This window comes from Streptomyces sp. NPDC014733 (assembly GCF_043083385.1).
Lineage (GTDB): Bacteria > Actinomycetota > Actinomycetes > Streptomycetales > Streptomycetaceae > Streptomyces.
Genome location: NZ_JBIBYO010000017.1, coordinates 1 through 57,012, shown reverse-complemented (window position 1 = coordinate 57,012; position 57,012 = coordinate 1). Strand labels below are relative to the sequence as shown.

Here is a 57,012-nt window from a genome sequence, read left to right as displayed (position 1 = left end):
CCCTGCTGTCCTCGTGGAGACGGACGGAGACATCGGAGAGATCACGCGTATCGAGCCGAACTTCGGGAGCGCCCGGCGGCTCCGGTCCGCACGGGCACCGGGCCCGAGCCTTCGCGCGCTCCCCACCACTGTGGCACCGGCCACTGACATCGCAACGCCGGTGAGCCACTTGCCGCACGTCGCCGTGGTCGCCGTACCGGAGAGCAGCACGGCGCACACAGAACGCTTGCGCGGCACCCTAGTTGGGGGCCCGGCTCACGTCAGCAGCTCGCCGGATCGGTCACTCGATGGTATGGCTTTGGGCAGAGCCGGGAACTGTCTCCCGGACGGCCCCGGAGACCGGTGGCCGACGCGCACCCGGCCACGCCGCGGACCGCGCCCGACCCGCTCCCGGGCCCGCCCCGGCGCACGCCCGGCGCGCCCCGGACCCGCTCCCCCGCCGCCGTGCCCGCCCCCGTGCACCAGCGGCACCCGGCGGAGGGACGAGCCGAACGGACCGCACACCCCCGAACACACCGGCGGCCCCGGTGCCGCCGCCGTGCAGGCGGGGCCCCGGGGCCGTCCGGTGAGGCCGTACGGGAGCGGCGTTACGCCTGCGCCCCCGCGTTCGTCGCCCGGGCCGCGTCCGCCGCGGCCTTGCGGGCGATGTCCGTACGGTGCTGGGAGCCGTCCAGGGAGATCCGGCCCACGGCGCGGTAAGCGCGGTCGCGGGCGGCGGTGAGGTCGGCGCCGGTCGCGGTCACCGACAGGACCCGGCCGCCGGCGCTGAGGACCGCGCCGGACGCGTCCTGTGTGGTGCCGGCGTGCAGCACGTACGCCGTGGGGCCGTCCTGCTCGGCGACGGCGGCGAGGCCCTCGACGGGGTCACCCGTGCGCGGGGTGCCCGGGTAGTTGTGCGAGGCGATGACGACGGTGACCGCGGCGCCGTCGCTCCAGCGCAGCGGCGGGACGGCGGCGAGCGTGCCGGTCGCGGCGGCGTGCAGCAGCCCGGCCAGCGGCGTCTTCAGACGGGCCAGGACCACTTGGGTCTCCGGGTCGCCGAAGCGGGCGTTGAACTCGATGACCCGCACCCCGCGCGAGGTGATCGCCAGGCCCGCGTAGAGCAGGCCGGAGAAGGGGGTGCCGCGGCGGCGCAGTTCGTCGACGGTGGGCTGGAGGACGGTGGCCAGGACCTCGTCGACGAGCTGCGGGTCGGCCCAGGGCAGCGGGCTGTAGGCGCCCATGCCGCCGGTGTTGGGGCCGGCGTCGCCGTCGAGGGCGCGCTTGAAGTCCTGCGCGGGCTGGAGCGGGACGACCGTCTCGCCGTCGGTGACCGCGAAGAGCGACACCTCGGGGCCGTCGAGGAACTCCTCGATGACGGTCTGCCCGCCGCCCTCCACGCAGGCCAGCGCGTGCGCGCGGGCCGCGGCGGCGTCCTCGGTGACGACGACGCCCTTGCCCGCGGCCAGCCCGTCGTCCTTGACGACGTACGGGGCGCCGAAGGCGTCCAGCGCCGCGTCGATCTCCTCGGCGGTGGTGCAGACGTAGCTGCGGGCGGTCGGGACGCCGGCGGCGGCCATCACGTCCTTGGCGAACGCCTTGGAGCCCTCCAGCCGGGCGGCCTGCGCGGAGGGGCCGAAGACCGGGATGCCGCGCGCGCGGACCGCGTCGGCGACGCCCGCCACCAGTGGCGCCTCGGGGCCGACGACGACGAGCCCGGCCCCCAGGTCGGCGGCGAGCGCGGCGACGGCGGCGCCGTCCAGGGCGTCGACGGAGCGGAGTTCGGCCACCTCGGCGATACCGGCGTTGCCGGGGGCGCAGTACAGCGCGGTGACGTCGGGGTCGAGGGACAGGGAGCGGCACAGGGCGTGTTCGCGGGCGCCGCCGCCGATGACGAGGACCTTCACGGGTGGCAGCCTAGTCGCCCGGGGTTCCGGCCCGGTCCGGCGCCCCTGCCCGCACGGTCCCCGGCAACCCGGTGCCCAGGGGTGCGGCAACTCTTTCGGGTGAGACGCCCGGTTGGCCTATACCCGATGGCAGGGCACTTCCGGTCGGGAATCCCGTGATCTTGGGGGCAAGCCCCACCGTTCGGCGGTAGGAAGGGGTGTTCGCATCCGCTTTTCCTACGCACCGGGCGCACCGTACGTAGCCGCAACGAGGGAGTCCACGGTTGAGTCAGCCGGAGATGCAGCCGGAGGGGACGCCCGGGGACGGCGGGCGGGGCCGGGAGCCGCGCCGCGCCTGGGAGCGGGCCGCCGCCCTGCTCGGGGCCCGCTCCCCGGGGCGCGGGCCCGGTGACCTGACCGGCCGGGCCTTCCCGCACGGCGACTGGGGCGAGCCCGCCGACCGGCTGGACGCGCTCTACGCGTGGACGGAGGAGAGCGCGCTGCGCGCCGCCGACTGGTATCTGCGCGACCGGCGCGGCAAGCGGCGCGCGGCGCGGGCGCTGCGCGCCGGTACCGCCGCCGGGGTCTCGGTGGGCGCCGCGCTGCCGCTGATCGATCTGGCGGGCGCCTGGCACGGCGGGGCGCCCTGGGGGTACGTGGCGCTGCTGATAGCCGCCGTCTGCGGGGGCTGTGACCGGTACTTCGGGGCCACGGCGGGCTGGATGCGGGACGTCGCGACGGCGCAGGCGATCCAGCGGCGGCTGGAGGCGCTGCAGTTCGACTGGGCGTCGGAGAGCGTGCGCGAGGTGCTGGGCCCGGCGGAGGGCACGGCGAGCGAGGCGGCGGAGCGCTGTCTGGGGGTGCTGCGCCGCTTCCACGAGGACATCGGGGAGCTGGTGCGGTCCGAGACCGGTGACTGGATGACGCAGTTCCGGGCCGGGCCGGTGCCCCGGACGGACCGGTCGGCGCCGCCGTGGTCCGGGCCGCGGGCGGAGGGGCCGGGGCAGCCGGGCGGGGGGCGGTTCACGCTGCCGCCGGGCGCCCGGCCGAACATGCCGCGGCAGCGTCCGCCGGAGCCGCCGCGCTGACGGCCCCGGACGCGCGTCCCGTCCGCCGGGCGGGGTGCGCGTCCGGGGAGGCGTCAGCTGAAGACGATCATGGAGCCCTGGCCGAGGCTGCGGGTGGCGGCCGCGTGCAGGCCGAGCCAGACGTGGCGTTCGCGGGCGAACGGGCCGTCGTCGGCGGGCGGGCTCGCCGACGGCTCCTCCAGACCGGTGGGACCGGACGGCGGTGCGGGCGGGGCCGGCGGGTTGGCCGGGTCGATACCGAGGGCCGGGGCGACGAGTTCGAGGTCGCGCAGGAGTCCGTGCGAGGAGCCCAACGGGCCGCCGCCGTCGAGGAGTTCGTCGTTGGAAAGCGGGTGCGGGAAGTCGACCGGGACGTACGCCCCGGCGTGGTCGTAGTGCCAGACCAGGTGCGACTGCTGGGCCGTCTGCTCGAACATCTCCAGCAGCTGCTCGTAGTCGCCGCCCAGTTCGTCGACCGGGGTCACCTCCAGCCCGCACAGGCGCAGCAGGTAGGCGCGGCGCAGGAAGTGCAGCGCGTCGTAGTCGAAGCCGGCGACCGGCGCCACGTCGCCGGAGAGCCCCGGCATGTAGCTGAAGACGGGGACCGGTGGCAGCCCGGCGTCCGTCAGGGCCTTGTCATAGACGGCGATCTCTTCGGAGAAGGGGTTGTCGGGGCTGTGGCACAGCACATCGACGAGGGGTACCAGCCACAGGTCACATGCCACGAGTGAGTGCTCGCTTCCGGTCGGGGCCACTGGCACGGCGCGCGTGTTGCGGAGAGGACGGATGGAGAGAGGGGCTTACGGGGGACGGAAGGGGCGGGTGGGCGGTCCGCGGTGGCGGAGGCTTCGGCCGACGGTCGGGACAGCGTAGTGCTAGCCGGGCGTTCCCACGAGGGTGAGGGCGTGCACGTTGTACTCGGTGATCAGCCGTTGTGCCTCGGCCGGATCGTGCCGGGCGACGGCCTCGGCGAGGGCGCGGTGCCCCTGCCACAGGAGGCCGCGCAACTCGTCCCGCTCGCGCAGCAGCGGGACGGCGAACATCCAGGTCTGCACCCGGAGACGGTCCAGGAACTCCCGGATGTACGCATTGCCGACCAGACCGCCCAGCTCGCGCCAGAAGCGCAGGTCGTAGCCGATGAGGACGTCCAGGTCGCCGGCGCGGGCGGCGCGTTCGGCCTCCTCGGCGCGGCGGCGCAGGGAGAGGAGGTCCTCGTCGGGCGGGCGCGGGACGCCGGCGCCGGGGCCGCGGAAGATGCCCTCGACGACGAGGGTGCGGGCCTCGACCATGGCGCGGTAGTCGTCGGCGGTGAAGGCGCGCACCTTGAAGCCGCGGTGTTCCTCGATGTCGAGCAGCCCTTGGGCGCAGAGGTCGAGGAGCGCCTCCCGGACGGGGGTGGCGGAGACGCCGTACTGCTCGGCGATCTCCTTCACCGTGAAGCGGTGGCCGCACGGCAGCCGCCCGGCCAGCACCTCGTCGCGCAGCGCATCGGCGATCTGCCGGCGCAGGGTGTTGCGCCGTACGACCGAGCCGGGCCCATCAGCGGCCATGGTGTCCGTCCGTCCCCTTCGACGACCTGGTGCCGCACGGCGGGCGGGCGGCCCGTCCACGATAGGCGAGGCCCACCCTGACCTGCCCGGGGGCCGGTGCGGGGGCGGTTCGGGGGCCGGTCCGGGTGTGCCGCGCACGGGGCGCGTACGGTCCGGACGCGCGCCTCCCGGCGCAGGTGTGCGCCGGGAGGCGGCTGCCTGGAGGGGCCGACGTGCCGTCAGACCGTGTGGGCGTCCGCGGTCTCCAGGGCGGTGTCGAGGATCGCCAGGCCCTTCTCGGCCTCGGCGGCGGTGATGGTGCAGGCCGGAACGACGTGGGTGCGGTTCATGTTGACGAAGGGCCACAGACCGCCGCGCTTGCAGGCGGCGGCGAACTCCGCCATCGGGGCGTTGTCGGCGCCCGAGGCGTTGTAGGGCACCAGCGGCTCGCGGGTCTCCTTGTCACGGACCAGGTCGAGGGCCCAGAAGGCGCCCAGGCCGCGGACCTCGCCGACGGAGGGGTGGCGCTCGGCCATGGCGCGCAGCGCGGGGCCGATGACCGTCTCGCCGATCTCCGCGGCGTTCTCCACGATCCGCTCCTCGGCCATCGCGTTGATCGTGGCGACGGCGGAGGCGCAGGCCAGCGGGTGGCCGGAGTAGGTGAGGCCGCCCGGGTAGGGGCGGGTCTCGAAGGTCGCGGCGATCTCGGCGCTGATGGCGACGCCGCCGAGCGGGACGTAACCGGAGTTGACGCCCTTGGCGAAGGTCAGCAGGTCGGGGGTGACGCCGAAGTGGTCGGCGGCGAACCAGTGGCCGGTGCGGCCGAAGCCGGCCATGACCTCGTCGAGGACGAAGACGATGCCGTGGCGGTCGCAGATCTCGCGGACCCCGGCGAGGTAGCCGGGCGGCGGAACCATGATGCCCGCGGTGCCCGGGATGGTCTCCAGGACGATCGCGGCGATCGACTGCGGGCCCTCGAAGGCGATGGTCGCCTCCAGGTGGGCGAGGGCGCGCTCGCACTCCTGGGCCTCGTTCTCGGCGTGGAACGGCGAGCGGTAGAGGAACGGGCCCCAGAAGTGGACGACACCGGCGGACGCGGTGTCCGAGGGCCAGCGGCGCGGGTCGCCGGTGAGGTTGATCGCGGCGGCGGTGGCGCCGTGGTACGAGCGGTAGGCGGAGAGGACCTTGGCCCGGCCGGTGTGCAGCCGCGCCATGCGGACCGCGTTCTCCACGGCCTCGGCGCCGCCGTTGGTGAAGAAGATCTTGTCGAGGTCGCCGGGGGTGCGCTCGGCGATCAGCCGGGCGGCCTCGGAGCGGACGTCGACGGCGAAGCCCGGGGCGATCGTGCAGAGCTTCGCGGCCTGCTCCTGAACCGCCGCGACGACCTTCGGGTGCTGGTGGCCGATGTTGGTGTTGACCAGCTGCGAGGAGAAGTCGAGGTAGCGGTTGCCGTCGTAGTCCCAGAAGTACGAGCCTTCGGCGCCGGCGACGGGCAGCGGATCGATCAGGCCCTGTGCGGACCAGGAGTGGAAGACGTGCGCGCGGTCGGCGGCCTTCACGGCCGCGCCGGTGGCGGCGGAGGGGGCGGGGGGCGTCGTGGTCACGGTCAGTACCTCGGATCGGTCGCTCGGGTCCGCCGGGGACAGGCGCGGCGAACCTCTTCACCCTAGGGATCACGGGTCGCCCGCCGGTACCGACAGTCTGTACGGCAGCCGGGGCGGGCGCGGACAGTGTGTCGACGTGGGGGGCGGGGCGGGGAAGCCGGGGGCGCGCGGGGCCTGGCGCACGCCGGGGGAGGGCGCCCCGTGGTGGCGGGGCGGCGGTCCGCCGTTTCCGGGGCGCGCCAAGCGTGACACGGTACGTGCATGCCACATCTTCTTGTTGTCGAGGACGATCCCCAGCTGCGCGGCGCGCTGGTGCGGGCGCTGCGCGACCGGGGGCACGCCGTGGCCACCGCGGCGACCGGCATGTCCGGGCTGGACGCCGCCGTGACCGACCGCCCCGACCTCGTCGTCCTGGACCTCGGTCTGCCGGACGTCGACGGGACGCAGGTGCTGCGGATGCTCCGCGCCGTCAGTGACGTCCCGGTGATCGTGGCGACCGCCCGGGACGACGAGCCCGACATGGTCGCGGTGCTCGGGGACGGTGCCGACGACTACATCGTCAAGCCGTTCGGCGCGGCCCAGCTGGACGCCCGGATCAAGGCGGTGCTGCGCCGCCTGGGCACCGTCGAGCCGGAGCCCGCGGTACGGATCGGGGAGCTGGTCCTGGACACCGCGGCCCGCGAGGTGACGCTGGCCGGGGCGGCGCTGGACCTCACCCCGCGCGAGTTCGACCTGCTGGCGTACCTCGCGCGCCGCCCCGGCCAGGTGGTCTCCCGCCGCGAACTCCTCGCCGAGGTCTGGCAGCAGCCGCTGGGCGGCGCCGACAAGACCGTGGACGTCCATCTGTCCTGGCTGCGCCGGAAGTTGGGCGAGACGGCGCAACGGCCGCGCTATCTGCACACGGTCCGGACGGTGGGGGTGAAGCTGGCGGCGCCGGACGCGCCCGGGGAGACGGCGGGCCCGGGCTCCCCCGGTGCGGCCCCGGGCGCGCCGGACGACCCGGCGGGCCCCGGCCCGCGCCGCCCCTCCGCCGACCGGGCGTAGCCGTGCGCCGCTCCATCCTGCTGGTCACCGCGGCGACCACCGCGCTGATCCTCGCCGCGCTCCTCGTCCCGCTGTCGCTGCTGGCGCGCAGCCACGCCGCGGACCGGGCGACCGCCGACGCCACCTCGCGGGCGCACGCCCTCGCCGCCGGGCTCGGGAAGACGCTCGCCACGGGCTCCGGACCGGCCCCGTCCGACCGGTCCGCCGCGGAGGCGCTGGTCACCGCGGCCAACGGCCCGGGACTGCCCCGGACCTCGGTGATCCTCGGCAACGGGACCGTCCTGGGACCCCCGGCACCGGTCTCCGACGCGGTCCGGCTGGCGCGCTACGGGCGGGCGTTCACCTACGAACCGGCCGGCGGCGGCCGCACCGTGCTGCTGCCCGTCCAGGGTGTCGTCGGCGGCACCGCCGTCGTCCACATCGCGATCGGCGACGACCGGCTGTACGACGGGACGCTCGCCTCGTCGCTGGGGTTCGCCGGGCTCGGCGCCGGGCTGATGGTGCTGGGGCTGCTCTTCGCGGACCGGCTCGGGGCGCGGCTCGTCGGCGCCACCCGGCGGCTCGCCGCGGTCGCCGACCGGCTGGCGCGCGGCGATCTGACGGCCCGCGCCGAACCGTCCGGACCGCCCGAACTGCGGCTGGTGGCCGGTGAGCTGAACCACCTCGCCGAGCGCATCCAGACCTTCCTGACCGCCGAGCGGGAGAACGCCGCCGACCTCGCGCACCGGCTCCGTACGCCGGTCGCCGCGCTGCGGCTGGACGCCGAGGGGCTGCGGGACCCGGCGGAGGCGGAGCGGATCGGGGCGGGCGTGGCGGCGCTGGAGCGGAGCGTCGACGAGGTGATCCGCACCGCCCGCAAGCCGCTGCGGGAGGACCGTTCGGGTCCGCCGCGCGCCGATCTCGCCGCCGTGGTGCAGGGCCGCGCCGCCTTCTGGCTGCCGCTCGCCGAGGACCAGGGCCGCACCCTGGAGTGCACGCTCCCGGACGACGCGGCGGCCGGGGTGCCGGTCCGGGCCGAGGAGACGGAGTTGGCCGCCGCCGTCGACGCGTTGCTCGGCAACGTCTTCGACCACACCCCGGAGGGCACCGGCGTCCGGCTCGCGGTGGACCGCGCCCCGGACGGTGACGGCGGCCGGCTCACCGTCGAGGACGACGGCCCCGGCTTCCCCGAGGGCCATGTCCCCGAACGCGGCCGCAGCGGCGGCGGCTCCACCGGCCTCGGCCTGGACATCGTCCGCCGCGCCGCCCAGGAGGCGGGCGGCACGGTGGAGTTCACCCGAGGCCCCGGCGGCGGCGCCCGGGTGACCGCCGCGTTCGGCGGGGACGGGCCGCGTACGGGGCGGGGCACGCGGAGCCGGGCCGGTGCCCGTACGGGATCCCGTACGGGCACCGGCTCCGGCGGCGCCCCGGAGCGCGGGGCGCGCCGCCCGGGGCGGGGCGGCTGAAGCGGCGCGGCACCCGGCCCCGCGCCGCCCCGGTCAGCGGGCCGGGAACGGCGTCCGCGCCGTGCGCGGCCCGCGGTGGGCGGCCAGGTCCGGGCGGAGGGCGGCGAGTGCGCCGCAGTACTTCGTGTACGGGGCGGCGCGCAGGCCGTACCCGTGCAGCAGGCGGTCGGCCTCGGACAGCGGGGCGGTGGTCTTCGTCTCGACGAGGACCAGCCCGCCGTCGGCGCGGACGCTGCGGCCGGTCCGGGCGTCCTCGCCGACCAGCGCCACGTCGCAGGTGATGCGCTGACCGTCGGCGACAAAGGTGGCGCGCTGGTGGTCGGTGGTGAGCGAGGGGTCCAGATCGGCGGGGGCGTCGATGCCGTAGGCGCGGTCGAGGACGTCGGCGAGGAAGTCGCGCTGGCCGGTGCCGAGCGCAGCGTCGTCGGGCCGCAGCGGACGGCGGTGCTTGACGGTCCGGCCGCCGGCGCCGCTGAGCTTGACCTCGAACTGCCGCTCCCCGGTGTCCCGGTAGAGCCGCTCACGGATCTTGAAGCGGCCCCCGCGATCCTGCTGGTGGTCGTGGAAGGAGCGCAGGTCGGGGGTGTCGAAGTAGACGGAGCGGTAGCGGAACCAGCGGCGGCCGTTGATGCACAGCGCCGCGAACGGGCCGCCGGGGCGGCGCCGGTCGGTCAGTTCGGCGGCGAACTCGGCGAAGACGTCGACCGGCACCAGGTAGCGGCTGTCGTACCGGGTGAGGAGGGCGGCGCGCTCCTGGACGTCGGTGAGCGGGACGGGACGGGCGGACATGGCGGCGCGGGCGAGGGCGCGTACGGCGGGAATCACGCGGGTCTCCTTGGCGTGGGTGCGGCGGGGGCCTGCGGCGGGGCGGAACCGGGCGGCGGACGGCGGGGGTTCGGGGCGGACGGGGCGGGCGGCGCCGTTCCGGGGCGGGCGGTCACCGGGCGGGGCCTCCCGGCGGCTCGCCCGGACCGGCCCGCCCGGAGCGGGCGCCGGGTAGCAGGCCGCATACCCGCTTTCCGGCACCGGGCACCCGACCGACCGTCCGGATATCGGGACAGGAGGAGACGGCCTTGCCCGTAAGGGCCCGGACCGGGGCAGTTCCGGCCGGACCGTGGGCGGCGGCCGTGGCCGCACGGGCCGGTGCCGGTGCCGGTCGCACCGGCCGAGGTCCCCGGCGTTCTCATGCCGCCCCCTCCGTCCCTTCTCCCGCTGCCGTCCGTGCGGCGGCCCCGTTGACCGCGCTCCGATACGTCCGCACGCTAGGCAGCCGCGGGTTAAGCGCGCCCCCTTCCCGGGTTAAGCGCACCCCTCGCCCACGCGTCCTGAGCCGGAGGGGCGCGCTCCGTCGGGTGCGCGCCTCAGGCACGGCCGGACGGTCGATATCCTCGGGGCGGCTCCGGGGGTGGCTTCGGGGGAAAGGGCGGCGATCGTGGAACTGCACCCGGGACGCGCGGGACGGCCGGTACGCACCGGTGGGCCGGTGCCGCTCAGGGACCAGGACCCCCGCCGGATCGGCGACTACCGCCTGATCGGGCGCCTCGGGGAAGGCGGCATGGGCCATGTCTACCTGGCCCGCTCGGACCGCGGCCGCACGGTCGCGGTGAAGCTGGTCCGCGCCGAACTGGCCGGTCAGGAGGAGTTCCGGACCCGGTTCCGGCGCGAGGTACGGGCCGCACTGCGGGTCGGCGGCGAGTGGACCGCACCGGTCCTGGACGCCGACACCGAGGCCGAGACGCCGTGGGTGGCCACCGGGTACATCGCCGGGCCGTCCCTCCAGCAGACCGTCGGCGGCGGCAGCAAGCTGCCCGAGCGGACCGTCCGCATCCTGGCGGCGGGGCTGGCCCGCGCGCTGGAGTCCGTCCACGCCGCGGGCATCATCCACCGCGACCTCAAACCGTCCAACGTCCTGCTGACCCTCGACGGCCCCCGCGTCATCGACTTCGGCATCGCCCGGGCCCTGGAGGCGGTGACCGACCACGGCGTGACGCGCACCGGCGAGGCCGTCGGCTCACCCGGCTTCATGGCGCCCGAGCAGGTCCGCGGCGACGATCTCACCCCCGCCTGCGACGTGTTCTGCCTCGGCTCGGTACTGGCGTACGCGGCGACCGGGCGCTCCCCGTTCGGGACGCCGGAGAGCCAGGTGCACGCCGTGATGTACCGCATCGCGGAGGCGGAGCCGGATCTCGCCGCGGTGCCCGAGGGGCTGCGGCCGCTGATCTCCGCCTGTCTGGCGAAGGACCCGGCCGCGCGGCCCTCCCCGGCGCAGCTGGTCGCCTGGGCCGAGCGGGACACGGCGGCGCTCGCCGGTCCGGCGGCGGACGACGAACCGTGGCTGCCCGGCGCGCTGGTCGCGCGGCTGGGCCGCGGTGCCGTGGAGCTGCTGGAGGCCGAGCACCCCGAGGCCGGTGCCGGGCCGGCGGCGGAGGCGGGGCCCGCCCCGGCGCCGCGCCGCCGGCGCCGGGGCGCCGTCACCGCGCTGGTCCTCGCCTCCGCGCTGGCGCTGGCCGGGGCCGGGGCGGGCGGTGCGTACTTCCTGCTGCGCAGCGACCGTGCGGCGGCGGAGAACAACGACTCGGCGGGCGGCAGCAGTCCGACCGGGACGCAGACCGGCGGGATCCCGGCGGCGTTCCTCGGCACCTGGGAGGCGTCGCCCCCCGGCTCGGCGGACGTCCGCCGGTTCACCCTCACCCAGGGCGCGGCCGGGGACACCGTCATGACGATGACCGCGTCAGGCGCCGCCTACAGCTGCACCTTCTCCGCGGCGCTCCGGTCGGCGGGCCCGCCGGTGCGGCTGGGGCCCTCCCGGGTCGTCTCCGGCCCGGCCACCAGCTGCCGTCCCGGTGCGCCGAGCACGCTGGAGAAGACCGCCGAGGGGCTGCGCCGCTCCTTCGACGGCGACGGCGGGGCGCCCACGCTGACGTACCACAAGGCGCGGTGAGCTGGGCGTCCGTTGCGCCTGCGGTGGGGGGAAGCCGCCGGTCAGGGCGGGTGCGCCGACACCCGTGCCGCCACCGATCGTTCTCCCGTCGTAACGACTCGGCGGCCGGTGTGCGATCCGGGTGCACCTAGGGTGTTTCTGTCCGGTTCTCGTGGATCAGGTCGCCACGGCCCCGCGAAGACCGGAGAGAAACACCCCCCGCTCGGAAGGGGCGCCGGACGACGGCGGCAGGCACGGCGACGACACGGGAGGCGCCCGGATGGAGGGCCTGCGCGGGCTGACGGCCGGCGATCCGGCGTGGATCGGGGACTACCGGCTGCTCAGCCGGCTCGGCAGCGGCGGTATGGGCCGGGTCTACCTCGCGCGTTCGGAGGGCGGCAGAACCGTCGCGGTGAAGCTGGTCCGCACGGAGCTGGCGGCCGAGCAGGAGTTCCGGGACCGTTTCCGGGCCGAGGTGGCGGCCGCCCGGAAGGTCGGCGGCCGCTGGACGGCGCCGGTCCTGGACGCCGACACCGGGGCCGCGGTGCCGTGGGTCGCCACCGGCTACATCGCCGGGCCGACGTTGAGCGAGGTGGTCGGTGGCGGCGGCTTCGGCAGGACCGGGCTGCACGGCCCGCTCCCGGAGTACGCACTGCGCCGTCTCGCCTACGGGCTGGCCTGCGCACTGATCGACATCCACGGCGTGGGGCTGATCCATCGCGACCTCAAACCGTCCAACGTCCTGCTGACCATCGACGGCCCCCGCGTCATCGACTTCGGCATCGCCCGGGCGCTGGACGCGGTCGGCGAGCAGACCCAGCCGGGCAGCGGCACGGTCGTCGGCTCGCCGAGCTTCATGTCGCCGGAGCAGGTCCAGGGGCACCGGGTCGGCCCGGCGAGCGACCTGTTCTGCCTGGGCTCGGTGCTGGCGTACGCGGCGACCGGGCAGGCACCGTTCGGCAGCATGGACTCCGGTGTGCACGCCGTGATGTTCAAGATCGCGCAGGAGCAGCCGGATCTGACGGCGGCCCCGGAGGGCCCGGTGCGGGAGCTGATCCGCGCCTGTCTGGCCAAGGAGCCACAGGACCGGCCGACGCCTCAGGAGATCGCCGCCCGGATAGATCCGCTGCGCGACGGCGACCCGGCCGCCCCCTGGCTGCCCGCCGGACTCATCGCCCATCTGGGCCGCCATGCGGTACGCCTCCTCGACACGGACACCCCGCCCGGCGACCCGCAGCGCACGGCGCCGCTGCCGCCCCGGCACCCGGTCACCGCGGCGGACGCGGAGGCGACCGTACGGCCCGGGCGGCGGACCGGGCCGCCGTCCGTCCCCGTCGAGAGCGCGCCGACCGCCGTCCCGGGCGCCACGTCCGTGCCGCGCCCGGCCACCCCGGACTCCGGCGCCCCGCGGCGCCGCCGCCGGCGGCGGGTGCTGCTGATCGCCGCGGTCGTGTGCGCGGTGACCGCGGGGGCGTTCGCGTTCCCCGCGCTGCGCGGCGACGGCAGCGCGGACGGCGACGACTCCTCCGACATCACCGACCGCTACGTCGGCGTCTGGTCCGGGCCGGTGCTGCGCGACGGTGTGCCCACCGGGCAGCGGCGCCGGTTCGTGATCAGCCACGGCAAGATCGGCGAGGTGGTCGCCAACAGCACCAGCCTCGGCGGGACGTACGAGTGCCGCAGCGACGCCAAGCTGGTCTCCGTCCGGGACGGGGAGAACCGGCCCGCGCTGCGGCTGGACACCAAGGTCGTCCGGTCCCTGCCGCCCGGCCGGTGTGCCGCGCTCGGCGAGCACACGCTGCGGCCCGGGCCCGGCGGCACGCTCCGATGGACGGCGGCGGGGCGCGATGCGACGCTGCGCCGTATCGCACCGGCGGCGGAGCGGGTGCCGGACGGCTTCGTCGGCGCCTGGGAGCGGCCGACCGGCGGCGGTTCGACCCAGCGGCTGACGATCACCCGCTCGCCGGTGGGCAGTCAGGTCGCCACCCTCGTCGCCACCGGCCCCGAGGGCAGCTGCACCGCCCACGCCGACCTCTACGCCGGAGGAAACCAGCTGGTCATCGGCCCCACGGTGGTCGACCACCCCGGGCCGCAGTGCCGCCCGGGCCACTCCTCCGTACTGCGGCTCACCGGCACCGGCGACCTCCGCCGCGACTTCCTGGGCCGCGATCTCCGCCCCCGGAACTACTCCCGCGCGAGTTGAGGAGCGCGGTCCCGGCAAGCGCTGTTTCACGTGAAACGGCAAGCGGGGTACAGGAGTTGGCGTTCCACGTGAAACAGTGAGCGGCCACAGATGTTGCGTTTCACGTGAAACAGCCCTCCCGCCAAGGGAGTTGGTGTTTCACGTGAAACGGCCGGGCCGGTGGACGTGGTGCGTCCACCGGCCCGGCCGGTCAGCTCACCGGGGCGGCCCGCAGGCAGCCCCGCGGGGCTCAGGAGAGGAAGGAGTTGATCTCGATCGTCTCGTCACGGCCCGGGCCGACGCCGATCGCGGAGATCGGGGCGCCCGACATCTCCTCCAGTGCCTTCACATACGCCTGCGCGTTCTTCGGCAGGTCGGAGAAGGTCTTGGCCTTGGTGATGTCCTCGGACCAGCCCGGCAGCATCTCGTAGATCGGCTTCGCGTGGTGGAAGTCGCTCTGGCTGTAGGGCAGCTCCTCGACCCGCTTGCCGTCGATCTCGTACGCGACGCAGACGGGGATCTGCTCCCAGCCGGTGAGCACGTCGAGCTTGGTGAGGAAGAAGTCGGTCAGACCGTTGACGCGGGTGGCGTAGCGGGCGATGACCGCGTCGAACCAGCCGCAGCGGCGGTCACGGCCGGTGGTGACGCCCCGCTCGCCGCCGATGGTGCGCAGCGCCTCGCCGTCCTTGTCGAACAGCTCGGTCGGGAACGGACCGGCGCCGACGCGGGTGGTGTACGCCTTCAGGATGCCGATGACGCGATTGATCTTCGTCGGTCCGACGCCCGCACCCGTGCAGGCGCCGCCCGCGGTCGGGTTCGAGGAGGTGACGAAGGGGTACGTGCCGTGGTCGACGTCGAGGAGGGTGCCCTGACCGCCCTCGAAGAGGACGACCTTGCCGTCGTCGATCGCGTTGTTCAGCAGCAGCGTGGTGTCGGCGACGAAGCCACGGAGCTGGTCGGCGTAGCCGAGCATCTCCTCGACCACCTGCTCCGCGGCGATCGCGCGGTGGTTGTAGAGCTTGGCCAGCACCTGGTTCTTGACGTCGAGGGCCGCCTCGACCTTCTGGTGCAGGATCGACTCGTCGAAGAGGTCCTGGACCCGGATGCCGGTGCGGTTGATCTTGTCGGCGTAGGTCGGGCCGATGCCGCGACCGGTCGTACCGATCTTGCGCTTTCCGAGGAAGCGCTCGGTGACCTTGTCGACCGTGATGTTGTAGGGCGTGATCAGGTGCGCGTTGCCGCTGATCAGCAGCTTGGACGTGTCGACGCCGCGCTCGTTGAGTCCGCTCAGCTCGGAGAGCAGGACCGCCGGGTCGACGACGACGCCGTTGCCGATGACCGGGGTGCACCCCGGCGAGAGGATTCCGGAAGGGAGGAGGTGCAGCGCGTACTTCTGGTCGCCCACGACGACCGTGTGGCCGGCATTGTTGCCGCCCTGGTAACGCACCACGTAGTCAACGGACCCACCGAGCAGATCGGTGGCCTTTCCCTTGCCCTCATCACCCCACTGAGCACCGAGCAGCACAAGTGCGGGCACAGGCGTACACCCCTTCCGGGCGGGGCATGTCCAACGTGCGTGGATGGCGTGAGCATGCGGTCGCACGCGGATGTCATCACTGCAGCCGTCGAACCGGTGCCCCGGAATAGACGAAGCCCCTGGCGCAATAGCGCAAGGGGCTCTTGCACCGAGATGCTACCTGAGGAAGGACCGAGGTGTCGGCGCAGCCTTCTGGGCACTCTTCATCGGACTCCGTCCGGGGGACCCCTCTGCTCGTGGTCATCGACCCCGCAGCCCGCACCGCGGACGGCGAGTCCGTCCGTATCGCCAAGGACGTGCTGTGCGCGGGCGCGGGCGCGAAAATCTGCCTTCCGGACGGCCCCGAGGAGTTCGCCCGGGCGCTCTCCCGGCGGGGCCGCAGGCGGCCGGTGGTGATCGGCGACGACCGCGCGCTGCGCTTCGCCGTCGGCGTGCTGCACAAGGAACGGGAGCTGGCACAGGTCACCGTGTCGGTGGTGCCGGTCGGCGCGGCGGACGCGGTGGCGCTCAGCCGGACGCTGGGCGTACCGGCGGGCACGGTCGCCGCGGCCCGGACCGTGCTGGACGGCGATGCCCGCCCCCTCGATCTGCTCACCGACGACAGCGACGGCATCGTCCTGGGTGGGCTGCACATCCCGTACGGGGACGGCACCGCGGCTCCCGGTACGTATCCGGCGGCGCCCACCGCGCCCGCGCCGCCCACGGCGCCCGGGGACGGCGGCGGGCAGTCCTGGTGGCGTCCGGCGGCACGCACCGCACGGGCCGCGCTGTCCGCGCTCGCCGCGCAGGCGGCGGGGCGGGAGCGGCGCGTCGCACCGGGGCAGCGGCTGCGGATCGAGGCGGACGGTGTGCTGCTGGCGGATCTGGACCAGCCGGTGCAACAGGTCCGTGTGGTGCCGGGCGCCCGCTCCGGGGACGACGGGACGGCCGCCGGGGCGCCCGGCGCGGGCGACGGGCTGGCCGAGGTGGTGGTGGACCGCCCCGGCGGCGACCGGCCGCTGCGGGCCCGCGCCCGGGCGGTGACGGTCTCCGGCCCGGACTTCCGCTACCGCGCGGACGCGGTGGTCGGCGGTCCGGTCCGGACGCGCACCTGGACGGTGCAGCCGGGCGCGTGGTGGCTGACGCTGCCACGGGAGTGACAGGGGCGGCGCGCCGGGTGACGGCGGGGCCGTGCCGGGCGGGGCGCCTTGCCGTCCACAGGCTGTGGACGGTTTCACGTGAAACCCGCGCCGGGGCCCGGCCCGGCCGCGCGTGGCCGGAGCCACGCGGGTGCGGGGCGCCCGCCACCCGGGCGCCCCGGCCCCGCGTCCTCAGCCCCCCGGCGTCACCAGCCGTGCCTCGTACGCGAACACCGCCGCCTGTGTGCGATCCCGCAGGCCGAGCTTCACGAGGATGCGGCTGACGTGGGTCTTCACCGTCGACTCGGCCACCACCAGATGCTCGGCGATCTCGCCGTTCGACAGGCCCTGGGCGACGAGGACCAGCACCTCCGTCTCCCGTTCGGTCAGCTCGCCGATCCGCTCCTGGGCGGGCGCGCGGGGCGTGCCCAGCCGGGAGAACTCCGAGATCAGCCGCTTGGTGACGGTCGGGGCGAGCAGCGCCTCGCCGGAGGCGACGACCCGGACGCCGTCGGCGAGCTGCCCGGCCGAGGCGTCCTTGAGCAGGAAGCCGCTCGCCCCGGCCCGCAGCGCCTGGTAGACGTACTCGTCGAGGTCGAAGGTGGTCAGCACCAGCACCTTCGCGTCCGCGTCGGCGGCGACGATCTCGCGGGTGGCCTCCAGACCGTTCATCTCCGGCATGCGGATGTCCATCAGGACGACGTCCGGCCGCAGCTCCCCGACCTTGGCGACGGCCTGCCGCCCGTCCACCGCCTCGCCGACGACCTCGATGTCCGGCATCGCGTTGAGCAGCACCGAAAAGCCCTCACGGACCATCACCTGGTCATCGACGATCAGCACCCGGATCATGACTGCGCCTCCCCCGCGGCGGAGACCGGAAGGAACGCCGCGACCTCGAACCCGCCGTCCTCGGTGTGGTCGGCGGTCATCTCCCCGCCCAGCATCTGCACGCGCTCACGCATCCCGAGCACGCCGTGGCCCGCGCCCGGTGACGGGGTGGCGAGCCGGCTGGGCTTGCCGTTGACGATACGCAGCCCGATCCCGCCGAGCACATACGAGACCTCCACGCGCGCCTCGGCGCCCGGCGCATGGCGCAGCGTGTTGCTCAGCGCCTCCTGGACGATGCGGTACGCGGACAGCTCCACGCCCTGCGGCAGCGGGCGCGCCGCACCGGTGACGACCGCCTCGACGGTCAGCCCGGCGCCGCGCACGCTCTCCAGCAACCCGTCGAGCTGGGCGAGGCTCGGCTGCGGCGCCTCGGGGTCGTTCTCGGCGAACGCGTCCGGGTCCTCGGAGCGGACGACGCCGAGGATGCGGCGGAGTTCGGTGAGCGCGGCGACGGCGTTCTCCCGGATGGTGGCGAACGAGGTCGCCAGCTCCGGCGGGGTGTGCTCGACGCGGTACGGCGCGGCCTCGGCCTGGATGGCGATGACCGACATGTGGTGCGCGACGACGTCGTGCAGCTCCCGGGCGATGGTGGCCCGCTCCTCCAGCAGGGTGCGGCGGGAACGCTCCTCCGCGGTGACCGTCTGCGTCTCGACGACGTGCCGCCGCTCCTCCCGCCAGGCGCGGACCGCCGCGGCGGCGGTGAGGATGAAGGCCGAGGGCACCGCGAGCGCGAGCAGCTCGCGGTAGCCGAAGCCGCCCGTCGCCGTCGCCAGCAGCCCGCCGGCGACGAGCGTGACCACCCACATCTCCAGCGCCAGCCGCGGCCGGGTACGGAGCACGACCAGCGCCATCACCACGACATGGGTGGGCAGCGACACCATCGGCCACGTCGCGTCGTAGGCACCGAAGGCGGCGTCCAGCATCGCGAGGGTGAACCCCGCGAACGACACCCAGAACGCGCCGACCGGCCGGAAGAGCGTCAGCACCACCGGGGCCGCGACGACCAGGCAGAAGACGACGGAGAACGGGGAACGCAGAAGGCCGTAGCTGAAGGAACCGTCGTGGCCGACCGTGGCGGAGAGCCCCAGCAGGAAGTTGGCGACCGCGGCGAACGTCACCACGATGTGCGGCGCCCAGCGCACATAGCGCCGGACCCGCTTCGGCAGCCGCTGCCGCCAGCCCGGCACGCCCGGGTCGTCGAGCGGCAGCATCGGGCGGAAGACGAAGGCGTCCTCGACGAGGTCCTTGCGCAGCAGGTGCAGCGCGCCCCGCGCTATCCGGGCCTCGGAACGCAGGGCGTCCTGCGACTGGGTCTCTTTCACCCCACCACGGTAAGCAGCGCGCCCCGCGGAATCGTCCCCACCGAAGGGGATCTACCGAGGTCCGCCTCAAGTACTACGCAGTGCGCACAGTCGGTCTCAGGAGCCGCCGCGCAGCGCCGCCAGGAGCGTGCGGAACGCCGCGGTGGACGGGACGAACGGCGCGTAGTGCCCCACCCCGGGCAGCTCGCGCAGCACCACCTCCGCCCCGGCGGCCCGCGCCGCGGCGACGAAGCTCCGCGAGAGCCGCGGCGGCACCTCCGGGTCCGCCGTCCCGTGCACCACGGTGACCGGGACGCCCACCGGGGGACGGCGCACGGGGTCGGCCGCGGCGAGGCGGTCCGCGAAGCCGGGGCCGTCGCCGAGCAGCGCGGCGACGGCGTGGTCGCTCAGCCCGAGCCGGTGCGCCGCCGCGAGATCGGCGACCGGTGCCACCGCGATCACCCGCCCGATCCGCCCGGCCGCCGCCCGCGCCGCGGTCAGCAGCGCCAGCTGCCCGCCCGCCGAGTGCCCGACGAGCACCGGCGCGGGTGCCGGACCGTCCGCCTCCCACGCCGCGGTGGCCGCCGCGAGGGCCGCCGCCGCGTCGTCGAAGGTGCGCTCCCCGCCCCCGCCCCCGCCGACCCTGCGGTACTCGACGAGCGCGACGGGCGATCCGCGCCGGGCCAGCTCGGCGGCGGCCGGGGAGAGATGCGTCCGGTCGTACGCGGCGCGCCAGAACCCGCCGTGCACCAGGACGACGCGCGGGCCACGGGCGGTGCCCGGCACCGGGTCGTACAGGTCGACGCGCTGGTCCGGATGGGGCCCGTACGTCACGGAGCGGTGCGGCGCCACCGGGGCGAGCCCCAGCAGCGCCGCCTCCTCGTCGGCGACGCTCATGCGGCGGGGCCGCCGGACGCCGGGCCGCCGGTGCCTCCGGCCGTACCGGGGCCGGCCGCCCCGCCACCGTCGCCGCCGGTGTCCTCCCCGGCCCCCGCCTCCGCCGGCCGCTCCCGCAGCACCTCGCCCAGGATCCGGGCGGCGCGCTCCACGTCGGCGAAGGAGGTGTAGAGCGGGGTCAGCCCGAAGCGCAGCACATCCGGTTCGCGGAAGTCGCCGACCACTCCGCGCCGGATCAGCTCCGCCATCACCTCGCCCGCCCCGGCGCACTCCAGCGACACCTGGCTGCCGCGCCGCGCGTGGTCGTACGGCGTCACCGAGCGGACCTCGCCGGGCGGGACGTACGCGGCCACGCAGTCGAGGAAGAAGTCGCTCAGCGCCAGGCTCTTGGTGCGGACCGCCTCGACGGTGACGCCGTCCCAGGCGTCCAGCGCCGCGTCCAGCGCGAGCAGCGAGAGGATGTCCGGCGTGCCGACGCGGCCCCGGGTGATGCCCTCGGCCGGTTCGTACCGCGACGCCATGCCGAACGGCGCCACATGCGAGTTCCAGCCCGGCAGCGGGGAGTCGAACCGCTCCTGGAGGCTCTCGCGGATGTAGAGGTACGCGGGCGCGCCGGGCCCGCCGTTGAGGTACTTGTACGTGCAGCCCACCGCGAGGTCGACGCCGTGCGCGTCCACCCCGACCGGCAGCGCGCCCGCGCTGTGGCAGAGGTCCCAGACCGCCAGCGCGCCCGCCGAGTGGAGCGCGGTGGTGATGGCGGGCAGGTCGTGGAGGCGTCCGGTGCGGTAGTCGACGTGGTTGACCAGTGCCAGCGCGGTCCGTTCGGTGACCTCGTCGGCGATCCGCGCGGGCTCCACCGGACGCACCGCAAGGCCCGTCAGCCGCGCCGCGGAGCGGGCGATGTAGCCGTCGGTGGGGAACGTCGTGGCGTCGACCAGGATCTCCGTACAGCCGGGACCGGCCATCCGGACGCCCGCGACGACCGCCTTGAAGACGTTGACGCTGGTGGAGTCGCCCACCACGACCCGCCCGGGCGCGGCGCCGATGAGCGGGGCGATCCGGTCGCCGATCCGCTCCGGCGCCTCCCACCAGCCACCCTCGGTCCAGGACCGGATGCGCAGCTCGCCCCACTGCCGGGCGACGGCGTCGGCGACCTTGTCGGGGACGGAGCGGGGCAGCGCGCCCAGGGAGTTGCCGTCGAGGTAGACGGTGTCGTCGAGGACGAAGCGGTCGCGGATCGCGGCCAGTGGGTCGGAGGCGTCGAGGGTGACGGCCTCCGCGCGGTGGTCGCGGGGCGCCTGGGGCTCGTGGTTCTCGCGGTGATCAGACATGGCTGCGTGCCGTCCAGAGCTCGGGGAAGACGTTCTTGCGGGCCCGCTTCTCCAGCCAGGCCACGCCCGCGGAACCGCCGGTACCCATCTTGGCGCCCATCGCCCGCCGGGTCGCCACCAAATGATCGTTGCGCCATCGCCAGACCAGCTCGGCGACGTCGGTCAGCGCCTCCCCCAGAGCGACGAGGTCGGAGCCCTGGTCCCCGGCGTACACCTCGGCCCAGGCCGCCTCGACCGCCGGATCCGGTTCGTACCGCTCGGCCGGATCGCGCTCCAGGACGGCGGCGGGCACCGCGTGACCGCGGCGGGCCAGCAGCCGCAGCACCTCGTCCCACAGGCTCGGCTCGTGCAGCGCCTTCTCCAGCTCGGCGTGGGCGCGCGGCGCGCCGCGGTGCGGCACCAGCATCGACGGGGACTTCTCGCCGAGCAGGAACTCCAGCCGCCGGTACATCGCGGACTGGAATCCGGAGCCCTCGCCCAGCGCCCCGCGGTACGCGTTGAACTGCGCCGGGGTCAGCCGGGCCAGCGGCTGCCAGGCGGCGTTCAGCGCGGTCAGCTCGTGGGTGGAGCGCCGGAGCGCGTCCAGCGCCACCGGCAGGTCGTCCCGGCGCAGCGCCTCACAGGCGGTGCGCCACTCGTGCACGACGACGGTGAACCACAACTCCATCACCTGGGTGGTCACCAGGAACACCATCTCGCCGGGGTCGTCGGAGAGCGGGTGCTGCAAATGGGTGAGGACGTCGGCGCGGACGTAGTCCTCGTACGGGGTGGTGGCGTCGGCGCCGATGGAGAGGTCCGGCGCGATCGGCGCCTCGTCGGAGACGGCGGGCGAACCGTGTGCGGACGGCGAAGGGTGCGACATGAGGGACTCCTCAGGCTGCGAACTCCGGGTAGCGGTCCGCCCCTTCCTGATCGGCTCGGGAGCCCCGGTCCCCTCGGGACGGATCAGCCGCCCCACTCGCATCATCGGTGCTGGCCCCGTACGGCGCAAGAGCCGACCGGACGTCCGGCCGGGCACCGGGAGCGACGCCGCGGACACGCCCGGGGGCCGGCCGGCCGCGACGGCCGGCCCCCGGGTCGGGTCAGGAGAGGGTGTCCGCCGCGGTCGGGGACGAGTCGCGCAGGAAGGTGGTGCAGCGCTCGTACTCCGCCTCCTCGCCGATCGCGTGGGCGGCGCGGGCCAGCGCGTGCAGCGCCCGCAGGAAACCGCGGTTCGGCTCGTGCTCGAACGGCACCGGTCCGTGCCCCTTCCAGCCCGCCCGCCGCAGGGCGTCGAGCCCGCGGTGGTAGCCGGTCCGGGCGTACGCGTACGACTCGACGGTCCGGCCGCCCTGGAACGCGTCGTCGGCGAGCTGTGCCCAGGCCAGCGAGGAGGTCGGGAACTTGGCCGCGACATCGGCCGGGGCCGTACCGGCGGCGAGCAGCTCGCGCGGGCCCGGGTCGTCGGGCAGATGGGTCGGGGGCGGTCCCCCGAGAAGGTTCTCGTGAATGGCCATGCCCCCAGTCTGCCTGGTCCCGGGGACCGCCCGGCGGGGGCCCGGAGGGGACCGGTACGGGTGGCCGAAAAGGGACGGTGCGAGGGCGAGGGCAGGGCCTGTCTCCGGCGCCGCGGCGCTCCCCCGCCGCCGCCTCGTCCGCCCTACGGCTCCCGCTACGGCTCCCGGTCGCCCTCCGGGCCGGGCCGCTCCGCACCGGGGAGACCGGACGGGCCGGGCAGGCCGGACGCCTCCGCGCCGGGCCCGGGCGACACCCCCGGCCCGGGCGGCGTCCCCGCACCCGCCGGCGGTTCCGTCGCCGCGTCCCCCGGATCGAGCGGCGGCGCCCCCACCCCGCAGTGGTACGTGCACTCCGGGTGGCACGGCGCCCCGTGCCGCGCCCCCTCGTGCACCACGCTCGCGCCCCCCGCGGCCCCCGCCGCGCCGGCCGCTTCCGGCGCCGCGGCCGCCGCCCGCTCCGCCGGCTCCGGCTGCTCCTCCGGCACCGCGGGCGCCGGGGGCGCCGTCCGCACCGTCAGGCCGGCGATCACCGAGCCGACCAGCAGCACCCCGGCGCACCACGGCATGGCCCGGCGGAACGCGGCGTCGAACGCATCGGCCGAGCGGTACGCCTGGGGACCCATTCCGGCCAGCAGCGGCAGCGCCGCGATGGCCACCAGGCCCGCCGCCCGCGCCGCCGCGTTGTTGATGCCGCTGGCCAGCCCGGCGCGGTCCACGTCGACCGAGGCCAGCACCGTCGCGGTCAACGGCGCGACCAGCGTCACCATCCCGGCGCCCAGCACCACCAGCGCCGGGAGCACGTCCACCACGTACGACGCGCCGGGGCCCGCCCGCGTCATCAGCAGCATCCCGACCGCGCAGAGCAACGGCCCCACGGTCAGCGGGATGCGCGGCCCGATCCGCTGGCCCAGCTCGCCCGAGCGGGCGGAGAGCAGCAGCATCAGCACCGTGGTCGGCAGCAGCGCGGTGCCCGCCGCCAGCGCCGAGTACCCGCCCACCACCTGGAGCTGCACCACCGCCAGGAAGAAGAACCCGCTGAAGGCGGCGTAGACGCAGACCGTCACCGCGTTGACCGCGCTGAACTGCCGGACGGTGAACAGCTGCGGCGGCAGCATCGGAGCCGCCCGCCGCCGCTCCACCTCGACGAACGCCACCCCCAGCAGCAGCCCGGCGACGCCCGGCACCACCACCCCCGCCGACAGCCCCCGCTCCGGCGCCGCGATCAGCGCATACGTCACCCCGCCGAGCGCCAGCGCGCCCAGCACCGCCCCCGCCACGTCGAACCCGCCGCGCGCCGCCGCCCGCTCCCGGGTCTCCGGTACGCACCGCAGCGCGATCGGCACACAGACCAGGGCCAGCGGCACATTGAGGAAGAAGACCCAGCGCCAGCCCGCGCCGTCCACCAACCAGCCGCCGACGAACGGGCCGATCGCCGTGGCGACGCCGCCCAGCCCGGACCAGGCGCCGACCGCCCGGGCCCGGTCGTCCGGCCGGAACACCGCCTGGATCAGCGCCAGCGACCCCGGAGTGAGCAGCGCCCCGCCGATGCCCTGGAGCGCCCGCGCGGCGATCAGCACGCCCGACGTCGGCGCCAGCCCGCACAGCAGTGACGCCACCGCGAACCACACCACCCCGACGAGGAAGATCCGCCGCCGCCCGTAGCGGTCCCCCAGCGCCCCGCCCAGCAGGATCAGCGAGGCGAGTGTGAGCATGTACGCGGTGATCGTCCACTGGAGCACGCCCAGGTCGGCGTGGAGATCGTCGCCGATGTGCGGCAGCGCGACGTTCACCACCGTGCTGTCGAGCATCGCCATGCCCGACCCCAGGACGGCGGTCAGCAGCACCCACCGGCCCTGCGGCGAGACCAGGCGGACGCCTCCGGGCGGACTCGGCATCGTCATACCGCGAGCATGCCCACGTTCGGCCCCGGATTCCCGCCGGACATGCGCGAGGGCCCCGCACCACCTGGGTGCGGGGCCCTCGCGCGGACGAGGTGTCAGCTCACTTCCGCAGCGTGGTGCCCGTGGACCGCAGGTCCGCGCACGCCTTGGTGACCCGCGCGGCCATCCCGGCCTCGGCGAGCTTGCCCCAGCTGCGGGGGTCGTAGACCTTCTTGTTGCCGACCTCGCCGTCGACCTTCAGCACACCGTCGTAGTTGCGGAACATGTGGTCCGCGATCGGGCGGCTGAACGCGTACTGGGTGTCGGTGTCGAGGTTCATCTTGACCACGCCGTTCTCCAGCGCGGTGGCGATCTCCTGCTCGGTGGAGCCGGAGCCGCCGTGGAAGACGAAGTCGAACGGCGACTGCTTGCCGTACTTGGCGCCGACGCCCTCCTGGAGGTCCTTGAGCAGCTCGGGGCGGAGCACGACATTGCCCGGCTTGTAGACGCCGTGGACGTTGCCGAAGGAGGCGGCCAGCAGGTAGCGGCCCTTCTCGCCCAGGCCCAGCGCCTCGGCGGTGCGCAGCGCGTCGTCGACGGTGGTGTACAGCTCGTCGTTGATCTCGTGGCTGACGCCGTCCTCCTCGCCGCCGGTCGGGGTGATCTCGACCTCAAGGATGATCTTGGCGGCGGCGGCCTTGGCCAGCAGCTCCTGGCCGATGGCGAGGTTGTCCGCGAGGGTCTCGGCCGAGCCGTCCCACATGTGGGACTGGAACAGCGGGTTCTGGCCCTTGGCGACCCGCTCGGCGGAGATGTCGATCAGCGGGCGGACATAGCCGTCCAGCTTGTCCTTGGGGCAGTGGTCGGTGTGGAGCGCGACGTTGACGCCGTACTTCCCGGCCACCACGTGCGCGAACTCGGCGAGCGCCACCGCGCCGCTGACCATGTCCTTGCTGTACTGGCCGCCCAGGAACTCCGCACCGCCGGTGGAGATCTGGATGATGCCGTCGCTCTCCGCCTCGGCGAAGCCGCGCAGCGCCGCGTGGAGCGTCTGCGTCGAGGTCACGTTGATGGCGGGGTAGGCGAACTTGCCCGCCTTCGCCCGGTCGAGCATCTCGTTGTAGATCTCGGGAGTTGCGATGGGCATCTGTCCGCTCCTTGTGAAGTACGGGTATGCGTTTAGGCCCTGACCAGGGGGCGACGACCTCGCCGTCCTCATCTTCCCAGACGGCCCGGATTGCTCGGCATCCCCCGCCGTGCCGGACATGCCAGGGGGTGGCCGTTTCACGTGAAACGGCCACCCCCCGAAGAAAACCACTGGTCAGCGGGGTGACGCAGGGACGGGCCCGGCGCCACCCACCGTTTGCCGGCCGCCCGCGCGGCGGGCCGGCGGACCTGGCTCAGGCCAGGCCGAGGTCACCGAGACGGTAACCGGTGAGGTACGGCAGACCGGCCTCGGCGATGGCGTCGGCGGCACCGCGGTCGACGATCGTCGCGACCGCGACGACCTCGGCGCCCGCCTCCCGGGCCGCCTCGACGGCGGTCAGCGGCGAACCACCGGTGGTCGAGGTGTCCTCGACCACCAGCACCCGGCGGCCCTTGATGTCCGGGCCCTCGATACGGCGCTGCATGCCGTGGGTCTTCTGCGCCTTACGGACGACGAACGCGTCCAGCCGGCGGCCGCGCGCGGCGGCGGCGTGCAGCATCGACGCGGCGACCGGGTCGGCGCCCAGCGTCAGACCGCCGACCGCGTCGAACTCCAGCTCCGCGGTGAGGTCCAGCATCATCTGCCCGACCAGCGGCGACGCCGCACCGTCCAGGGTGATCCGGCGGAGGTCGATGTAGTAATCGGCCTCCTTGCCGGAGGAGAGCGTCACCTTGCCGTGCACCACGGCCTTGTCCTTGATCTGCTGCAGCAGCGCGCCGCGTACGTCCTCGGTCATGGCCACGAGCTTAAAGGTGCAGGCCCCGGGCGCGGCGGCGGGCCGGGCGCGGTCAGCCGAGCGTGCGCCAGCCGAAGGTGGTGGAGACCTCCAGCGGATCGATCGGGGTGACCAGCCGCGGCAGCGAGTTGAGGCCGTTGGGCGGGCCGGACTGCGGCTCGACGCAGACCGCCGCCTCCTGCTCGTCGTAGACCACGACCCACTCGGTACGGCCGGTGACGGTCAGCTCCAGGCGGCCGGGCCAGGTCACGGTGGCCTCGACGCCGTCCGGCATCCCGAAGCAGTCGTCCCAGGGGCCGGGCAGCGGATCGATCCGGCGGCCGGTCGGCAGATGGTCCGCGCCGCGCTCCTCCTGCCACGCCGCGTCGAAGGACAGCTCCACGGGCGCGCCGCCGCCGTCGAGCTGCCGCACGAACCACGGGTGCCAGCCCGCCTGCGCGGGGAACGAGTCGGCCGCCGCCTCCACCCCCAGCGTCAGCGTCAACGACCGGCCGTCCTCGGCCAGCTCCACGACCTGCGTGACGGTGCCCGGGTACGGCCAGGGGGCGGCCGGGTCGGCGAGGTCGTAGGTGAAGACGGCGGAGCGGGCGTCGCGGCGGGCGGTGCGCCAGCGCAGGTCGCGGCCGGTGCCGTGGATGGCGTGCGGCGGGGCGTTGACCGGCATCTGGTGCAGCTCCCCGCCGTTGCGGAACCGCCCCTGGTCGATCCGGCCGCACCAGGGGACCATCGGGAAGCAGCCGTACTTCGCGCCCTGCCGCAGCAGTTCGGTACCGCCGACGCGCAGCCCGGAGAGGCGGCAGCCGTTGTCCGGCTCGACGTCGACCTCGGCGTCGCCCGCGGTCAGCCGTACGACGTTCTGCCGTGCCTGTGTGGTGTTGTCCGTACTCACACCGCCCGACCCTAGGCGATACCGTCCCGGGCGCCGCGGAGCGGCCGCCCCCGGGGACCGGGCCCGGTGTCAGCGGCGGCGGCGCAGCGCCCGGCCGAGGACGACCGCGCCCGCCAGCACCACGGCGGCGGCCGGGGCGGCCCAGCGCAGCGTCGCGGAGGCGGTGTGGGTCTCGGGCGCGGGCACCGGTGCGTACCGGCCGCGCGGCGGGGCGTGGTCGACCTCCTCGGCGCTGCGGCCGATCATCGTCCGCCGGGCGTGCGCGGCTTCGGCGGGCACCTCGTCCTCGTCGTCGCCGAAGTCCTGCCCGTCGTAGGTCTGCCCGTCGTAGTTCTCCCCGTCGACGACGGCGTCCGGGCCGGAGCCGGGGAGCGCCGCGTCGTCGTCGGAGCCGGTACGGTCCGCGCCGTCCGCGTCCGGCGGCTGGTCTGCCTCCGGGGCGTCCTCCGCCTCCGGGTCGAGGGACGGCGGCGGGATCTCGGTGTCGAAGACGGAACCGCGCGGGCGGTCACCGGCGGGAGCGCCGGAGCCGTCGGGCCCCTCGCCCTCCGCCACCGGATCCCGTGCCACGTCCGCCGCGAGGTTCTCCGCGAAGCGGTCCAGCAGGCGCCGCCCGGCCGTGAGCGCGGTCTGCGCCTCGGCCTCGGCCAGCCGCCCCTCGCTGCGGACCGTTCCGGTGCAGCTCAGCGTCGTACCGGAACCGTCGGCGGGCGACAGGCGGACGGAGAGGGTGACGGCGGCGGACCCGGCGCCGCGCGCCTCCGTGCCCTGCGCCTCGACCGTGACGTCGGCGTCCGCCGCGCCCGGCGAGGCGACCGTCAGCGCACCGCGGTAGGTGATGGTGGAGCCGCCGATCCGCAGCCGCAACCGGCCTTCGGGGCGTGCGGCGTCCGCCTCGGCGTCGAGCTGGGCGCCGGGGACGCAGCGCGCGACCCGCACCGCCTCGCCGAGCGCCCGCCGGACGGTCCCGACGGAAAGCGGAACGTACATCTCATGCTCCATGGCATGGCAGCCTACCCAGCGCCCCCGGGCACGTACCCGCAGCGGTGCGACTTTCCCGGCCGCCCGGAACGCCGCGCTCAGCCGTAGCGCGGGTGCATCAGCGTCGACGGCGGCAGCCCGTCGATCCGGGCACCGGACAGCGCCCGGACACCGCCCGGCAGCGTGGCGCGGACCGCGGACGGCAGCCGGGACGCCGGCGCCGGGTCCAGGTCGCGGGCGCGGTGCCCGGCCAGGATGAAGCCCCAGTACCCCACCCCGGGGGCGGCCCGCCCCGAGCCGCCGCCGCGCACCGGGCGGGCGCTCTCGCCGCCGCGCCGACCGGGCGCCTCGTACGGCACCGTCGCCAGCCCCGCCGACCGCAGCGTCGCCTCGACCGTCCAGAACACCCGGGGCCGCGCCTCGGGCGGCGCGGCGTGCACCGCGAGCCGCCCGCCCGGCGCGAGCAGCCGCGCCACCAAGCCGTAGAACTCCTGGGAGTAGAGCTTGGTCCCGGCGGTCATCCGGGGATCGGGCAGATCGGAGACGATGACGTCGTACGGGCCGCGGCAGCGGCGTCCGCAGCGGGCGCTCGCGGCGCGCAGCCAGTCGAAGGCGTCGGCGGTGACGATCCGGACGCGCGGATCGTCCAGGGCGTGGCGGTTGAGGACGGAGAGACCGGGGTCGGTGCGGGCCAGATCGCTCACGCCCGGGTCGAGTTCGACGACGGTCACCGAGCGGACCGCGCGGTGGCGCAGCACCTCGCGGACGGCCAGCCCGTCGCCGCCGCCGAGGACCACGACCCGGCCGTGCGGACCACCGGCGAGGGCGGGGTGCACCAGGGCCCGGTGATAGCGGTCCTCGTTGTCCGCGCTCACCTCCAGCCGGCCGTCCAGATAGAGCGCGAGCGGCCCGCCGGAACCTTTCCTCCCGTGTCCCGCACCGGCCTCGCGCGCCGCGCCGCCGGTCATCACCACCTCCTGGACGCCGGTCTGCACCACGACGCGGGCGGCCGATCCGTACACCGCGTGCCGGGCCGCGCGTTCGAACGGGGTGACCAGCAGGACGGCCACCCCGAGCAGGACCAGGACCAGTGCGTTGACGGCCAGCAGACGGCGGCGGGCGCGCTGTGTCAGATCACGGCGGAAGAGCCACAGGACCAGCGCGCCGCCCGCGACGGCGTTGACCGTGCCGGTGGCCAGCGCGCCGGTGAGCTGGCCGAGCACCGGCAGCAGCAGGAACGGGAAGGCCAGCCCGCCGACGAGGGCGCCCACGTAGTCGGCGGCGAAGAGGTCGGCGACCGCGCCGCCCGCGTCCTGCTGCCGCACCCGCTGGATCAGCGTCATCAGCAGCGGCACCTCGGCCCCGATCAGCACCCCGATGACCAGCGAGAAGCCGACGAGCACCGAGCGGGACTGGCCGAACCAGGCGAAGCAGGCGTACAGCGCCATCGCCGAGCAGCCGCCGACCAGCGCGAGCCCCGCCTCGATCGCGCCGAAGCCGACCGCCGCCCGGCAGCGCAGCCGCTTGGCCAGCAGCGCCCCGAGGCCCATCGCGAAGACCATCACCGACAGCACGACGGAGGACTGGGTGACGGAGTCACCGGTCAAGTAGGAGGCGAGGGCGACCAGTTCGAGTTCGTAGACCAGACCGCAGGCCGCGCAGACGAAGACCGCGGCGAGGACGAGCAGCCGGCCGGGCCCGGACCGCACCGGCAGCCGCGCCGGTCGCATGACCTCCGGTGGCCCGTAGGCAGCGGTTGGGGCGGGCTCCTGCGGATCGATCATGAAATGAACGCTACGTGACGATTCCGTGCGTATTCGTCACCCACAAGAGTGCAGTAGGCCCGCTACACCTGCGAGTTGGGTGGTTGTGGTGCGCAGGGGGCGCTCGTCCGTCGCCGTGCGCGGGGCGGCTGACCCCGGGCGCCGGTCCGCGGCCGCGCCGGACGCCGGGCCGGACGGGGCCGCACCCCGGCCGCCCCGGCGAACCGCCGCACCCGGCCGCCCGTTTCACACCGCGGCGGGGATGCGCACGCCCACTCTCGTCCGGGTGGCGACCAGGCGCCCCTCCTGGGGGTAGGAGTGCCAGGTGCGCCAGCAGACCTCGCCGTGGCGGCGCTGGGCGAGCATCGCGGTGAAGGCGTGGGGTGAACCGGGAAACGTCCCGGCCAGACCGTGGGGATGGTCGGAGACCAGTGCCAGCAGCTCCTGGGCGCGCCCGGCGAACGAGCCGCGGGACAGCGTCTCGACATGGGCGGCGAATTCGTACTCCCACTCGCCGAGGCGCTTGGCGACGCCGAGGGGGAGCGGGGTGCTGCTGCCCGGCATACAGGCGACGGTTTCGGAGCAGGTGCCGCGCTCCTCCTCCAGCAGCACCTGATGGGAGGCCCCCAGCAGCCTCAACTGCACCTGGGCGCCTGCCAGTTGGAGATCGAGAACCGCGAGGGCCGGCAGGGGTTCCCTGCCGAGCGCCCAGGCGAGATCTGATGCACGGGTATCGGTATAGGCCGTTGTCAGGGTCGTGAGCATGGGTCGGCTCCGCAAGCACGCAGTGGATGGGTGGGCCGGTCCGCCCCGGAGAAACATCGGGGAAATCTGTGCCGGCTCGCGCCCACGCGGGATCCGAGAACTGGGGGATTCTCACTGAAGAGGGAATCACGAATGGCAGGCGCCCACAGCGGAATTACCCATGTTCACGGGGTTTCCATCCCTCAGAGGGCCCATCAGATCATTTGTTCAACCGCCAAGCACACAAGGGCTCTTCGTCCGTCGCGGGAGAGGCCGGTACGCGCGGCGGCCCACCCGCCGTACGGCGGTGGCGGCGAAGGCGGTGGCCACGGTGCGTACACGGGCGGGTGGGCCGTGCCAGGCCCGGCGGCCCGGCGGGACGGACGGTGCCGCGGCCGGTGGCCGGCGGCCGTACGGCGCCCCGCGGTGCACACCCCGGCGCGCGCCGGTGCGCCGCCGGGCCGCCCCGCGCCCCGGCCGTGGCGCCCGGCTCAGCCGCCGCAGGACGAGCCGCCGCCACCCCCGCAGGACGAGCCACCGCCGCAGCCGTGGTGCCCGCCGCCATGGTGACCGCCGCCCCCGTGATGCCCCGTACCGGATCCGGAGTCACCCGCGACCCACCAGCTGGAGCCGCCCGCCCGCTTCCCGCCGCCGGAACCGCGGGACGCGGCGGACACGATGCCGAGCACCGCCACCACGATCAGCAGGAACAGCGCCACACCCATCTGCCTCACACTCCTTCCGCTCCCCCGAGCGAGGCTTCCGGCGGCCGCGGGGCGCGCCGGTGGTCCTCCGTGCCGGGCTGATGCCCGACCGCCACTGACTCAAAGCGCAGTTGAGGAAGTCCAGAGGTTCGGCGGAGGATGGCGCGCATGGACCGACCGCTGCTCAACCGCCGCCTGGCCGAATTCGGCACGACGATCTTCGCCGAGATGTCCGCGCTCGCCGTACGGACCGGCGCCATCAACCTCGGCCAGGGCTTTCCCGACACCGACGGCCCCGAGGAGGTCCGCGAGGCGGCGGTGCGCGCCCTGCGGGACGGCCACGGCAACCAGTACCCGCCCGGCCCCGGCATCCCCGAACTGCGCGCCGCCGTCGCCGCCCACCAGGAGCGCTTCTACGGCCACCTCGGCCTGACCTGCGACCCCGACACCGAGGTCCTGATCACCACCGGCGCCACCGAGGCGATCGCCGCCTCGCTGCTCGCCCTGCTGGAGCCCGGCGACGAGGTCGTCGCGCTGGAGCCGTACTACGACTCGTACGCCGCCTGCATCGCGATGGCCGGCAGCCGGCGCGTCCCGGTGACGCTGCGGCCGCAGCCGGAGTCCGGGACGTACGCCCTCGATCTGGACGAACTGCGCGACGCGATCACGGACCGCACCCGGATCATCCTCCTCAACTCCCCGCACAACCCCACCGGCACCGTGCTCAGCCGTGCGGAGCTGACCGAGATCGCCCGGCTCGCCTGCGAGCGCGATCTGCTGGTCGTCACCGACGAGGTCTACGAGCATCTGGTCTTCGAGGGCGCGCATCTGCCGCTCGCGACGTTCCCCGGGATGCGGGAGCGGACGGTGACGATCGGCTCGGCGGGCAAGACGTTCTCGTTCACCGGCTGGAAGGTCGGCTGGGTGACCGCCGCGCCGGAGCTGCTGGCCGCGGTCCGCTCGGCGAAGCAGTTCCTCACCTTCACCTCGGGCGGTCCGTTCCAGTACGCGCTCGCCGAGGCGCTGGCGCTGCCGGACAGCTACTTCACCGGGCTCCTGGAGGATCTGCGCGCCAAGCGCGATCTGCTCTCCGACGGGCTGCGCGCCGCCGGGTTCGAGGTCTACCGGCCGCAGGGCACCTACTTCGTCACCACCGACATCCGCCCGCTGGGCCACACCGACGGCCACGCCTTCTGCCGGGCGCTGCCGGAGCGCGCCGGGGTCGTCGCCATCCCGAACGCGGTCTTCTACGACCACCAGGAACAGGGCGCGCCCTTCGTCCGCTTCGCGTTCTGCAAGAAGACGGAGGTGCTCCAGGAGGCGGTGGACCGGCTCAAGAAGTCGGCCGCCTGACGGGGTCCGCGCGGGGCGGACCCCGTCAGGGGTGCGGGTCAGCCGGTGACGGTGACCGGCCGGTCCGCGCGGAGTTCGGCGAAGAGGCGGCGCGACTTCGCCTTGTCCCAGACGACGACGCTGCCCTTCGAGGTGCCCACGCCGAAGCCGGAGACGGGCACGTTGAGCTGCTTGCCGCGGCCCGAGGACGCGTCCTGCAGCGCCTCGAAGAGGCGGGTCAGCCGGGGCAGCCCGGTGGCCGAGTCGACGATCAGGGTCTTCAGGCCCGCGCCGGCGGTGCCGACGAGGGCGGACGGGTTGAGCAGGACGTCCCGGGAGGCCGCCTTCGCGGCGAGGGCGGCCAGGAACTTCCGCTGGTTGCGGGAGCGCCCGAGGTCGCCCTGTTTCTCCTGGTGGCGCTGGCGTACGAAGGCCAGGGCCTGGCGGCCGGAGAGGGTGTGGCAGCCGCGGGTCAGGTCGAGGCCGGACTTCTCGTCCGTGACATGCCGGTTCACGCACATGCGCACCCCGCCGACCGCGTCCACGATGCCGACGAAACCGGCGAAGCCGATCTCGGTGTAGTGGTCGACGCGGAGGCCGGTGTTGGACTCGATGGTGCGGACGAGGAGTTCCGGTCCGCCCAGGGAGAACGCCGCGTTGAGCTTGTTGCGGGCCGGCCGGTGGTGGATGCCGGTGCGCGGGTCGACGTAGCCGGGGATCACCACCCAGGAGTCGCGCGGGAGGCTGGTGATCGTGGTGCCGTGGGCGCCGGTGTGCAGCACCATCATCGAGTCGGTGCGGCGGCCCTCGGCGTCGATACCGGACCCGGTGTGCAGGTCCTCCGCCTGTTTCGCGGAGAGCCCGGCGCGGCTGTCGGAGCCGACGATCAGATAGTTGGTGCCCTTGCCGGGGGCGGGCCGGCCCGGGAGCGCGGACAGGTCGACCGTGCTGTCCAGCCGGGAGTCCGCCCAGGCGTAGGCCCCGGCGCCGCCGCCCAGCGTCAGGACGAGCAGCACACAGCAGGCCCGGACGGCGCGCCCGACCCGGGACCGGCGGCGGCGCGAGGGCCGGCGCACCCGCCGGGGGGCCCCGGCGACCGGTGGCGCGTCCGGCAGCACGGCGTCCGCGTCCGCCGGGTCGAGCGGATGCGGCTCGGGCAGCTCCGTGACCTCGGCGTCGTGCGGTGCCGGATGCTCGGGCGCGTACCCGCCGTGCTCCGGGCCGTACGGCACGAGGGCGTCGGAGAGGTGTGCGTCGGGCGCCGGGTACGCCTCGTACACCGCGTGTTCCGGGGCGTACGTGGTCAGCGGATCGGGGGCGTACGCGCCCAGCGGATCGGGGGCGTACGCCGTCAGCGGTTCGGACGCGTAGCCGTACGGCTCGGGGCGGTGGGGCGCCACGGGCCGCGGGGCGTGGGCGGTCCGGTCCGGGACCGGGTGCAGCGGGTCGGCGGTGGGGCCGTACCCCTGGTCGTACCCCGGTCCGTACTCCTGGTGCCCCGCGACGTGGGGGTTCGCGGGCCACGGGACGTATCCGGTGGTGGGGGTCGTGGGGATGAGGGGATCGGTGGGGGGTGGTGGGGTCGTGGGGGGTGTGGGGGGATACAGGGTCGTCACCTCGTAACGGTCAGACTGCGGCGGTCGTGGGGTCCGCCGATGTGCTGGGCCGCCGCGGCGGCCGTACCGGAGCGGTGCATGCGCTGCCACTTCAGCCGGCTGCCGGTCACGAAAGCGACCACCGACTGGAGGACGACGAGGTACATCAGCTGCCGGTAGACCAGCAGTTGGAAGGGGAGCGCCCACAGCGGACGCCGGGATTCCCCGTCCAGCCGTAGCGCGTACGCCGCCACGGCGATCTGCACTGCCAGGAACCCGAACCACGTCACGACCGACTTCACCGGGCTGTCCGTGAACAGCACGCTGTAGAGCATGAAGACGTCGATGACGGGGGCGAGCAGCGGCAGCAGTACCTGGAAGAGGAGGAGATACGACAGTCCGCGGCGGCCGAAGCGGCCGGCGTGGCCGACCTCCCGGACGGCGCGGCGGTGCTTCCACATGGCCTGGAGCGTGCCGTAGCACCAGCGGTAGCGCTGACGCCACAGCTGCCGCAGGGTGGTGGGCACCTCGGTCCAGGCGATGGCGTTCTCCTCGTAGACCACCCGCCAGCCGGCCCGCCACAGCGCCATGGTCAGGTCGGTGTCCTCGGCGAGGGTGTCCTCGCTGAGACCGCCGACGCCCATGAGCGAGTCGAGCCGGAACGCACCGATCGCGCCGGGCACCGTCGGCATGCACTCCAGGACCTCGAACATCCGGCGGTCGAGGTTGAACCCGAAGACGTACTCCAGGTGCTGCCAGCGCCCCAGGAGGCGGGTGCGGTTGCCGACCTTGGTGTTGCCGCTCACCGCGCCGACCGCCGGATGGGCGAGCGGCTGGATCAGACGCTCGATCGCGTCCGCCTCGAAGACGGTGTCCGCGTCGACCATCACCACGTACGGGGAGCGGGTGTAGGCGAGACCGTGGTTGAGGGCGGCGGCCTTGCCGGTGTTGGGCTGGCAGAGCACCTGCACCCGCGGGTCGCGCTCCGCGTACCCCTCCGCGATCTCCACGGTGCGGTCGGTCGACCCGTCGTCGATGACGATGATCTGAAGCCGCTGGTGGGTGGAGGCGAGGAGCGAGCGCAGGGTGGTGCCGATGCCCGCCTCCTCGTTGTACGCGGGGACGAGGACGGTCACCGGGTCGGTGATCTGCCGCAGCCGGGGCGCGCCGGGCCGCTCCCGCTCCAGCCGTCTGACGTGCGCGCGGGCGAAGAGCACCAGCGTGAACAGCCGGATCAGGCCGAGCGCGGCAGCGATCGTCAGCACCCAGGTCAGGGCGGAGACGGAGCTGCGGCCCAGCTGCTGGAACCAGATCAGCGCGGTGCCCAGCCAGCGCTGCGGTGCGCCCACCTCGGTCATGGCGGGCTCGGTGGCGCCGGTGCCCGCCGAGATGGTGGTGAAGCGGCGGGCGGCCGGGTCGGCCAGCAGCTGCTGGGTCTCGCGGTAGGCGAGGGAGGTCAGGCTGAACTGCCGGACCAGGCCGTGGGCGGGCTTGCGGCCGGAGCGGTCCGCGGCGACCAGGGTGTAGCCGTGCTCGGAGGCGCGCTGCGCCGCGGGCCATTCGGCGCCGCACAGCGTGGCCACGGTCGTGGTCATCGGCATCCGCAGCAGTTTCGTCCGGAAACCGTCGGCCCCGGCGAACGCGCCCTGGGTGAGCCGGAGTTCGAGGGCGCGGCGCACCCCCGAGGCGTTGCCGAGGTCGGCGCCGGTGTAGGAGTGGGAACCGATCTCGTGTCCCTCGGCCCGGATCTGCCGGACGAGGTCGGGGTACTGCGCGGCGTCCGCACCTTCGAGGAAGAAGGTGGCGTGGGCATGGTGCTTCTTCAGCAGGGCGAGCAGCCGCGGGGTCCAGTAGGGGTCGGGGCCGCCGTCATAGGTGAGGGCGACGGTGCCGGCGGGCATCGAGGTGGAGCGGGCACCGTCGCCGTTGACGGTGAGGACGGGTCCGGCGTCCGCCGCCGCGGCGGGTACCGGCCGGGTGCAGTCCTGTTTGGTCTTGGAGCCGTCGACCTCGTTCTCGGTCCAGCCCTGGAAGAGCAGGGCGCCGAAGAGGACGGGCAGGGTGAGGGCGAGGAGAAGCCAGTGGGCCCGGGGATCTCTCGCCTGTTTGTGGCGGGCGGCGCCGTTACCGGTCGCTCGGGAGCGGGCCGCCATCAGCGGCGGACATCGGGACTGTGCGGGTCACCGGCGCCGTCCGATCTGTTCCGGTCCTGCCGCGGGGCCCGTATTCGCCACCTGGTCTCCACTGTCCGTTCACGCATGGCAGGGGAGTGTATCCGGGCCCTACCGGCGAGTTGGAGATCCGGTTCCCGCCATGGTGAGACGGTCGTACCGGAACGGGCAGGCGCTCCCATACGGCGGGAAAAGCAGGCAATCGTTGTCTACGGAACAGCCTGCCGGACAGGCCGCGGGCCCCCGGAACGGAAGCGTTCCGGGGGCCCGCGGCGGGTGTCGGACGGAGGGTCAGCCCTCGTCGTCCGGCTTGTCGTCGCCGGAGTCGTCGATCTCGGACTCCAGGCCGAGCTGCTCGACGATCCACTTGTCGAACTCGATGGACGCGCGGACCCAGCTGACCGTGCTCGACACGAAGTGTTCGAGCGCGACGCCGGTGCCGACCAGCATCGACGCCTCACCGATCAGCCGGACGGTGCCGTCGTCATGGGTGTGGGTGTACGCCTTGGGCCACAGGGTGCGGCGGTTCCAGTCGTCGATGGCCTCCAGCAGCTTGGCCTTGTCGTCCAGGCCGTGCGGGCGGTCGTAGAAGGTGCGGACGGAGAAGATCTGCTGCTCCTCCTCGCCGCGGAACATGAAGTACGTACGGAACTGCTCCCACGGGGCGGCGAGGTCGCCTTCCTCGTCGACGACGTACTTCAGCTCCATCTGGTCGAGGAGCTGCTTGACCAGATCCTGGTCGGGCACGACGGGACCCTCGGGCCCGGTCGGCTGCGGTTCGGGCTGGCCCCCGAAATTCGGAATCGAGGAGGGGTCGATGCTCACCGTGGAATTCCCTTCGTATGGTCTGCGCCATCCTCCACCATGCCCGCCCCGTCCTGGCAACCCCGGACGGGGCGGAGCGTGGCGCGTCAGGCGGAGGCGGATGTCACGGCCAGGTGGTCGCCGTCCACGTCGACGCGGACGGTGTCGCCGTCCAGCACGTCGCCCGCCAGGATCGCGCGCGCCAGCTGATCACCGATGGCGGTCTGCACCAGGCGGCGCAGCGGCCGGGCGCCGTACGAGAGGTCCGGCGCCGGGGCGTCCGCCACCGGCTCCTGACCGAGCCAGGCGAGCCAGGTCAGGGCCGCGTCGCTGACGTCGAGGGTCAGCCGGCGGTCGCCGAGGCGCTTCTGGAGGTGGTCGATCTGGATCTCCGCGATCCGCTGGAGCTGGTCGGTGCCGAGCGGGTGGAAGACGACGAGGTCGTCGAGGCGGTTGAGGAATTCCGGCCGGAACGACGCCCGGACGGTCTCCAGCACCTTCTCCTTCTTCTGCTCCTCCTTCAGCAGCGGGTCCATGAGGAAGTTCGAGCCGAGGTTGGAGGTGAGGATGAGGATGGTGTTCCGGAAATCGACGGTGCGGCCCTGGCCGTCGGTGAGGCGGCCGTCGTCGAGGACCTGGAGCAGCACGTCGAAGACCTCGTGGTGGGCCTTCTCCACCTCGTCCAGCAGCACCACGCTGTACGGCCGGCGGCGGACCGCCTCGGTCAGCTGGCCGCCCTCCTCGTAGCCGACGTAGCCGGGAGGCGCGCCGACGAGGCGGGCCACGGAGTGCTTCTCGCCGTACTCCGACATGTCGATGCGGACCATCGCCCGCTCGTCGTCGAAGAGGAAGTCGGCGAGCGCCTTCGCCAGCTCGGTCTTGCCGACGCCGGTGGGACCGAGGAAGAGGAACGAGCCGGTGGGCCGGTCCGGGTCGGCGATCCCGGCGCGGGTGCGGCGCACCGCGTCGGAGACCGCGCGCACCGCCTCGCCCTGGCCGATCAGCCGCTTGCCCAGCTCCTCCTCCATGCGCAGCAGCTTCTGCGTCTCGCCTTCGAGGAGACGACCGGCGGGGATACCGGTCCAGGAGCCGACGACGTCGGCGATGTCGTCCGGGCCGACCTCCTCCTTCACCATCGACTCGGCGGACGCCTCCTGCTCCGCCTCGGCGGCAGCTGCCGCCTCCAGCTCCTGCTCCAGCTTGGGGATCTCGCCGTAGAGCAGCTTGGAGGCGGTGTCGAAGTCGCCGTCGCGCTGCGCGCGCTCGGCCTGTCCGCGCAGGTCGTCGAGGCGTTCCTTCAGCTCACCGACGCGGTTGAGGCCCTGCTTCTCCTTCTCCCAGCGGGCGGTCAGCCCTCGCAGCTCCTCCTCCTTGTCGGCGAGGTCGCGGCGGAGCTTCTCCAGCCGGGCGACGGAACCGGCGTCGGTCTCGTTCTTGAGCGCCAGCTCCTCCATCTTCAGCCGGTCCACGGAGCGCTGGAGCTCGTCGATCTCGACGGGCGAGGAGTCGATCTCCATCCGCAGCCGGGACGCGGCCTCGTCGACGAGGTCGATGGCCTTGTCGGGCAGGAAGCGGGAGGTGATGTAGCGGTCGGAGAGGGTGGCGGCGGCGACCAGCGCGGAGTCGGCGATGGCGACCTTGTGGTGCGCCTCGTAGCGCCCCTTGAGCCCGCGCAGGATCGCGACGGTGTCCTCGACGGTCGGCTCGGCGACCAGCACCTGCTGGAAACGGCGCTCCAGCGCCGGGTCCTTCTCGATCCGCTCGCGGTACTCGTCGAGCGTGGTCGCGCCGACCATCCGCAGCTCACCGCGGGCCAGCATCGGCTTGAGCATGTTGCCGGCGTCCATCGAGGAGTCGCCGCCGGCGCCCGCGCCGACGACGGTGTGCAGCTCGTCGATGAAGGTGATGATCTGGCCGTCGCTGGACTTGATCTCCGCGAGGACGGTCTTCAGCCGCTCCTCGAACTCACCGCGGTACTTCGCGCCCGCGACCATCGCGCCGAGGTCGAGCGCGACCAGCCGCTTGTTCCGCAGCGACTCGGGCACATCGCCCTTGACGATGCGCTGCGCCAGCCCCTCGACCACGGCGGTCTTGCCGACGCCGGGCTCGCCGATCAGCACCGGGTTGTTCTTCGTCCGGCGGGAGAGGACCTGCACCACCCGGCGGATCTCGTGGTCCCGGCCGATGACCGGGTCGAGCTTGCCCTCACGCGCCGCCGCGGTGAAGTCCGTACCGAACTTCTCCAGCGCCTTGTACGTGCCCTCCGGGTCCGCGTTGGTGACCCGGCGCTCACCCCGCGACTCCTCGAACGCGGCCAGCAGCCTCTTGGCGGACGCGCCCTGCTCGTCGAGGAGCGCACCGGTGGCACCGCCCTTGGCCGCGATGCCGATGAGCAGATGCTCGGTGGAGACATAGGCGTCGCCCAGCTCCTTGGCGCGGTGGGCGGCGTCCGCGAGGACGGCCAGCAGCTCACGGTCGGGCTGCGGCGGCGCGACCGTCGAGCCCTGCACGCTGGGCAGCGCGGCGAGCCGCCGCTCGGCGCCGCCGCGCAGCACCGCGGCGTCCGCGCCGGCGGCGGCCAGCAGATCGGTGATGTTGGCGTTGCTCTCGGCCGGTGCGGCCAGCAGTGCGAGCAGCAGATGGGCGGACGTCAGGTCCGCGTGCCCGGCGGTGATCGCCCGCTCGTTGGCGGCGCTCAGCGCCTCCCGGCTCTTGTTGGTCAGCTCGGCGTCCACGGTCGCGGGGTCCTCCTCGTGCTCGGCGTTCTCGTCCTGTACTGCCGGTCCGCCCAACGACGGGCGTACAGAGCGCGTACGACGCTTCTGCCCTGCATGCTCGGGTCGGCGTTCAGTAAGTTGAGTCTACGACACTCAAGAGTGAAGTTGAGCGGGGTTGACTCAAGATTGCGGAAAGGGCACCCGCTGACGCAGAGCCTGCCGCGCCGCGGCGGCATCCGGGTTCCCCGCGACGCGCCGTGCCACACCTACGGGTGAACGCTCTGGCATATGCCAGAGACATCGACCACGGGGTGGCGACACTGGCCTCGAACGCAATGGAGGTGCAGCATGACGGCTATGGCATACGAGCCGACGGCGACCGACCAGCAGACCCTCCTGGACTTCTTCCTCGGCATGGACACCCCCCATGGGTTCCGCGCCGAGTTCATCGAAGGGGAGATTGTTGTGTCACCGCCGACCGACGGGGATCACGAGGACTACCTGAGCACGCTGGCCCGGCAGCTCTTCCGGTCCTCGGCGACCGAGATGGACGTGTCGGGGAACAAGGGCCTGGTCCTTCCGAGCGGAGGGCGGTCCACCAAGAATCACGTCATCCCGGACGCCACGGTCGCGCCGCGCCGCCTGCGCCGTTTCCGGGGCGCCGAGCCCTGGATGGCGCCCGACGGCATCGCCCTCGTCATCGAAGTGACCAGCAGCAAGGCAGCTCAGGACCGCATCGCCAAACGCCACTGCTACGCCCGCGCCGCCCTCCCCCTCTACCTCCTCGTCGACCGCGAGACCTCCACGGTCACGCTGTTCAGCGACCCCCGGGACGACGACTACCGCGAATCCCACTCCCTCCCCTTCGGCAAACCGCTGCCGCTCCCCGCCCCCTTCGCCTTCACCCTGGAGACCGGCGACTTCCTCTGAGGCGGGCGCACGGGGCCCGGCCCCGCGCCGTACGCGGAACGGGCGCCCCGTCACCCGTTCCGTACGCTTCCCCCATGGCTCACGATCTCGCCGCCCTCAGCCCCGCCTACCTCGCCTTCTGGGGTGAGCACCTCATGTCGACGCTGACCACGCCGCGGCGCGACGGCTCCCCGCACGTGGTGCCGGTCGGCGTGACGTACGACGCGGAGCAGCGGATCGCGCGGGTCATCACCCGCGGCGGCTCCACCAAGGCGCGCAATGTGCGGGCCGCGGGGCCGGACGGGGCGCGGGTCGCGGTCTGCCAGGTCGCGGGGCGGCGGTGGGCGACGCTGGAGGGGATCGCCCGGGTGCGGACGGACGCGGCGGCGGTCGCGGAGGCCGAGCGGCGGTACGCCGAGCGGTACGGCCGGACGCCGACGCCCAACCCGGAGCGGGTGGCGATCGAGATCAGCGTGGACCGGGCGCTCGGCCGGGCCTGAGCGGGCACCACACGGCTTGCGCGGCGGGTGTACGCGCCGTTACCGCGGACGCCGTACGCCGGTATCGTCGCCCGCACACCGACCCCGCCCGGAGGGCACGATGAACCCGGTCCGCGCCACCGCCCTCGCCTGTCTGATGCCGCTGTCGGAACTGGTCGACGAGCCTTTCCTCGTCGACGACCGCGGTCAGCACGCGATGTGCGCTCGGTGGGCGGCGGCCCGCGGCTACGACCTCACCTGCCGGCTGAGTCTGCACCGGCTGCCCGCCGGGCACCCCACACTCTGGCGCGATGTGGACCGCGGTCTGGTCGACGTCTTCGTGGCCCCGCACCGCCGTGCGCTGGAACACGCCGTGGACGACGCCGACGCCTTCGCCGCCCGCTGCGCCGCCGCCGGGGTCCGCCTGGCCACCGCCGACCTCGACGAACCGGTCTACGACCGCGCCTTGACCTCGGGCGTCCACCGCCGCCTGTCGATGCCGACGGCGGGGTACAGCGGACGCTGAACGGGCCCCGGCCGGCCCCGGGCGCCCGGACATGCGAAAGGGCCGGGTCACCCCGGCCCTCTCCGCTGCTCACCACCGCGCTCCGGCGGTCACTCGCCCCGCTTGGGGCGCCACACCACCAGTGCGCTGGTCTGCTGCACGTCCTGATACGGCACCAGATCGCGGCGGTAGGACGCGTGCACCGCGGCCTCCCGCTGCTGCATGGCGCTGGCCGCGCCCTCCAGGGCGCCCTGGAGTTCGGCGACGCGCTGCTGGAGGGCGGTGACCTGGTTCTCCAGCTCGATGATGCGCTTGATGCCGGCGAGGTTGATGCCCTCGTCCTGGGACAGCTGCTGCACCGTGCGGAGCAGTTCGATGTCCCGGGCGGAGTACCGGCGGCCCCGCCCGGCCGTACGGTCGGGCGAGACCAGGCCGAGCCGGTCGTACTGACGGAGGGTCTGCGGATGCAGGCCGGAGAGCTGAGCCGCGACGGAGATGACGTATACCGGCGAATCTTCGGTCAGTTCGTACGGATTCCGACGGTGACCCCGGCTGTCCATCTCATGCTCCCTTCGCGGCCTGGAACAGCTCCGCCCGCGGATCCTGATCCGCGGTCGCCTCGCGATAGGACTCCAGCGACTCCTTCGCCTTGTCGCCGAGGTCCTTGGGAACGATCACCTCGACGGTGACCAGCAGGTCACCCCGGGTGCCGTCCTTGCGCACCGAGCCCTTGCCCCGCGCCCGCATGGTGCGGCCGTTGGGCGTGCCCGGCGCGATCTTGAGCGTGACGGGCGGACCGCCCAGCGTCGGCACCCGCACCTCGCCGCCGAGCGCCGCCTCCGGGAAGGTGACCGGCACCGTGACGGTGAGGTTGTCGCCCTTGCGGCCGAAGACCGGGTGCGGCTGGACGTGCACCACGACGTAGAGATCGCCCGCCGGACCGCCGTGCTCGCCGGGCGTGCCCTTGCCGCGCAGCCGGATGCGCTGCCCGTCGGAGACGCCCGCCGGGATGCGGACCTGCATCGTCCGGGCGCTGGTGGCCCGGCCGCTGCCCTTGCAGACGTCGCAGGGGTTCTCCGCGATCAGGCCGCGGCCCTTGCAGTCGGCGCACGGATCGGTGAGCGAGAAGCCGCCGCCCGCGCCCCGGCTGACCTGGCCGGTGCCCACACAGGTCGGGCAGACCCGCGGGGTGCCGTTCTTGTCGCCGGTGCCCGAGCACGCCTTGCACGGCTCCTTGCTGGACATCCGCAGCGGGACCGTGGCCCCGTCCACCGCCTCGGTGAAGCTCAGCGTCACCTCGGACTCGATGTCCTGCCCCCGCCGCGGCTGGGTACGGGTGCCCGCCCCGCCGCCGCGGTTGAACAGGCCGCCGAAGACGTCCCCGAGGCCCCCGCCGAAGCCGCCGCCACTCCCCTGGTGACCCGGCGTGCCCCCGAAGAGGTCGCCGAGGTCGAAGTTGAAGTTGCCGCCGCCCCCGCCGGGACCGGGACGGAAGCCACCGTTGCCGAAGAGCGCCCGCGCCTCGTCGTACTCCTTGCGGCGCTTGGGGTCGCCGAGGATGTCGTTCGCCTCGGAGATCTCCTTGAAGCGCGCCTCGGCGCCGGCGTCACCGGTGTTGGCGTCCGGGTGGTTCTCCCGGGCGAGCTTGCGGTACGCCTTCTTGATCTCGGCGTCGGTGGCGTCCTTCGGGACGCCGAGGACCTTGTAGTAGTCCTTCTCGACGAAGTCCTTCGTGCTCATCCCCGACGTCCCTCCTTCCGCGTCTTCTTCTCTGCCGTCCGCACGTCAGCCCTCGTCCGGGCCACCGTTTTCCTCGTCCGAAGCCTTGGCACCGTCCTCGGATGCGGACTTACCGCCCTGGGCGCCCGGCTGCGGCTCGGCGACGGCGACCCGCGCGGGGCGGATCGTTCGCTCACCGATGCGATACCCGGGCTGCAGGATGGCCACGCACGTGGTCTCCGTGACGTCCGGCGCGTACGAGTGCATCAGGGCTTCGTGGATCGTCGGGTCGAAGGGCTCGCCCTCCTTGCCGAACTGCTGCAGGCCCAGCTTGGCGACCACGGTCTCCAGCGATTCGGCCACCGACTTGAAGCCGCCGACCAGCTCGCCGTGATCGCGGGCGCGGCCCACGTCGTCCAGGACCGGGAGCAGCTCGGACAGGAGGTTCGCCGCGGCGATCTCCTTGACCGCGACGCGGTCCCGCTCCACCCGGCGCCGGTAGTTCTGGTACTCGGCCTGGAGCCGCTGGAGGTCCGCGGTGCGCTCGGTGAGCGCGGAGCGGGCCTGGTCCAGCTGCGCGGTGAGCGCGACGTCCTGTGCGCTCTGCTTGTCGTCCCCGGCCGGGGCCGAGCCCGCCTTGTCGGCGGACTCGGCTCGTGCCGCGTCGTCAGCTGCGGACTCGGCGGAGACGTCGGGCTTCTCGTCGAAGCCCGGGGTCTCCTCCGTCACGCCGCACCATCCTTCTTGGGCTTCTCGTCATCGACGATCTCGGCGTCCACGACGTCGTCCTCGGCCTTGGCCTGGCCCGCACCGGCGCCCGCGGCACCGGCGTCGGCGCCCGCGGCCTGGGCGTCGGCGTACATGGCCTGGCCCAGCTTCTGCGAGACGGCGGCTACCTTCTCGGTGGCGGTGCGGATCTCGGCGGAGTCCTCGCCCTTGAGCTTCTCCTTCAGCTCACCGACGGCGGTCTCGACCTCGGTCTTCACCTCGGCGGGAACCTTGTCCTCGTTGTCCTTGAGGAACTTCTCCGTCTGGTAGACGAGCTGCTCGCCCTGGTTGCGGGACTCGGCGGCCTCGCGGCGCTTCGCGTCCTCGTCCGCGTACTGCTCCGCCTCCTGGCGCATGCGGTCGACCTCGTCCTTCGGCAGCGAGGAGCCGCCGGTGACGGTCATCTTCTGCTCCTTGCCCGTGCCCAGGTCCTTGGCGGTCACGTGCATGATGCCGTTGGCGTCGATGTCGAAGGAGACCTCGATCTGCGGGACGCCACGCGGGGCCGGCGGCAGACCCGTCAGCTCGAACATCCCGAGCTTCTTGTTGTACGCCGCGATCTCGCGCTCGCCCTGGTAGACCTGGATCTGCACGGACGGCTGGTTGTCCTCGGCCGTCGTGAAGATCTCGGAGCGCTTCGTCGGAATCGTGGTGTTCCGCTCGATGAGCTTGGTCATGATGCCGCCCTTGGTCTCGATACCGAGGGACAGCGGGGTGACGTCGAGGAGCAGGACATCCTTGACCTCGCCCTTGAGGACACCGGCCTGGAGGGTCGCGCCCATGGCGACGACCTCGTCCGGGTTGACGCCCTTGTTGGCCTCCTTGCCGCCGGTCAGCTCCTTGACGAGCTCGGCGACGGCCGGCATACGGGTCGAACCGCCGACCAGGACCACGTGGTCGATCTCGGACAGCGAGATGCCGGCGTCCTTGATGACGTTGTGGAACGGGGTCTTGCAGCGGTCGAGGAGGTCCGCGGTCAGCTGCTGGAACTGCGAGCGCGTGAGCTTCTCGTCCAGGTGCAGCGGGCCCTCGGCGGAGGCGGTGATGTAGGGAAGGTTGATCGTCGTCTCGGTGGAGGACGACAGCTCGATCTTCGCCTTCTCGGCGGCCTCGCGCAGCCGCTGGAGCGCCATCTTGTCCTTGGACAGGTCGACGCCGTGGCCGTTCTGGAACTGCTTGACCAGGTGGTCGACGACGCGCTGGTCCCAGTCGTCACCACCGAGGTGGTTGTCACCGTTGGTGGCCTTCACCTCGACGACGCCGTCGCCGATCTCCAGCAGCGAGACGTCGAAGGTGCCGCCACCGAGGTCGAAGACCAGAATGGTCTGGTCGTCCTTCTCCAGGCCGTAGGCGAGCGCGGCCGCGGTGGGCTCGTTGACGATGCGCAGGACGTTCAGACCCGCGATCTCACCGGCCTCCTTGGTGGCCTGGCGCTCGGAGTCGTTGAAGTAGGCCGGGACGGTGATGACCGCGTCCACGACCTTCTCGCCCAGGTACGCCTCGGCGTCACGCTTGAGCTTCTGCAGGATGAAGGCGCTCATCTGCTGCGAGTTGAAGCCCTTGCCGTCGATGTCGACCTTCCAGTCGGTGCCCATGTGGCGCTTGACCGACCGGATGGTCCTGTCGACGTTGGTGACCGCCTGGCGCTTCGCGACCTCGCCGACCAGCACCTCGCCGTTCTTGGCGAAGGCGACGACGGACGGCGTGGTCCTGGCGCCCTCGGCGTTGGTGATGACGGTGGGCTCACCGCCTTCGAGAACACTGACGACGGAGTTCGTCGTGCCCAGGTCGATGCCGACCGCACGTGCCATGTCGATTCCTCCAGCTGACTTGAGTGGAACGGACTCAAGCATGCATGAGCCCGGAAAACCTGTCAACAGAGTTGAGTCGTGACCGCTCAAGTTTTATACCGGCCTTATCCTCAGCGGCGCGATCAAGGGGGCAACCCGGAGGCGCGGCCGCCACCCGGCAGGCGCTCGCCGCCCTCGCGCGGGGGCGCCCGCGCGACGCAGATCACCGGCCGGGCGGCTTCATGGGGCCCCGGATACTGGGTAACCTCAGCGCAGACCCGAAAAGTTACTGCTTAGTAGTCGCAGTAGTCCCCGCTCTCGCAGGCCCGAGGAGCCATCCATGCAACTCGCCGCGATCATCGTGTCGCTGGTCCTAATCGCGGTCGGCGTCGCGCTGTTCGGCCGTGCCATCGCACAGATCTACCGCTTCGTACGGCTCGGCCAGAACGTCCCCGCCGGTTCCCGGACCGACGACCCGAAGCAGCGCACCGTCACCGTGGTCAAGGAGTTCCTCGGCCACACCCGCATGAACCGCTGGGGCGTCGTCGGCGTCGCGCACTGGTTCGTGGCGGTGGGCTTCTTCTCGCTGCTGCTGACGATCGTCAACGCCATCGGCCAGCTCTTCAAGGCGGACTGGATCCTGCCGGTCATCGGCGACTGGGCCCCGTACAACATCTTCGTCGAGTTCATCGGCACGATGACGGTGCTCGGCATCCTCGTGCTGATCGCGATCCGCCAGCTGAGCAAGCCGGGCAAGCCGGGCCGCAAGTCCCGCTTCGCCGGCTCCAACTTCGGCCAGGCGTACTTCGTCGAGGCCGTCATCCTCATCGTCGGCGTCTGCATCTTCATGCTGCACGCGCTGGAGGGCGCCCAGCACCACGTCGACGGCTACGAGGCGTCGTTCTTCCTCTCGTACCCGGTCGTCAACTGGCTGGAGGGGATGGACGTCGCCACGCTCCAGAACCTCACCTACTTCTTCGCCGGGCTGAAGATCGCGACCTCCTTCATCTGGATGATCACCGTCGCGCTCAAGACCGACATGGGCGTCGCCTGGCACCGCTTCCTCGCCTTCCCCAACATCTGGTTCAAGCGCGAGGCGGACGGCGACGTCGCGCTCGGCGCGCTCCAGCCGATGACGTCCGAGGGCAAGGAGATCGACTTCGAGGACCCGGGCGAGGACGACCAGTTCGGCGTCTCGCAGATCGAGCACTTCTCCTGGAAGGGCATTCTCGACTTCTCCACCTGCACCGAGTGCGGCCGCTGCCAGTCGCAGTGCCCCGCGTGGAACACCGGTAAGCCGCTCTCCCCGAAGCTGCTGATCATGGCGCTGCGCGACCATGCGCACGCCAAGGCGCCGTACCTGCTCGCGGGGGGCGGCAAGGACGCCGAGGGCGAGGAGAAGGCGACCGCCGAGCAGCTGGCGGACGTCCCGGCGGCGGCGCTGGCCGAGGCCGAGCGCCCGCTGATCGGCACCCTCGAAGAGGGCGGCGTGATCGACCCGGACGTCCTGTGGTCCTGCACCACCTGCGGCGCCTGCGTCGAGCAGTGCCCGGTCGACATCGAGCACATCGACCACATCGTCGACATGCGCCGCTACCAGGTCATGATCGAGTCCAGCTTCCCCAGCGAGGCGGGCACGATGCTGAAGAACCTGGAGAAGAAGGGCAACCCCTGGGGGCTGGCCAAGAAGCAGCGGCTGGCTTGGACAAAGGAGCTGGCAGCGGACGCAGGCTTCGAGGTCCCGGTCGTCGGCAAGGACGTCGAGGACCTCACCGAGGTCGACTACCTCTACTGGGTCGGCTGCGCCGGCGCCCTGGAGGACCGCGCGAAGAAGACCACCAAGGCCTTCGCCGAGCTGCTGCACATCGCGGGCGTGAACTTCGCGATCATGGGCGGCGACGAGAAGTGCACCGGTGACTCCCCGCGCCGCCTGGGCAACGAGTTCCTCTTCCAGCAGCTCGGCGCGGAGAACGTCGCCACGCTGAACGCCGCCTTCGGTGAGGATGACGAGGACGAGTCGACCAGGAAGCCGAAGTCCTCGAAGAAGATCGTCGCGACCTGCCCGCACTGCTTCAACACGATCGCCAACGAGTACCCGCAGCTCGGCGGCGAGTACGAGGTCATCCACCACACGCAGCTGCTCCAGCACCTCGTGGACGAGGGCAAGCTGGTGCCGGTCACGCCCGTCGAGGGCCTGATCACGTACCACGACCCCTGCTACCTCGGCCGGCACAACAAGGTCTACACACCGCCGCGCGAGATCATCGCCAAGGTGCCGGGTCTGCGGAACGAGGAGATGCACCGCCACAAGGAGCGCGGCTTCTGCTGCGGCGCCGGCGGCGCCCGCATGTGGATGGAGGAGCGCATCGGCAAGCGGATCAACAACGAGCGGGTCGACGAGGCGCTGTCCCTCAACCCCGACATCGTCTCGACCGCCTGCCCGTTCTGCCTCGTCATGCTGACCGACTCGGTCAACGGCAAGAAGAACGACGGCAAGGCGAAGGAGTCGATCCAGGTCGTGGACGTGGCCCAGCTGCTGCTGGACTCCGTCAAGACGCCGATCGACCCCGCCGACGACGCCCCGGCGGAGGACGCGCCGGAGCCGGAACCGGCGAAATGATCCCGTCACCTGTGGCCCCCTGAGGGCCGCGTCCCACGGCAACGGCCGGTCCGCATCGACCTCACCTCGATGCGGACCGGCCGTCGGCGTTGGGGGCGAGGCCGGAAGCCGGGGCCGGGCCGGGGCCGGGGCCCGGGAGCGCCGCGTCCGGGCCCCGGCCCAGGCGTCTTCCGCCCCCGGAAAAACCACGCGACGTCCGCCCCGTCGTCCGGCACGATGGCGGCCATGACCTCTGCCCCGGCACCCGACGCGCGCCCCGGCGCCGCCACCCCGGACGACGACGTCCGCATCCGCCGCGCCACCGCGGCGGACGCTCCCGCCATCGCCCACGTCCACCGCGAGTCCCGGCGGGCCACCATGCCCTACCTCCCGCCGCAGCGACACGACCTCGACGGCGTCATCACCTGGGTCCGCGACCATCTGCTGCCCGGCTGCACCACCTGGGTGGCCGAACGCGGCACGGAGATCATCGGCTACGCCGCCGTCCGCGACGACGAGCTCGAAGACCTCTACCTCCACCCGGACGAGCTGCGCCGCGGCCTGGGCACCCGGCTCCTCGAAACGGCGCTGGCCCACCGCCCGGACGGCCTCACCCTGCATGTCTTCGAGGCCAACACCGGCGCCCGCGCCTTCTACGCGCGCCACGGCTTCACCGCCGTCGCCAGCGGCTCCGACAACATGGAGGGCCTGCCCGAGCTGACCCTCCACCGGGGCCCGGCCCGCTGACGCGGGCCTCCCGCCGGGACCTCTCCCCTCGGGGCATCCCCTAGGGGTCATGGCCGGTTTGCGCAGGTAGGCGTGTCCGGTTCCCCCTAGGGGATGTCACAGCTCGGCAGCAAAGGTCCTCCGCCGTCCCCGGGCCACCACGGGGACGCCGCGGAGCAGGTACGTTCGAGGGCGTGGCTGGATTCAGGATGGGTCGCGGACAAGATCCCCGCGCCGCGCAGGACAGGCAGCAGCAGGGGCAGCAGGCGCCGTACGGGCAGGGCCCCTACGGGCAGCAGCCCCCGCCCCCGCACGCCCAGTGGCAGCAGCCGCAGCCCGGGCAGTACGGCGGGCCGGGTGCCACACAGCCGGACCGCTCCGGCGAGCCCGAGTACTTCGGCGACGGCGGCTACCAGCAGCCGTACACCCCGTACTCCCAAGCCGACGCCCCCGGACACACCCAGCAGTTCAGCCTCGGCGAGGCGGACGCGTACGGGCAGCAGCCCTACGGTGACGTCGGGCAGTACGGCGACGCCGGCGTCTACCAGGCCGGGCAGAACACCGCACCGTCCGGCCCCCGGCTGCACTGGAAGCAGCTGCTGCCCGGCATCGTGATGCGGCCGGTCGCGACGTTCTGGCAGATGCGCGACCACCAGGTCTGGGCGCCCGCACTGATCGTCTCGTTCCTCTACGGGCTGCTCGCGGTCTTCGGCTTCGACAAGGCGCGCGAGGACGTCCTCAACGCCACGCTGGGGCAGAGCATCCCGTGGGTGCTGATCACCGCCGTGATGTTCGTCATCGGCGGTCTGATCCTCGGCGCGGTCACCCACACCCTCGCCCGCCAGCTCGGCGGCGACGGCGCCTGGGCGCCCACCATCGGCCTGTCGATGCTGATCACGGCCATCACCGACGCGCCCCGGCTGCTGTTCGCGATGTTCCTCGGCGGCGACAGCCCGCTGGTGACCGTCCTGGGCTGGCTGACCTGGCTGGCCTCCGGCTTCCTGCTGACGCAGATGGTCAGCAAGTCCCACGACCTGCCGTGGCCCAAGGCCCTGGGCGCCTCCGCGATCCAGCTGGTCGCCCTGCTCACGCTGGTCAAGCTCGGCACACTCTGACCGTACGGCGGCCCGGGCCCGTTTCACGTGAAACAGGCGCCGGGGCCGGTACGGACCGAAGGGCCCCGCCACCGGACTTCCTCCGGAGGCGGGGCCCTTCGCCGTGACCGGTGTGCTCAGCCGCGGGTGAACTTCTGCGCCGCCGAGCCGTCGCAGCTCTCCAGCCGCAGCGGGTCCTTCGCCGCCCGCAGCGTCAGGCAGAGCGAGGCGGCCGCCGCCGGGCGGTAGGTGCCGCCGCTCTCGGTGAAGCGCTGGTTCTCCGCCCCGGAGCAGTTCCACACCACCAGCGCGGCGCCCGCCTCGTAGCGGCCGCCGGGCACATCGAGGCAGCGGTCATGGGTCAGCTCGGTGTGCAGCGACCGCTCGCCGGAGTCGTACCACCAGCCCTGGTTGCGCTGTCCGAGACAGTCCCAGCCGCCGACCGCGGTGCCGTTGGCGGAGGCGCCGCCGGTGAGATCCGCGCAGGTCCCGGTGGCGGCGTTGCGCAGCGGGCGGAACGCGTCGTCCCAGGCGCCCGGGTAGAGCCGCGGCTTCCCGGTGCTCGCCGGGTCGGCGCAGGACGCCTCGCGCAGCCCGCTGTCGTAGAACTGCGTCAGGCAGGAGGCGAAGGCGGCGTGCCCCCTCGTGTTCGGGTGGAAGGACTGCCGCACCGAGTTGGCGTCCGGCGGGAACGGGTTGGCGACGTCCACGTAGAGCCCGCGCGCCCAGGTGTCCTCCGTGCAGACCTCGTGGCCGTGGAAGAGCCGCGAGGTGTCGAGGTACTCCGCGCCCGAGGCGTTCGCCGCCTTCCGCACCCCCCGCTCGAACGCCGGGACCGCGGTGTTCCGCCCCCACGCCGAGTCGGAGGTGTAGCCGGTGCAGCCGCCCGGGAGCTTGCCGGGGAAGTTCGGGTTGTCGGTCATGTCCGGCCCGATCGGGCTCGGGTACGACATGAGCACGAGGCGGTAGTCGCCGTCCGCGTACCCGGCCCCGCGCATCACGGTCCGCAGGTCACCGACGGTCCGCTCGACCTTCGGCACCAGCCCGTCGACCCGTGCCTGCCAGCCCGGCTGGTACTTCGGCTCGCAGGTGCCCTGGAGCGTGAGCCACCGTGTCACACAGTCCGTCATCACCGGCCCGAACTGCAGGTCGTCGTTGGCGCCGACCATCATCACGATCATCTTGACCCGGGTGTTCCGCGCCGCCGCGGCCAGACTGTCGCTCTGCACCTCCTCGTCCGGGTACTGCTTGTCCCCGCCGATCACGATGTTCTGGCTGTACGCCCCCGAGCAGGCCACGTTGTACGTGATGTCCGCCGGGACGCCGGTGCGGTGGATCGCCGAGTCCGGCGAGCGGTGGCACCAGTTGTCCGGCCCGTTGGTGCCCGGCTCGTACGTGCCGACGCCCTCGCCGGATATCTCGCTGTCGCCCAGCGAGATCAGCGAGGTCTTCCGCTCGTCGAACGGCCGCACCGCCGGGTCGCCGTAGAGCCGGGTGGCCTCCCGCGCGCGGGCCGCCTCCACCCGGGGCGCCAAGGGCGCCGTAGCAGTGGCGGCGGCCCCGGGTCGCGCCGCCGGTTCCGCCGCCGCGGGTGCCGCGACCGCCGCGCCCGTCCCGCCCCCGGTGCCCAGCACCACGGCGAGGGCGGCGACGGCGGCCACCGGCCACCGTCTGCTCCGCCGCCCCGGTCCCGCCCGCCGCACGGTTCTCACACGTGCCATGAGGTCTCCCCTCCGGTCCGCTGTTACCGCCGGTTTCTACTCGGCGGGACGGAACGGCGGAACGCCCGGAGCGGTATTGGCCGAAACCCGGTGCGCGGGAACGCCGAAGGGGCCGCGGCACGGTGCCACGGCCCCTTCCGGTTCGGTTCGTCCGCCCGTCAGGCGTCCAGCACCTGGTTGTCCCGGCGGACCACCGGCGGCTGCACGGACCAGGTGAAGAACAACTGCACGTTGAGGCCCCCGAGGTGATCCAGCTCCGGGTACTGCAACTCCGGCGTCGGGGAGATCGCGTTTGGCCACCGCGTCAGCACCACACCGCATTCACCGCGCTCCGCCATGTCCCGCACCCGCAGCCACCCGGAACTCTCAGCTCCTATCGCTACTGCGGCTCACCAGCTGAGACTGCATCACATCCTGTAGGGCCTGCGGTGCCTCCCCGTTGCTGGGTAGCGTGAACAGATGCACCTGTTTTTGACTCCTCCGCCGCCCGCCGTTTAGGCGGGCAGTCATTGCCCAGCCACCTCGGGGTTGCCGGGGTGGCTGTGTGGGTTGCCCACAGAGACATCGTGAAGGCAATCAATCGAGGAGACCTCAGTTGCAGTCCTCTTCTGCCCTGCCGGTCCGGCAGGGCGTGCTCTACATCGCGGTCGCGGCCACCGCGTGGGGCACTGGCGGTGCCGTTGCCGCCGAGCTGTACGACGTCGGCGGCATCGGCCCCGTTTCCATTTCCTTCTGGCGCTTCTTGACCGGCCTCGGGCTGCTTCTGGCAGCTCACCTGATCCGGCGGCTCCGGCGCCCGGAGAGGGCCCTCTCGCTGCGTGCAACATTCGCTGCGGACAAGCGGCGGGGCCTGATCACAGGCATCGGACTGGCGGTGTACCAGACCGCCTACTTCGCTTCCGTGCAGCAGGCAGGGTTGACCGTAGCCACGGTAGTTACCCTCGGCTCGGGACCTGTGCTGGTCACCGTCGGAGCCCGGATCATGCTGGGCGAACACACCGGCCTCGCCGGAGCTGCCGCCGTGGGCAGTGGCATTGCCGGCCTGGTGCTGCTGATGGGTGGCGCCGACGGGAGCATCGGCCCGGATCCTTTCCTGGGCATCGGATATGCGCTGCTCTCTGCCGTCGGCTACGCCGGCGTGACCCTGCTGGGGCGCGCTGCCCGCCGCAAGAACAGCGGTGGCACGTTCGAGGAAACGGCGATCGGCTTCGCGGTGGGCACCGTCTGTCTCCTGCCGATGGCTCTACTGGAGGGCCTGCTGCCCGACATGGAGCGTGTGGCATGGGCCTTGGGGCTTCTCGTCTACCTGGGGGCGGTGCCGACGGCCCTGGCGTACGCGTTGTTCTTCACCGGCCTCGGTGCCGTACGAGCGGCAACGGCCTCTGTGGTCGCCCTGGTCGAACCGCTCACCGCGGCGGTCATCGGCATCGTGGTCTTCGGTGAACGGTTGAACGTGATCGTTCTTACCGGCATCGCACTTCTGCTGTTCGCCGTGCTTTTCCTGGCAGCGAGTAGGGACGCTGGCCGAGCAGTTCCCCGAGAGACACCCGCCCCGGAGAACGGCCACTAAGCACCGGCCGCCAGCACCCGCCCCAGGCGGCGTGAGCCCTCTGCACGTGCCACACCCGTGCCAGACAGCGCGGCCACACGCGGCCATGAGCGGTCAGCACCGGACCAACGGCGCTGGGAAAAGGAAGCGGCCCCTGACCGGGAAACCCCAGGTCAGGGGCCGTACACCTGCGAAGGCTGTGGGATTTGAACCCACGGTGAGGGGTTACCTCACGACAGTTTTCAAGATCGCATCGACGTACGATGGGAAATTAAGTGGAGGCGGCCTTCGTCGCGCACATGGCCGGAGCTCGCCAGGCGCCGCTTAGCCGCACGAAAACCACTCGAACGTGCAGGCCAGAAGCGCTTTACAGAGCTTCGCGCGACGGGGTGATCGGCTCCCCCGTCTTACGTACTACGGGCAACACGGACCACGGGAAGTTGATCCAGTCGTCGGTCCGCTTCCAGACGTACTCGCACTTCACCAGCGAGTGCGACTTCTCGTAGATCACCGCGCTGCGGACCTCCGCGACGGTGTCCTTGCAGAAGTCGTGCACCAGCTTGAGCGTCTTGCCGGTGTCGGCGACATCGTCGGCGATCAGCACCTTCTTGTCGCTGAAGTCGATGGCGTTCGGCACCGGCGCCAGCATCACCGGCATCTCCAGCGTGGTGCCCACACCGGTGTAGAACTCCACGTTCACCAAGTGGATGTTCTTGCAGTCCAGCGCGTACGCCAGACCACCGGCGACGAAGACCCCGCCGCGGGCGATCGACAGCACGATGTCGGGCTCGAAGCCGTCGTCGGCGATCGTCTGCGCCAGCTCGCGGATCGCCCCGCCGAACCGCTCGTACGTCAGGTTTTCCCGTACGTCACTCACGTATCTCTCTCAGACCTTCTCTGTCCTACGCCCTGTGCGCGCCACGCGCCGGGGCGCAAGCCCCGCCTTCCGCACGCCGTACGCCACCCCCGCCGGCGCACGCGCGCTCCGGCGGGCGTGCCTTCACACCTGAGTACGGTGGAAATTCTTGAAGGACCGCGAGGGGGTCGGCCCCCGCTGGCCCTGGTAACGGGAGCCGTACCGCTCCGACCCGTAGGGGTGCTCGGCCGCCGAGGTCAGGCGGAACATGCACAGCTGCCCGATCTTCATCCCCGGCCAGAGCTTGATCGGCAGCGTCGCCACATTGCTCAGCTCCAGGGTCACGTGCCCGCTGAACCCCGGGTCGATGAACCCGGCCGTCGAGTGCGTCAGCAGCCCCAGCCGTCCCAGCGAGCTCTTGCCCTCGAGCCGGGAGGCCACGTCGTCCGGCAGCGTGATGACCTCGTACGTCGAGGCCAGCACGAACTCGCCGGGGTGCAGGATGAACGCCTCGTCCCCCTCCGGCACGACCTCACGCGTCAGGTCGACCTGCTCCACGGCGGGGTCGATGTGCGGGTAGCGGTGATTCTCGAACACCCGGAAGTAGCGGTCGAGACGGACGTCAATGCTGGACGGCTGCACCATCGACTCGTCGTAGGGGTCGATGCGCACCCGGCCGGCGTCGATCTCGGCCCGGATGTCCTTGTCTGAGAGAAGCACGGGGACGAGGATACGCGCCCGCCCGCCCGGACCCCACCCGTGACGGGGTGGGCGTGACCTGCGCAACTCAAGGGCCCCGACGCCTGCCGGTACGGCGACGGCCCGCGGCCGGGCACCGGATACGAGGACGGCCCGGCCCCACCGGGACCGGGCCGTCACCCGTCACTCCTGCTTCCGTCGGTTCCGGCCCGCCGCGGCACCTGCCGGGCGGACCTCCGGGCTACCGCTTCGCGTACTCCACCGGCACGGCGTTGCGCAGCCGCGCACAGCGCGGGCACCGCAGCAGCCGCCCGGGACCCAGCCGGTCGGTGGTCTGCATCGGGAACGAAGCGGTGCTGAACACGTGCCCCTCGGCACAACGGACGACGGTGCGCTCCATCAAGTCCTCTCCCAACTGCGTGGACAACGAAAGCCACATTAGGGGATCAACTGGGCGCCTTCTCCAGCGGCACTCCGCCACCCGAAAGCCCCCGCCGAGGACCGTGCATCCACCCCGCACACCACCCGGGGAACCACCCCACCGTACGCCCCAACTCCCGCACCCCACAGCCGCTTCACACGAGGGGGGCCACCCCTTCCGCGCCACCCGGCGGAGTACCCGGCACGCGCCGGTTACACCATGGGGTACAGTGTCCGCAGTTATCTCGCCGCAGAGTCCGGCGATTTCGCGGGTGTAGTTTAATGGTAGAACATGAGCTTCCCAAGCTCAGAGCGCGGGTTCGATTCCCGTCACCCGCTCCATAGCGAAGGCCCAGGTCAGCGACCTGGGCCTTGTTCGTTGTCCGGTCCCCTTTCCGAGCCGTGTGGCCTTCGCGCGCCGTGCCCCAACGCGCCGGTGCGCACACCGACTTGGGTACGCGAAGGCCACCCCGGCCGGCCGAGGGGCCCGCCATCGCGAATCGCGGGACGCGGACCGGGCTCAACGGGGCACGGCGGCCCACACGGTGTCGAGAAGATGGCGCAGGCGCAGGCCGTCCGGGGCGACGGCGGTGGCCAGGGCGGCGGGGCCGGCCAGCGGGGCCAGGACCGCATGGCCGTCGCCGGGGGCGTCGCCGAAGAGCTGAACGGGCGGCGGGGCGTTCTCGAAGGCCGGATCGACGACGAGGAGTTGCCCGGTCGCGCGGTGGCCGGCGAGGACGGCCGGGCCGTCCCAGCCGGGTGCGCCGGGACCGTACTCGGCCTCCTGGGCGAGCAGGGTGCGTCCCGCGCGCCGGACGGTGAGCCGGGTGGTCAGGTGGCCGGACGGCTCACCGGTACGCCCGAGGATCTGCTCCTCGCGCAGGACGAGCCGGGCGGTGGGGGCGAGGTCGACGGTCCAGCTCTGGCGCAGATTGCTGCCGGCGGCGCAGATCAGGGGCTTGGGCAGCCAGCGGAGTGTGGCGCGGTCCGCGACGGTCAGGTGGACGTCGTAGGTGGCGGGTGCGGAGGTGGCGCCGCGCAGTGCGAGGGTCGCGGCGGCGGAGGTGAGGTGGAGCGCCGTGTCCTGCTGCGCGGCGGCCTCGATGCGGAGCCGGTCGCCGCCGAGCGGGGCGGTCATGGCGCCGATGACGCACACCCGCGCCTCGGTGCCCCGGGCGCGCAGGCGCCGCAGCTCGAAGGGCCCGTCGCCGTCGAGGACGGGCAGGGTGGTGACGCCGCCGCGGTCGGCCGCCGTGATGCGGGCGGTGGCGTGGACGCCGGCCACCGGGCCCGGCCGGACTTCCGGGGCGTTCCTCTCGTCCGTGAGTGTCATGCGGCGGCGCTCGTGGTCCAGTCGGCGAGGCGGTCGCGGACCCAGGCGGCGACGGGGGTGACGCCGCCCTCGGACTTGACGTTGGTGAACACCACGGG

Annotated in this window: 48 protein-coding genes and 1 tRNA gene; 15 read left to right on the top strand and 34 right to left on the bottom strand. The window is 73.2% G+C overall.

Features of this window, described 5'->3' with window-relative positions; genetic code table 11:
• Positions 1-587: 587 nt before the first annotated feature.
• The gene (gene purD, locus ACF1BH_RS27970; RefSeq protein ID WP_391646871.1) at positions 588-1,886 is read right to left on the bottom strand and encodes a phosphoribosylamine--glycine ligase; all 1,299 of its coding nucleotides are present in this window, start codon (positions 1,884-1,886) and stop codon (positions 588-590) included.
• A 263-nt stretch (positions 1,887-2,149) separates the two neighbouring features.
• Between purD and ACF1BH_RS27965 the strand changes: the two genes are divergently transcribed.
• Positions 2,150-2,953 (top strand): SLATT domain-containing protein, encoded by an 804-nt coding sequence (locus ACF1BH_RS27965; RefSeq protein ID WP_391646869.1) that lies wholly within the window; start codon positions 2,150-2,152, stop codon positions 2,951-2,953.
• A 53-nt stretch (positions 2,954-3,006) separates the two neighbouring features.
• Here ACF1BH_RS27965 and ACF1BH_RS27960 read toward each other — a convergent pair whose 3' ends face one another.
• The 3 genes from ACF1BH_RS27960 to ACF1BH_RS27950 form a co-directional block, all read right to left on the bottom strand.
• Positions 3,007-3,657 carry a hypothetical protein gene (locus ACF1BH_RS27960; RefSeq protein WP_391646867.1) on the bottom strand — a complete coding sequence of 217 codons (651 nt, stop codon included), beginning with the start codon at positions 3,655-3,657 and terminating at the stop codon, positions 3,007-3,009.
• 150 nt (positions 3,658-3,807) lie between these two features.
• On the bottom strand, positions 3,808-4,482 hold the full coding sequence (locus ACF1BH_RS27955) for a GntR family transcriptional regulator (RefSeq protein WP_391646865.1): 675 nt from the start codon (positions 4,480-4,482) through the stop codon (positions 3,808-3,810).
• A 218-nt stretch (positions 4,483-4,700) separates the two neighbouring features.
• Positions 4,701-6,065, bottom strand: coding sequence for an aspartate aminotransferase family protein (locus tag ACF1BH_RS27950; RefSeq protein WP_391646863.1), 1,365 nt, complete (start codon positions 6,063-6,065; stop codon positions 4,701-4,703).
• Between the two features lie 261 nt (positions 6,066-6,326).
• On the opposite strand from ACF1BH_RS27950, the gene ACF1BH_RS27945 reads away from it, so the two are divergent.
• Both ACF1BH_RS27945 and ACF1BH_RS27940 read left to right on the top strand, forming a co-directional pair.
• Positions 6,327-7,109, top strand: a complete 783-nt coding sequence (locus tag ACF1BH_RS27945; protein ID WP_391646861.1) for a response regulator transcription factor — start codon at positions 6,327-6,329, stop codon at positions 7,107-7,109.
• A gap of 2 nt (positions 7,110-7,111) precedes the next feature.
• Positions 7,112-8,554 (top strand): sensor histidine kinase, encoded by a 1,443-nt coding sequence (locus ACF1BH_RS27940; protein ID WP_391646859.1) that lies wholly within the window; start codon positions 7,112-7,114, stop codon positions 8,552-8,554.
• Between the two features lie 33 nt (positions 8,555-8,587).
• On the opposite strand, the gene ACF1BH_RS27935 is transcribed toward ACF1BH_RS27940, so the two are convergent.
• Complete coding sequence (locus tag ACF1BH_RS27935; RefSeq protein ID WP_391646857.1) at positions 8,588-9,379, bottom strand: polyphosphate polymerase domain-containing protein; 792 nt, start codon at positions 9,377-9,379, stop codon at positions 8,588-8,590.
• A gap of 607 nt (positions 9,380-9,986) precedes the next feature.
• Between ACF1BH_RS27935 and ACF1BH_RS27930 the strand changes: the two genes are divergently transcribed.
• Both ACF1BH_RS27930 and ACF1BH_RS27925 read left to right on the top strand, forming a co-directional pair.
• A complete protein-coding gene (locus ACF1BH_RS27930) occupies positions 9,987-11,495 on the top strand; it encodes a serine/threonine-protein kinase (protein WP_391646854.1) in 1,509 nt (502 codons plus the stop codon).
• A gap of 259 nt (positions 11,496-11,754) precedes the next feature.
• Positions 11,755-13,677 (top strand): protein kinase, encoded by a 1,923-nt coding sequence (locus tag ACF1BH_RS27925; protein WP_391646851.1) that lies wholly within the window; start codon positions 11,755-11,757, stop codon positions 13,675-13,677.
• Positions 13,678-13,906: 229 nt separating this feature from the next.
• Here ACF1BH_RS27925 and ACF1BH_RS27920 read toward each other — a convergent pair whose 3' ends face one another.
• Entirely contained in the window at positions 13,907-15,193 is a 1,287-nt protein-coding gene (locus ACF1BH_RS27920; RefSeq protein ID WP_030284350.1) for an adenylosuccinate synthase, read from the bottom strand.
• 236 nt (positions 15,194-15,429) lie between these two features.
• Between ACF1BH_RS27920 and ACF1BH_RS27915 the strand changes: the two genes are divergently transcribed.
• Entirely contained in the window at positions 15,430-16,332 is a 903-nt protein-coding gene (locus tag ACF1BH_RS27915) for a hypothetical protein (RefSeq protein ID WP_391646849.1), read from the top strand.
• A 171-nt stretch (positions 16,333-16,503) separates the two neighbouring features.
• Here the strand turns inward: ACF1BH_RS27915 and ACF1BH_RS27910 are convergent, their stop codons facing one another.
• The 14 genes from ACF1BH_RS27910 to ACF1BH_RS27845 form a co-directional block, all read right to left on the bottom strand.
• A complete protein-coding gene (locus ACF1BH_RS27910; RefSeq protein WP_391646847.1) occupies positions 16,504-17,160 on the bottom strand; it encodes a response regulator in 657 nt (218 codons plus the stop codon).
• Complete coding sequence (locus ACF1BH_RS27905; protein ID WP_391646845.1) at positions 17,157-18,521, bottom strand: sensor histidine kinase; 1,365 nt, start codon at positions 18,519-18,521, stop codon at positions 17,157-17,159. The genes ACF1BH_RS27910 and ACF1BH_RS27905 overlap by 4 nt, the downstream gene beginning before the upstream one ends.
• A gap of 96 nt (positions 18,522-18,617) precedes the next feature.
• On the bottom strand, positions 18,618-19,397 hold the full coding sequence (locus tag ACF1BH_RS27900; RefSeq protein ID WP_391646843.1) for an alpha/beta hydrolase: 780 nt from the start codon (positions 19,395-19,397) through the stop codon (positions 18,618-18,620).
• On the bottom strand, positions 19,394-20,728 hold the full coding sequence (gene kynU / locus ACF1BH_RS27895; RefSeq protein WP_391646841.1) for a kynureninase: 1,335 nt from the start codon (positions 20,726-20,728) through the stop codon (positions 19,394-19,396). The genes ACF1BH_RS27900 and kynU overlap by 4 nt, the downstream gene beginning before the upstream one ends.
• On the bottom strand, positions 20,721-21,590 hold the full coding sequence (locus ACF1BH_RS27890) for a tryptophan 2,3-dioxygenase family protein (RefSeq protein ID WP_391646839.1): 870 nt from the start codon (positions 21,588-21,590) through the stop codon (positions 20,721-20,723). Before ACF1BH_RS27890 ends, kynU begins: the two co-directional genes overlap by 8 nt.
• Positions 21,591-21,810: 220 nt before the next feature.
• Complete coding sequence (locus tag ACF1BH_RS27885) at positions 21,811-22,224, bottom strand: DUF3151 domain-containing protein (RefSeq protein WP_030284364.1); 414 nt, start codon at positions 22,222-22,224, stop codon at positions 21,811-21,813.
• Between the two features lie 155 nt (positions 22,225-22,379).
• On the bottom strand, positions 22,380-24,125 hold the full coding sequence (locus ACF1BH_RS27880; protein WP_391646837.1) for an MFS transporter: 1,746 nt from the start codon (positions 24,123-24,125) through the stop codon (positions 22,380-22,382).
• A 100-nt stretch (positions 24,126-24,225) separates the two neighbouring features.
• On the bottom strand, positions 24,226-25,251 hold the full coding sequence (gene fbaA / locus ACF1BH_RS27875) for a class II fructose-bisphosphate aldolase (RefSeq protein WP_391646835.1): 1,026 nt from the start codon (positions 25,249-25,251) through the stop codon (positions 24,226-24,228).
• A 253-nt stretch (positions 25,252-25,504) separates the two neighbouring features.
• Positions 25,505-26,047, bottom strand: a complete 543-nt coding sequence (gene pyrE / locus ACF1BH_RS27870) for an orotate phosphoribosyltransferase (RefSeq protein ID WP_391646833.1) — start codon at positions 26,045-26,047, stop codon at positions 25,505-25,507.
• Between the two features lie 52 nt (positions 26,048-26,099).
• Complete coding sequence (locus ACF1BH_RS27865) at positions 26,100-26,936, bottom strand: aldose 1-epimerase (protein WP_391646831.1); 837 nt, start codon at positions 26,934-26,936, stop codon at positions 26,100-26,102.
• Positions 26,937-27,005: 69 nt separating this feature from the next.
• A complete protein-coding gene (locus ACF1BH_RS27860; RefSeq protein ID WP_391646829.1) occupies positions 27,006-27,926 on the bottom strand; it encodes an SRPBCC domain-containing protein in 921 nt (306 codons plus the stop codon).
• An 89-nt stretch (positions 27,927-28,015) separates the two neighbouring features.
• The gene (locus tag ACF1BH_RS27855; protein WP_391646827.1) at positions 28,016-29,701 is read right to left on the bottom strand and encodes a polyamine aminopropyltransferase; all 1,686 of its coding nucleotides are present in this window, start codon (positions 29,699-29,701) and stop codon (positions 28,016-28,018) included.
• A gap of 225 nt (positions 29,702-29,926) precedes the next feature.
• Positions 29,927-30,445, bottom strand: coding sequence for a DUF2617 family protein (locus ACF1BH_RS27850; protein ID WP_391646825.1), 519 nt, complete (start codon positions 30,443-30,445; stop codon positions 29,927-29,929).
• A gap of 470 nt (positions 30,446-30,915) precedes the next feature.
• Positions 30,916-31,149: a hypothetical protein gene (locus ACF1BH_RS27845; protein WP_391646823.1), complete on the bottom strand. Its 234-nt coding sequence runs from the start codon at positions 31,147-31,149 to the stop codon at positions 30,916-30,918.
• A gap of 147 nt (positions 31,150-31,296) precedes the next feature.
• Between ACF1BH_RS27845 and ACF1BH_RS27840 the strand changes: the two genes are divergently transcribed.
• On the top strand, positions 31,297-32,481 hold the full coding sequence (locus ACF1BH_RS27840) for a pyridoxal phosphate-dependent aminotransferase (RefSeq protein ID WP_391646821.1): 1,185 nt from the start codon (positions 31,297-31,299) through the stop codon (positions 32,479-32,481).
• A 38-nt stretch (positions 32,482-32,519) separates the two neighbouring features.
• Here the strand turns inward: ACF1BH_RS27840 and ACF1BH_RS27835 are convergent, their stop codons facing one another.
• From ACF1BH_RS27835 to clpB, 4 genes are all read right to left on the bottom strand, one after another.
• Positions 32,520-34,076 carry an LCP family protein gene (locus tag ACF1BH_RS27835; RefSeq protein WP_391646819.1) on the bottom strand — a complete coding sequence of 519 codons (1,557 nt, stop codon included), beginning with the start codon at positions 34,074-34,076 and terminating at the stop codon, positions 32,520-32,522.
• The gene (locus tag ACF1BH_RS27830; RefSeq protein WP_391646816.1) at positions 34,073-36,208 is read right to left on the bottom strand and encodes a bifunctional polysaccharide deacetylase/glycosyltransferase family 2 protein; all 2,136 of its coding nucleotides are present in this window, start codon (positions 36,206-36,208) and stop codon (positions 34,073-34,075) included. The genes ACF1BH_RS27835 and ACF1BH_RS27830 overlap by 4 nt, the downstream gene beginning before the upstream one ends.
• A gap of 309 nt (positions 36,209-36,517) precedes the next feature.
• Complete coding sequence (locus ACF1BH_RS27825) at positions 36,518-37,051, bottom strand: YbjN domain-containing protein (protein ID WP_391646814.1); 534 nt, start codon at positions 37,049-37,051, stop codon at positions 36,518-36,520.
• Positions 37,052-37,137: 86 nt separating this feature from the next.
• Entirely contained in the window at positions 37,138-39,765 is a 2,628-nt protein-coding gene (clpB, locus tag ACF1BH_RS27820; RefSeq protein WP_391646946.1) for an ATP-dependent chaperone ClpB, read from the bottom strand.
• A 339-nt stretch (positions 39,766-40,104) separates the two neighbouring features.
• On the opposite strand from clpB, the gene ACF1BH_RS27815 reads away from it, so the two are divergent.
• From ACF1BH_RS27815 to ACF1BH_RS27805, 3 genes are all read left to right on the top strand, one after another.
• Complete coding sequence (locus ACF1BH_RS27815; RefSeq protein WP_391646944.1) at positions 40,105-40,677, top strand: Uma2 family endonuclease; 573 nt, start codon at positions 40,105-40,107, stop codon at positions 40,675-40,677.
• Positions 40,678-40,751: 74 nt separating this feature from the next.
• Positions 40,752-41,156 carry a TIGR03618 family F420-dependent PPOX class oxidoreductase gene (locus ACF1BH_RS27810; RefSeq protein ID WP_391646812.1) on the top strand — a complete coding sequence of 135 codons (405 nt, stop codon included), beginning with the start codon at positions 40,752-40,754 and terminating at the stop codon, positions 41,154-41,156.
• A gap of 100 nt (positions 41,157-41,256) precedes the next feature.
• On the top strand, positions 41,257-41,661 hold the full coding sequence (locus tag ACF1BH_RS27805; RefSeq protein ID WP_391646810.1) for a hypothetical protein: 405 nt from the start codon (positions 41,257-41,259) through the stop codon (positions 41,659-41,661).
• Between the two features lie 89 nt (positions 41,662-41,750).
• On the opposite strand, the gene ACF1BH_RS27800 is transcribed toward ACF1BH_RS27805, so the two are convergent.
• From ACF1BH_RS27800 to dnaK, 4 genes are read right to left on the bottom strand one after another with little or no spacing between them, the layout of a single operon-like run.
• Positions 41,751-42,200, bottom strand: coding sequence for a heat shock protein transcriptional repressor HspR (locus ACF1BH_RS27800; RefSeq protein WP_030284401.1), 450 nt, complete (start codon positions 42,198-42,200; stop codon positions 41,751-41,753).
• 1 nt (position 42,201) lies between these two features.
• A complete protein-coding gene (gene dnaJ / locus ACF1BH_RS27795; protein ID WP_391646807.1) occupies positions 42,202-43,380 on the bottom strand; it encodes a molecular chaperone DnaJ in 1,179 nt (392 codons plus the stop codon).
• Positions 43,381-43,425: 45 nt separating this feature from the next.
• The gene (gene grpE / locus ACF1BH_RS27790; protein WP_030284404.1) at positions 43,426-44,088 is read right to left on the bottom strand and encodes a nucleotide exchange factor GrpE; all 663 of its coding nucleotides are present in this window, start codon (positions 44,086-44,088) and stop codon (positions 43,426-43,428) included.
• On the bottom strand, positions 44,085-45,938 hold the full coding sequence (gene dnaK / locus ACF1BH_RS27785) for a molecular chaperone DnaK (RefSeq protein WP_391646803.1): 1,854 nt from the start codon (positions 45,936-45,938) through the stop codon (positions 44,085-44,087). Before dnaK ends, grpE begins: the two co-directional genes overlap by 4 nt.
• Positions 45,939-46,257: 319 nt before the next feature.
• On the opposite strand from dnaK, the gene ACF1BH_RS27780 reads away from it, so the two are divergent.
• The 3 genes from ACF1BH_RS27780 to ACF1BH_RS27770 all read left to right on the top strand — a co-directional run bounded on the left by ACF1BH_RS27780 (position 46,258) and on the right by ACF1BH_RS27770 (position 50,357).
• A complete protein-coding gene (locus ACF1BH_RS27780; RefSeq protein ID WP_391646801.1) occupies positions 46,258-48,537 on the top strand; it encodes a heterodisulfide reductase-related iron-sulfur binding cluster in 2,280 nt (759 codons plus the stop codon).
• A gap of 225 nt (positions 48,538-48,762) precedes the next feature.
• Positions 48,763-49,263 carry a GNAT family N-acetyltransferase gene (locus ACF1BH_RS27775; protein WP_391646799.1) on the top strand — a complete coding sequence of 167 codons (501 nt, stop codon included), beginning with the start codon at positions 48,763-48,765 and terminating at the stop codon, positions 49,261-49,263.
• A gap of 188 nt (positions 49,264-49,451) precedes the next feature.
• The gene (locus ACF1BH_RS27770; RefSeq protein WP_391646942.1) at positions 49,452-50,357 is read left to right on the top strand and encodes a Yip1 family protein; all 906 of its coding nucleotides are present in this window, start codon (positions 49,452-49,454) and stop codon (positions 50,355-50,357) included.
• Between the two features lie 116 nt (positions 50,358-50,473).
• On the opposite strand, the gene ACF1BH_RS27765 is transcribed toward ACF1BH_RS27770, so the two are convergent.
• Together ACF1BH_RS27765 and ACF1BH_RS27760 are read right to left on the bottom strand one after the other, a co-directional pair.
• On the bottom strand, positions 50,474-52,057 hold the full coding sequence (locus tag ACF1BH_RS27765; protein ID WP_391646797.1) for a ricin-type beta-trefoil lectin domain protein: 1,584 nt from the start codon (positions 52,055-52,057) through the stop codon (positions 50,474-50,476).
• A 158-nt stretch (positions 52,058-52,215) separates the two neighbouring features.
• Entirely contained in the window at positions 52,216-52,395 is a 180-nt protein-coding gene (locus ACF1BH_RS27760) for a hypothetical protein (RefSeq protein WP_391646795.1), read from the bottom strand.
• Positions 52,396-52,652: 257 nt separating this feature from the next.
• Between ACF1BH_RS27760 and ACF1BH_RS27755 the strand changes: the two genes are divergently transcribed.
• A complete protein-coding gene (locus tag ACF1BH_RS27755) occupies positions 52,653-53,627 on the top strand; it encodes a DMT family transporter (protein ID WP_391646793.1) in 975 nt (324 codons plus the stop codon).
• Positions 53,628-53,973: 346 nt separating this feature from the next.
• On the opposite strand, the gene ACF1BH_RS27750 is transcribed toward ACF1BH_RS27755, so the two are convergent.
• The 3 genes from ACF1BH_RS27750 to ACF1BH_RS27740 form a co-directional block, all read right to left on the bottom strand.
• Positions 53,974-54,483: a phosphoribosyltransferase gene (locus ACF1BH_RS27750; RefSeq protein WP_391646791.1), complete on the bottom strand. Its 510-nt coding sequence runs from the start codon at positions 54,481-54,483 to the stop codon at positions 53,974-53,976.
• Between the two features lie 123 nt (positions 54,484-54,606).
• A complete protein-coding gene (gene dcd / locus ACF1BH_RS27745; RefSeq protein ID WP_391646789.1) occupies positions 54,607-55,182 on the bottom strand; it encodes a dCTP deaminase in 576 nt (191 codons plus the stop codon).
• 220 nt (positions 55,183-55,402) lie between these two features.
• Positions 55,403-55,561 (bottom strand): hypothetical protein, encoded by a 159-nt coding sequence (locus tag ACF1BH_RS27740; protein WP_391646787.1) that lies wholly within the window; start codon positions 55,559-55,561, stop codon positions 55,403-55,405.
• A gap of 288 nt (positions 55,562-55,849) precedes the next feature.
• Between ACF1BH_RS27740 and ACF1BH_RS27735 the strand changes: the two genes are divergently transcribed.
• Positions 55,850-55,923, top strand: a tRNA-Gly gene (locus ACF1BH_RS27735).
• A 178-nt stretch (positions 55,924-56,101) separates the two neighbouring features.
• Here the strand turns inward: ACF1BH_RS27735 and ACF1BH_RS27730 are convergent.
• The gene (locus ACF1BH_RS27730) at positions 56,102-56,914 is read right to left on the bottom strand and encodes an urease accessory protein UreD (RefSeq protein ID WP_391646785.1); all 813 of its coding nucleotides are present in this window, start codon (positions 56,912-56,914) and stop codon (positions 56,102-56,104) included.
• Between the last annotated feature and the right edge of the window lie 98 nt (positions 56,915-57,012).

Bases quoted from the DNA above. Each gene is read 5' to 3' on its own strand.
- ACF1BH_RS27955 (WP_391646865.1), bottom strand. From the start codon at position 4,482: ATGGCCGCTGATGGGCCCGGCTCGGTCGTACGGCGCAACACCCTGCGC.
- ACF1BH_RS27945 (WP_391646861.1), top strand. From the start codon at position 6,327: ATGCCACATCTTCTTGTTGTCGAGGACGATCCCCAGCTGCGCGGCGCG.
- ACF1BH_RS27925 (WP_391646851.1), top strand. From the start codon at position 11,755: ATGGAGGGCCTGCGCGGGCTGACGGCCGGCGATCCGGCGTGGATCGGG.
- ACF1BH_RS27910 (WP_391646847.1), bottom strand. From the start codon at position 17,160: ATGATCCGGGTGCTGATCGTCGATGACCAGGTGATGGTCCGTGAGGGC.
- ACF1BH_RS27900 (WP_391646843.1), bottom strand. From the start codon at position 19,397: ATGAGCGTCGCCGACGAGGAGGCGGCGCTGCTGGGGCTCGCCCCGGTG.
- kynU (WP_391646841.1), bottom strand. From the start codon at position 20,728: ATGTCTGATCACCGCGAGAACCACGAGCCCCAGGCGCCCCGCGACCAC.
- ACF1BH_RS27890 (WP_391646839.1), bottom strand. From the start codon at position 21,590: ATGTCGCACCCTTCGCCGTCCGCACACGGTTCGCCCGCCGTCTCCGAC.
- ACF1BH_RS27885 (WP_030284364.1), bottom strand. From the start codon at position 22,224: ATGGCCATTCACGAGAACCTTCTCGGGGGACCGCCCCCGACCCATCTG.
- ACF1BH_RS27880 (WP_391646837.1), bottom strand. From the start codon at position 24,125: ATGACGATGCCGAGTCCGCCCGGAGGCGTCCGCCTGGTCTCGCCGCAG.
- fbaA (WP_391646835.1), bottom strand. From the start codon at position 25,251: ATGCCCATCGCAACTCCCGAGATCTACAACGAGATGCTCGACCGGGCG.
- pyrE (WP_391646833.1), bottom strand. From the start codon at position 26,047: ATGACCGAGGACGTACGCGGCGCGCTGCTGCAGCAGATCAAGGACAAG.
- ACF1BH_RS27860 (WP_391646829.1), bottom strand. From the start codon at position 27,926: ATGTACGTTCCGCTTTCCGTCGGGACCGTCCGGCGGGCGCTCGGCGAG.
- ACF1BH_RS27855 (WP_391646827.1), bottom strand. From the start codon at position 29,701: ATGATCGATCCGCAGGAGCCCGCCCCAACCGCTGCCTACGGGCCACCG.
- ACF1BH_RS27850 (WP_391646825.1), bottom strand. From the start codon at position 30,445: ATGCTCACGACCCTGACAACGGCCTATACCGATACCCGTGCATCAGAT.
- ACF1BH_RS27845 (WP_391646823.1), bottom strand. From the start codon at position 31,149: ATGGGTGTGGCGCTGTTCCTGCTGATCGTGGTGGCGGTGCTCGGCATC.
- ACF1BH_RS27840 (WP_391646821.1), top strand. From the start codon at position 31,297: ATGGACCGACCGCTGCTCAACCGCCGCCTGGCCGAATTCGGCACGACG.
- ACF1BH_RS27830 (WP_391646816.1), bottom strand. From the start codon at position 36,208: ATGGCGGCCCGCTCCCGAGCGACCGGTAACGGCGCCGCCCGCCACAAA.
- ACF1BH_RS27815 (WP_391646944.1), top strand. From the start codon at position 40,105: ATGGCATACGAGCCGACGGCGACCGACCAGCAGACCCTCCTGGACTTC.
- ACF1BH_RS27810 (WP_391646812.1), top strand. From the start codon at position 40,752: ATGGCTCACGATCTCGCCGCCCTCAGCCCCGCCTACCTCGCCTTCTGG.
- ACF1BH_RS27805 (WP_391646810.1), top strand. From the start codon at position 41,257: ATGAACCCGGTCCGCGCCACCGCCCTCGCCTGTCTGATGCCGCTGTCG.
- ACF1BH_RS27800 (WP_030284401.1), bottom strand. From the start codon at position 42,200: ATGGACAGCCGGGGTCACCGTCGGAATCCGTACGAACTGACCGAAGAT.
- dnaJ (WP_391646807.1), bottom strand. From the start codon at position 43,380: ATGAGCACGAAGGACTTCGTCGAGAAGGACTACTACAAGGTCCTCGGC.
- dnaK (WP_391646803.1), bottom strand. From the start codon at position 45,938: ATGGCACGTGCGGTCGGCATCGACCTGGGCACGACGAACTCCGTCGTC.
- ACF1BH_RS27780 (WP_391646801.1), top strand. From the start codon at position 46,258: ATGCAACTCGCCGCGATCATCGTGTCGCTGGTCCTAATCGCGGTCGGC.
- ACF1BH_RS27775 (WP_391646799.1), top strand. From the start codon at position 48,763: ATGACCTCTGCCCCGGCACCCGACGCGCGCCCCGGCGCCGCCACCCCG.
- ACF1BH_RS27770 (WP_391646942.1), top strand. From the start codon at position 49,452: ATGGGTCGCGGACAAGATCCCCGCGCCGCGCAGGACAGGCAGCAGCAG.
- ACF1BH_RS27765 (WP_391646797.1), bottom strand. From the start codon at position 52,057: ATGGCACGTGTGAGAACCGTGCGGCGGGCGGGACCGGGGCGGCGGAGC.
- ACF1BH_RS27760 (WP_391646795.1), bottom strand. From the start codon at position 52,395: ATGGCGGAGCGCGGTGAATGCGGTGTGGTGCTGACGCGGTGGCCAAAC.
- ACF1BH_RS27740 (WP_391646787.1), bottom strand. From the start codon at position 55,561: ATGGAGCGCACCGTCGTCCGTTGTGCCGAGGGGCACGTGTTCAGCACC.
- ACF1BH_RS27730 (WP_391646785.1), bottom strand. From the start codon at position 56,914: ATGACACTCACGGACGAGAGGAACGCCCCGGAAGTCCGGCCGGGCCCG.